Below are 55,579 nucleotides of genomic sequence, written 5' to 3'. Positions count from 1 at the left end.
CATCTAGGGCCGGCGTTGCCACCGGCCTCGTGCGGTCTACCCGCGGACTCGGGCGGGCAGCCCTCGATCGTCCGCGCAGAAACACCGGGGTGTTTCCTTTTGACCTTGCTCCGGGTGGGGTTTACCTAGCTGCCCAGGTCACCCTGGGCACTGGTGGTCTCTTACACCACCGTTTCACCCTTACCCGGCGCCGAAGCGCCGGGCGGTCTGTTTTCTGTGGCACTGTCCCGCGAGTCGCCTCGGGTGGCCGTTAGCCACCACCCTGCCCTGTGGAGCCCGGACGTTCCTCGGGAAGTCCCGTGAGGGACTCCACGCGGCCGCCCGCCCGGCTCGTCTGCCGTGCCGACCATGGTACCGGCCCCGGCGGGCGGCACCGACCGGCGGCGGGGCCCCGTACGCTGACGCGGAGGCCGAGAAGAAGGAGTTGTCCGTGCTGGTCCTGCTGCCGCCGTCGGAGGGAAAGGCGTCCTCGGGCCGGGGTGCCCCGCTGAAGCCGGAGTCGCTGTCGCTGCCCGGTCTCGCCGCCGCCCGGCAGGCCGTGCTCGCCGAGCTGGTCGAGCTGTGCGCCGGGGACGAGGAGAAGGCCCGCGAGGTGCTGGGCCTGAGCGAGGGGCTGCGCGGCGAGGTCGCCAAGAACGCCGGACTGCTCACGGCGGGCGCCCGCCCCGCGGGCGAGGTCTACACCGGTGTCCTCTACGACGCGCTCGGCCTGGCCACCCTCGACCCGGCCGCCAAGCGCCGCGCGGCCCGCTCCCTGCTGGTGTTCTCCGGGCTGTGGGGCGCCCTCGGCGTCACCGACCGCATCCCCTCCTACCGCTGCTCGATGGGCGTGAAGCTGCCCGGCCTCGGCGCGCTGGCCGGGCACTGGCGGGCCCCGATGGCCGAGGTGCTGCCCGAGGCGGCCGGGGACGGCCTGGTCCTGGACCTGCGCTCCGCCGCGTACGCGGCCGCCTGGAAGCCGAAGGGCGAGGTCGCGGGCCGTACGGCGACGGTACGGGTGCTGCACGCGCCCACCCGGAAGGTGGTCAGCCACTTCAACAAGGCGACCAAGGGCCGTATTGTCCGCGCCCTGCTGACCGAGGGTGCCGCGCCGAAGGACCCGGCCGGGCTGGTCGTCGCGCTGCGGGACCTCGGGTACGAGGTGGAGGCCGCGGCGCCGGAGAAGGCCGGGAAGCCGTGGGCGCTGGACGTGCTGGTGGACGAGGTCCACTAAGCCGGTTGCAGCATGTGCAACGTCCGTTGCGCAGGTTGTTTCCCCTGGGCACGATGGCGTCCATGACCTCACCGGTGCCCTCCCCCACCTCCGTACTGGATCTCGCCCCCGTGCTCCCCGTCGTCGTGCTGTCCGACGCCGCCGACGCCGTGCCGCTGGCGCGGGCGCTGGTCGCCGGTGGGCTGCCCGCGATCGAGGTCACGCTGCGCACGCCCGCCGCGCTGGACGGCATCCGGGCCATCGCCGAGGAGGTGCCCGAGGCGGTGGTGGGCGCCGGGACGGTGATCACGCCGGAACAGGTGACGCGGTGCGTGACGGCCGGGGCGCGGTTCCTGGTCAGCCCCGGCTGGACGGAGACACTGCTCGCGGCGATGCGGGGGTCGGGGGTGCCGTTCCTGCCGGGGGTGTCGACCGCCTCGGAGGTGGTGGCGCTGCTGGAGCGCGGAGTGCGGGAGATGAAGTTCTTCCCGGCCCAGGCGGCGGGCGGTGCGGCGTATCTGAAGTCGCTGGCCGGGCCGTTGCCCGACGCCCGCTTCTGCCCCACGGGCGGGATCGTGGAGGCGAGTGCGCCGGAGTACCTCGCGCTGCCCAACGTCGGCTGCGTGGGCGGCAGTTGGATGGTCCCGGCGGATGCGGTGGCCGCCGGGGACTGGGCCCGGATCGAGGAGCTGGCGCGGGGCGCGGCCGGGCTCAGGGACGCAGGTGCGACGTGTCGTTGAACAGCCGTACGCTCGCGTTGCCGTCGGCGTAGTACGCCACCGCCGACAGCGAGGCGGCGGACAGCTCCATCCGGAACAGCGACTCGGGCGGGGCGCCCAGGGCGAGCCGCAGCAGGGTCTTGATCGGCGTGACGTGGGTGACCAGCAGGACCGTACGGCCCGCGTACGCCGCGACCAGCCGGGCGCGGGCCTCCTCGATCCGCTCGGCGGTCCGGGCGAAGCTCTCGCCGCCGCCGGTGGGACACGCCTCCGGGTCGCCGAGCCAGGCGTTCAGATCGTCCGGGTACCGCTCGCGGACCTCCCCGAAGGTCAGCCCCTCCCAGGCGCCGAAGTCGGTCTCCCTGAGGCCGTCGTCGACGCTCACGTCCAGCCCGAGCCGGTCCGCGACCACGCCGGCGGTCTCCCGTGTGCGCGCCAGCGGCGAGGCGACGACCGCCTGCACGGTCCCCCGCCGCGCCAGCGCAGCCGCCACCAGCCGGGCCTGCTCCCGCCCCGCCTCGGACAGCGCGGGATCGCTCCCCCCGCTCCCGGAGAACCGCTTCTGCGGGGTGAGCGGTGTCTCCCCGTGCCGCAGCAGCACGAAGGTGGCCGGCGCCCCGAGATCGGGAGCCGCGCTCCAGCCGGGCGCGGAGGTGGTGGCGGAGGCGACGGTACGGGCGGCCCGCGCATCGGCTCGATGCCGTCCGGCGGAGGCGCCGGAAGCGGGCTCGGCCCCTGTGGGGACCCGGTCGTCCGCCGCGGCCGCCTGCGGCACCGAGGCATCCGCGGCAGATCCGGCCGCGTCGCCCGGCTCGCCCGTGCCGGGAGCGGCGAGGTGCGGTCCGGAGTCCCCCTCGCCCGCCGAAGGCGCTCCCCGCCTCTGGGCCAGGGCCGCCCTCGCGGCCGCCGCCCCGGCACGGGCGTCGCCGGGTGGGCCCTCCGGCGCCGGAGCGACCGGTGCCGGGAGCCGGGGCGTCCACGCCTCGCCCTTCGCCCCCGCGTCCATCGCCTCGTTGGCCAGCCGGTCGGCGTGCTTGTTGCGCTCGCGCGGGATCCACTCGTAGGTGACCCGGCCGGGCGGGAAGATGCGCCGGGCCTCGGTGGCCAGGGGCTTCATGTCGGGGTGCTTGATCTTCCAGCGCCCCGACATCTGCTCGACGACCAGCTTGGAGTCCATGCGGACGGCGACCCGCGCCTCGGGGTCGAGGGCGTGGGCGGCACGCAGGCCCGCGAGGAGGCCCCGGTACTCGGCGACGTTGTTGGTGGCGACGCCGATGAACTCGGCGGCCTCGGCCAGGGTCTCCCCCGTGGCCGCGTCACTCACGGCGGCCCCGTACCCGGCCGGGCCGGGGTTGCCCCGCGACCCGCCGTCGGCCTCGACCACGAACTCCCGCACGCCCAGCGCTCCCTACAGTCCGACTACAGGCCCGACTCCGACGTGCGCACCAGGATGCGGTGGCAGTTCTCGCAGCGGACCACGGCGTCGCGCGCGGCCGCGCGGATCTCGCTCAGCTCCGTGATCGCCAGCTCCTGGCGGCAGCCCTGGCAGGTGCGGGCGTACAGCTTGGCCGCGCCGACGCCGCCGCCCTGGCCGCGCAGGCGGTCGTAGAGCTTGAGGAGGTCGGCCGGGACGGAGGCGGAGACGACCTCGCGCTCCTTGGTCACCGCGGCGGCCTCGTCGTCCAGCTCGCGGAAGGCGGCGTCGCGGCGCCCGGTGGCGTCGTCGGTCTTGGACTGGACGGAGGTGACGCGCTCGGTCAGCTCGGCGACCCGCGCCTGGGCGGCCTCGCGGCGCTCCATGACCTCGAGGACGACGTCCTCCAGGTCGCCCTGGCGCTTGGCGAGGGACGCGATCTCGTGCTGGAGGCTGGAGAGGTCCTTGGGCGAGGTGACCGCGCCGGAGTCCAGGCGCTGCTGGTCGCGGGTGGCACGGCGGCGCACCTGGTCCACGTCCTGCTCGGCCTTGGTCTGCTCGCGGGCGCAGTCGCTCTCCTCCGTCTGCGCGGCCACCAGCAGGTCACGGAGCTGGACGAGGTCCTTGCCCAGCGTCTCGATCTCGGCGTGCTCGGGGAGCGAGTTCCGCTTGTACGCGAGCTGCTGGAGGCGGACGTCGAGGGCCTGGACGTCGAGGAGTCGGATCTGGTCGGCGGGCTCGGCGTTCAGTTGGGGGCTCCCATGGGGCTAGAGGTGACGGGGGACGCCGCGTGGGCGGTCCAGGGGTCGGTGACCGTCGTGGAGACGTGGACCCGAAGGCCCCACCCGTGACGGTCGGAGATCTGGTCGAGCTCGGCCGCGGCCAGCTCGCACCAGGGCCACTCGGTGGCCCAGTGGGCCGCGTCGAGCAGGGCGAGCGGACGCTCCGCCGTGACGGCGGCGAACTCGGAGGCGGGGTGGTGGCGCAGGTCCGCGGTGAGGAAGGCGTCCACACCGGCCGCGCGTACCCGGTCGAAGAGGCTGTCGCCGGAGCCGCCGCTGACGGCGACCGTGCGGACGACCGCGTCGGGGGCGCCGGCCACCCGGATGCCCTGCGCGGTGGCGGGCAGCCGCTCGGCGGCCAGGTCGGCCAGCTCGCGCACGGTCAGCGGGTGGTCCAGCTCGCAGATCCGGCCCAGGCCCCGGCGCCCGGCCGGGTCGTCGGGGTCGGGTACGAGGGGTCCGGTGACCCGGAGACCGAGGGCGCCGGCGAGGGCGTCGGAGACGCCGGGGTCGGCCTTGTCAGCGTTGGTGTGCGCCACGTGCAGGGCGACGTCGTTCTTGATCAGCGTGTGCACGATCCGGCCCTTGGGGGTGCCGGCGGCCACCGTGGTCGTCCCGCGCAGATAGAGCGGGTGGTGGGTGACGAGCAGGTCGGCGCCGAGCCGTACGGCCTCGTCGGCGACCTCCCGCACGGGGTCCACGGCGAACAGGACGCGGGTGACCTCCTGGTCGGGATCGCCCACGACGGTGCCGACCGCGTCCCAGGACTCGGCCCGCTCGGCGGGCCACAGGGTCTCCAGCGCGGCGATGACTTCAGACAGACGGGGCACGAGGAAAGGCTACCTGTCCGTCCAGGGGGGCCGTACCGCGTACGGCGGCCCCGGCCCGGTACGCCCACCCCGGCCCGTTCCTCAGAGGAATCGCTTCTGCGCCACCCGTATGTGTGAAGCGGTCCGGACCCGGCCCCCGCCCGTGCGTACGAAAACTAGCTTCGTCGCCGGAGGTGACCGAACGATGACGGCCTGTGCGATCGAATCCCCGTCTACCGGCGCGGAACACGAGGCGCCCACGACGCGGTACGCCATCACGGCGGACGGCGCGTACGCCGCCCGGCTCGCGCTGGACGGCGAGAGCTGGTTCCCGGAGCGCTGGACGCTGGACGGCCCGGAGCCGTACGCGGTCCCGCTGCCCGGCGGCCAGCCGGAGGAGCCGGGCACCGAGGTGCATCCGATGGGCGACGGGCGGGTGCTGATCCACCGCCTGGTGGAGCGGCGGCACGCCTTCTCCCTGCTGTACCCGACCGGCCCCGGCACCGTTGAGCTGACGGTCGGCGCGGTGGAGTGCCCGGAGCCCGGTACCCGGTTCACGCTGCTGCCGCCCGCGCCGGGGGGCGAGCGGGCGTACGCGCTGGCGGTGGGCGGTGCGTCCACGACCGTCTGGCTGGTGGCCGGGGGCGCCTTCGGGCCCGAGCGGGTGGCCGAGGTGCCGGGGCGCTGCTCGGGCGGGGTCTGGCTGGACGCGGCGGGGCGGATGCTGGCCCTCGACCGGGAGCTGGGCGGCCGGACCAAGACGGTCGTGGTGGACCTCGGGCGGGACGGCGAGGTGTCGCCGCTGCTCCAGATCGCGCCGGACAGCGACGACCGGCTGCTGCTGGCCGACCCGGACAGCGGGCTGGTGGTGATCTCCTCCGACGCGGCCTCGCCGGGGCAGGAACGATTGGGCTGGGGCGTGATGGGCAGCACGCTGCCGGTCCGCTTCCCCGGCGCGCTGCTGCTGCCGGACTGCGTGGTGACGCCGTTCGCCATCCAGCCGGGCCAGGTGCTGACCCCGGAGAACTGCGCGGTGGCGCTGCGCGTGGACGGCCCACTGGGCACCTGGGTCGGCACCTGGCGCCCGGCCGAGCGCCGGATACGGCACCTGTCGGCGCCCGAAGGCTGGCTGGCGGGGTCCGGGCTGTGGACGGCGGAGGGCGTGCTGCGACTGCCGTACGCCACGGCGCAGACGCCGTGCGGGGTGGCGGAGCTGAGCCCTCCGGGGGCGGAGGAGCCCGCGGAGTCCGTCGAGTCCACGGAACCGGAGGCTCCGGAGCCCGAGGCCCCGCGCCCGGTGCCGCTGCGCGAGGCCCCGCTCGGCAAGATCGCCACCGGGTAAGCGGCGTCACGACAGCCGCAGGCGCACGCGAGGGGCGGAGCCCGCCCGGCCGAGGGCGGGCACGACCGCCGGAGGCCCTCGCCGCCGTGGGCCCGGCGGCGTGATCGTCGCAGGGTGGGACGTCGGCTCGGCCGCCTGGACCGGGCCCCCGTGGGGTTGGTTAGACTCTCCCGGCTGCAAGACGATCATGTTGACGGGGTGAATGCATCCGATGACCGACACCAGCACGACGCACCCGCTGTCCGCGTCCACGGATTCCGGGCTCCACCAGCCGGAATCCGCCTCCGCAGAGGCGGACGGGCACGGTCGCCACCGGGGCCCGGTCACCGACCGGGACGGGGAGAGCACCCCCCACGGGCGCCATCGCCGTCCGTCCGGCGGTACCGGCGGCACGGCTGTCTGATCAGAACGGCGAGGGGCGGGGTACGGGCCATACGGCTCGTACCCCGCCCCTTCGTCCTGTCCCGGCCGTGACATTTGTACTGCCCGAGTCCGTACGTACGCCTCTGCCCCTGGCGGCGGCCCGCTTCTACCGTCGTAGGCATGACACGGACGCGATCCTCTCGACGCGCACAGCGGCGCTCGTTCCCTACCCTGGAGCGTCGTCCCGCCGACCGGCCGGACGCGGTGGAGCCGGAGAAGCCGAGGGACACGGGCATGACGTGGTGGGCGCGAGCGCGGCGGCGGGCCGCGGCGAGGCGGGCGTGCGCCGCGGAGCGCACGGGACCGCCCCCGAGCGGCTTCGCCCTGCTGCCCTGGCTGCTGATGGGCCTGGGCTCCTTCTCCAACCTGCTCCAGGGCAAGGCCGGGAACCCGTGGATCGGCGGCCTGGGCCTGTTCGCCTTCAACTCCCTCTACATCTACGTCACCTTCCGCGCCTTCGACCGCGCGAAGCGCCAGGCCCCCTCGACCCGGCTGGCACTGCTGCTGATGGGCGTGCTGACCACGGGGCTGGCGCTGGGCTACGGCGGCAACTGGCTGCTCTTCTTCCCGCTGCTCGGCCTCGCCACGGGCGCCACCCTGCGCGGCCGGCACATGGGCCGCGTCGGGGTGCTGCTCGCGGCGTACGCGGCGGCGCTGGCCTGGGTGCGCGAGGGCTGGACCGAGGCGCCGAACATCGGGTACGCGACCTTCCTGTCCTGCATGGTCACGGCGGCGATCCTCGGCCTGTCCGAGGCGGTGCGGGAACTGCGGGCCGCGCGGGAGGAGCTGGCGCGGCGGGCGGTGGAGAAGGAGCGGCTGCGCTTCTCCCGCGATCTGCACGATCTGCTGGGCCACACCCTGTCGGTGATCGTCGTGAAGTCGGAGGCGGCCCGGCGGCTGGCCGGGCGGGACCTGGACGCGGCGCTGGCGCAGATCGGGGACATCGAGTCGGTGGGGCGGCAGGCGCTGACCGAGATCCGGGAGGCGGTGACCGGCTACCGCGAGGGCAGCCTGTCCACCGAGCTGACGCGGGCCCGCTCCGCGCTGGCGGCGGCGAGCGTGGAGCCGGTGGTGCGGCAGTCGGGGGCGCCGCTGGCCCCGCAGACCGAGGCGCTGCTCGGCTGGGTGGTGCGCGAGGCGGTGACGAACGTGGTCCGGCACAGCCGCGCCGCCCGCTGCGAGATCACCGTGGAGAGCGCCGGGGAACGGGTCCGGCTCACCGTCACCGACGACGGCTCGGGCGTTCCGGCCGAGGGCGCGGGCACCGGCGGCACCGGGCTGAGGGGACTGACCGAGCGGCTGGCCGCGGCGGGCGGCTCCCTCACGGCGGGCCCGGCGCCGCAGGGCGGTTTCACGGTGACGGCCGAGCTGCCGGTGGGCCCCGAGGACCAGGGCGCCGAGGAGGCGGTCACGGTCGCGGTGGGGTCCTGACCGCCGGGCCGCCCCTCGCTACGCTGGCGCCGTGAAGGAGATCCGGCTCCTGCTGGCCGAGGACCAGGGCATGATGCGCGGCGCGCTGGCCCTGCTGCTGGGCATGGAGGACGACATCGAGGTGGTCGCGCAGGTGTCGGCGGGGGACGCGATCGTGCCGGCCGCCGTGGAGCACCGGCCCGACGTGGCGCTGCTGGACATCGAGCTGCCGGGCCTGAGCGGTCTGGACGCCGCCGCGCTGCTGCGGGAGCGGGTGCCCGGGTGCCGGGTGCTGATCCTGACCACCTTCGGCCGGCCCGGCTATCTGCGCCGGGCGATGGAGGCGGGGGCGGCCGGGTTCCTGGTGAAGGACGGCCCGGTGGAGGAGCTGGCCCAGGCGGTGCGCCGGGTGCTGGCCGGGGAGACGGTGGTCGACCCGGTACTGGCGGCGGCCGCGCTGAGCGCCGGGCCCAGTCCGCTGACGGGCCGGGAGTGCGAGGTGCTGACCGCCTCCGTGGACGGCGCGACCGTGGCCGACATCGCCGCCCGGCTCCACCTCTCGGAGTCCACGGTCCGCAACTACCTCTCCGCGGCCATCGGCAAGACCGGCACCCGCAACCGCGCGGAGGCCGTGCGGGAGGCCAGACAGCGCGGCTGGCTGTGACGCAAGCACTGACACCCGGTCAGAAACCCATGACTCGGTCAAGAATTCATTAGCGTCCCGAAGCAACGGAATAGTTGCCCGTGCATACGAGGTTCACCCGGTACGTATTCACGCGGGAGGACCTCATTTCCATGACCCACACCACGCCCGACCACCCCACCCGGAAAGCGGGCGGGGCCGTCGTCCCGGTGCTCGCCTTCGCGGGCATCGTGGTCGCGGTGATGCAGACCCTGCTCGTGCCGGTCATCAAGGACCTGCCGCAGCTACTCGGCACCGAGCCGAGCAACGCGACCTGGGTCCTCACCTCCACCCTGCTCTCCGGTGCCGTCGCCACGCCGATCATGGGCCGCCTCGGCGACCTGTACGGCAAGCGCCGGATGCTGATCCTCAGCCTGTCCGTGATGGTGGCCGGCGCCCTGGTCAGCGCGGTCACCAGCCAACTGCTCCTGATGATCGTGGGCCGCACCCTCCAGGGCTTCGCCATGGGCGCGATCCCGCTGGGCATCGGCCTGATGCGCGACATGCTCCCGCGTGAGCGGCTCGCCTCCGCGATGGCGCTGATGAGCTCCTCCATCGGTGTCGGCGGCGGTCTCGCGCTGCCCGCCGCCGCCCTGGTCGCCCAGCACACCGACTGGCACGCCCTGTTCTACGGCGCCGCCGGTCTGGGCGTGCTCGCCATCGGCCTGACCCTGCTGGTCGTCCCCGAGTCCCCGGCCCGCGCCAAGGGCTCCTTCGACTACCCGGGCACCGTCGGCCTCTCCGCCGGTCTGGTGCTGCTCCTGCTGCCCATCACCAAGGGCAGCGACTGGGGCTGGTCCTCCGGCACCACGCTCGGCCTCTTCGGCGGCGCGCTCGCCGTCCTGCTGCTGTGGGGCATGTACGAGCTGCGCACACCGGCCCCGCTGGTCGACCTGCGCACCACCGCCCGCCGCGAGGTGCTGCTCACCAACCTCGCCTCGATCATGGTCGGCGTCAGCTTCTACGTCGTCTCGCTGGTCCTCCCCCAGTTGCTCCAGTTGCCCGCCGCCACCGGCTACGGCCTGGGCCAGTCGATGGTGGTCGCCGGTCTCTGCGTGGCCCCGCTGGGCCTGACGATGATGTTCACCGCCCCGGTGTACGCCCGCCTGTCGGCCCGCTACGGCCCCCGGACCACCCTGATCATCGGCATGCTGGTCATCGCGATCGGCTACGCGGGCGGCCTCGGCCTGATGGACGCCGCCTGGCAGACGATCATCACCTCGGTGGTCCTCGGCGCGGGCATCGGCCTCGCCTACTCCTCGCTGCCCGCGCTGATCGTGGGCGCGGTCCCGGCCTCCGAGACCGGTGCCGCCAACGGGCTCAACACCCTGATGCGCTCCATCGGCACCTCGGTCTCCAGCGCCGTCATCGGCATGGTGCTGGCCAACACCGCGCAGGACATGGGCGGGATCGCGGTGCCGACGATGCACGGCTTCCGGGTGTCGTTCCTGATCGCCACCGCCGCCGTCCTCGTCGGTCTCGCGCTCGCGGTGTTCCTGCCGCGCACCCCGCGTCCGGCCCAGCACACCCAGCTCCGCGCCAGCAGCGAGGAGGACGCCGCGCTGGAGCGCGCCCAGGAGGTGCTGCGCGGCTTCCGGGGCCGGGTGCTGGACGCCTCCGGCGCCCCCGTGGCCCGCGCCAAGGTCACGCTGATCGACCGCCGGGGCCGCCAGGCGGGCACCACCCTCTCCGCACCGGACGGCAGCTACGCGCTCGCCGTCCCCACCGAGGGCCCGTACGTCCTGGCAGCCAGGGCCGCCGGGCACGGCCCGCTGGCCTCCTCGGCGACACACACCGGGGACGAGCGTCCCGTCGAGCTGGACCTGCCCCTGCCGGGCGAGACCGTCACGGCGTGACCCCCGCAGGTCCCCCGCCACCGCACCCCCCGCCCGGCCCCGGGCTGGGGGTGCGGCAGCATGGGGCGCCGAGAGAGCCGTACGACCGAGAGGAACCCCGCATGCCCGCGGCACCCAAGCCCGAGATCCTGGCCGCGTTCGAGGCCGCGAAGGGGTTCATGCCCGTGGACGAGGGGCTGGCGCTGTACGCGGCGGCGCTGGACGCCGGGCGGCTCGGGCTGCCGCTGCTGGAGGTCGGCACGTACTGCGGGCGCTCCACCGTGCTGCTGGCGGACGCGGCCCGCCAGACGGGGGTCACCGCGCTGACGGTCGACCACCACCGGGGCAGCGAGGAGCAGCAGCCGGGCTGGGACTACCACGACCCGGAGACGGTCGACCCCGAGGTCGGCCTGATGGACACGCTCCCCACCTTCCGCCGCACCCTGCACCGAGCCGGCCTGGAGGACCACGTCGTCGCCCTGGTCGGCCGCTCCCCGCAGGTCGCCGCGGTGTGGAACTCCCCCGTGGCCTTCGTGTTCGTCGACGGCGGCCACACCGACGAGCACGCGAACGCCGACTACGAGGGCTGGGCCCCGCGCGTCGCGCCCGGCGGACTGCTGGTCATCCACGACGTGTTCCCGGAGCCGGAGGACGAGTTCACCGGCCAGGCGCCGTACCGGGTGTATCTGCGGGCGCTGGCGTCGGGGGCGTTCACGGAGGTGTCGGCGACGGGCTCGCTGCGGGTGCTGAAGCGCACGGGGGACGGCATCTGACACTCCGTCAGGTGAGGGCGTGCCCGTTTCCGCACCGGGCCGGACGTGCCGTTAGGGTGGCTGCGTGTCGTACGAAGGCCCGGAATCCGAAGCTGCCCGGCCGCGCCGCACCCGGCGCGCCCTGACCATCACGTCCGCCGCCCTGGTGCCGGTCGCCCTGCTCGGCTGGCTGGCGTACTCGGCGCTCGGCGACGAGCCGCGGCGCCCTGCCGGTGCCGCGAGCCCGGCGCCGTCGGCGCCCGCGGCGCCCGCGGCGCCCGGCGGCAAGGCGAGTCCGTCGGCGGGTGGGGACTCGCTCGCCGGCAAGGTCGTCGTCATCGACCCCGGTCACAACGAGGACAACTTCCGGCACACGGCCGAGATCAACCGGCAGGTCGACGTGGGCAACGGCAAGAAGGAGTGCGACACCACCGGCACCTCCACCGACGCCGGTTACCCCGAGGCGACGTTCACCCTCGACCTCGCCCACCGGCTGCGGACGCTGCTGGAGAAGCGGGGCGCCACGGTGAAGCTGACCCATGACGGCGACCGCGCGTGGGGTCCGTGCGTGGACGAGCGGGCCCGGATCGGCAACAAGGCCCACGCGGACGCGGCGATCTCGCTGCACGCGGACGGCTCCGCGCAGGGCAACCGGGGCTTCCACGTCATCATGCCGGGCCCGGTGCACGCGGGCGCCGCGGACACCCGGCCCATCGTCGCCCCCTCCGCGAAGCTGGGCGAGCGGGTCGCGGGCGGCTACCGCCACGCCACCGGTGAGCCCTTCTCCAACTACCTGGGCGACGGCACCGGGATGGTCACGCGCACGGACCTGGGCGGTCTCAATCTGTCAACGGTTCCCAAGGTGTTCATCGAATGCGGGAACATGCGTGACACGTCCGACGTGGCGCTGCTGACCAGCGGTCCCTGGCGCCAGAAGGCCGCGCAGGGGATCTCTGAGGGAATCGTGAGTTTCCTGCACGAGTCGTGACCGCCGGGCGAAACCGTCCGCACACCGGATCACGCGGACGGTACTGTCTACCGACGACGAGACGACCTACGAAGGACCTGATGAAGTGAATATCCGCTCCCTCACCAGAGGCGACGGCGTGGTGATCGGAGCAGCCCTGCTGCTGCTCATCGCGTCGTTCTTCGACAACTTTTCGTACGACGAGCTCTCCGGCGACGTCGACATGCCGAACCTCTGGGAGAGCGGCCCCGTCCTGCTCAGCGTCGTCCTGGCAGGTCTGATCGCCGCCGCGCTCGTCGTCACCGCCCGCGCGCTGCCCCAGCCCCGCAAGGTCGCCGGTCTCGAACTCGGCGTCTTCGGCGTGGCGTTCGCGGTGTTCGCCGCGTGGAGCGCGCTGGGCAACGTGATCGACCCGATCGGCGGCCTGGACAACATCGCCTCCGGCTCGAAGTCGCCGAGCGCCGGTACCGGTCTGATCCTCGCGCTGGTCGCCACGCTGCTGATGGCGGCCGCCGCCATCGCCACCCCGCTCGTCCCGGCGCTCCAGGCCGCGCTGATCCCGGCGCCCAAGCCCGCCGCCCCGCAGCCCTACGGCGCCCAGCCGCCCCAGGGTTACGGCTACCCCGGCGCCCCGGCCCCGTCCTACGGCGGTCAGCCGCAGCAGGGCCAGGCGTTCGGGCAGGCCGCCCCCCAGGGCGCTCCGGCGCCGCAGCAGGCGGCCGCCGACTTCTCGCCGTTCTGGTTCGCCGTGCCGGTGACGCGCCCGCTGTACGCGGAGGACGGTTCGCCGAACCCGGTCGCCGAACTGGCCCCCGGCACCTGGTACCTCGCGGTCGAGCAGCGCGGTGCCGCGCTCCTCGCGCAGACCCAGGACGGCCGTCGCGGTGTCCTCCAGGACACCTCGGGAATCCAGCGCGGCTGAGCCCCCGGACCGTCGTGTGCGGCCCCTCGCCCCTTGCGGGCGGGGGGCCGTCGCCGTTCAGCCCTTGGAGAGGTCGGAGGTCGAGGGCACCTGGTCCTTGACCGGTGCGCCCGCGCTCGCGCCCGCGCTCTTCACCTTGTTGATGATGTCGTCGTACGAACTCATGGCGTCCGTATCGCCGTTGCGCAGTTTGGACGGCAGGTTCTTCAGGCCCTCGATGCCCGCGGTCAGCGGTGCGAGCGCCTTGGACAGGGTCGGGTCGTCCTGGGCGTTCTTCTGGGCGGCCTTGAGCCGGTTGTAGGCGAAGGCACCGGCGAGGCCGGCCTTGACGAGGGCCACCTTGCGGCCGTCGGCGCCCTTCTTGAACGTCCCGGCCCGCCAGGGCTTCACGATCCACTGGTACGTCGCCCCGGCCGCGAGGCCCGCGTTGGCGACGAACCGGGTCTTGGCGAACTTCTGGCGCTCGGCGGACGTGCTGGGGCTCGGGGAGGCCGCGGCGGGGGTCTTGGTGCTGGTCTTGTCGTCACTGCCGCAGGCGGCGGTACCGGCCAGCAGGGCGCAGCACAAGATGAGCGCCACCCATGTGCGGCGCAGCGGAACGGGCACGCGGTCCTCCGGACGTGTCTCCCCGAGCGGGTGTCTCCTGACCCGAAGCCTTGCCCGGCCGCCGGGCCGCCGCCAGCCGGGAGGCCCGTACGGGTCGCCGGGCCCGGTATCAAGGGCCTGTGGCCGGTTTCAGGGGGCGCGCAGCGGCAATTCGAACACCATGTCTCGACACCACTCAGGCACGAACCAGGCCGGCCGGGTCATCGCCCTCGTGGCCGACGTCATGGCCGTCATCCTCGGTCTGTGGATCTTGATGTACCTGTTGGACGCGAACCGGGGGAACTCCCTGGTCGAGTTCGTCCATGACACGGCCGCCTGGCTGGCGGGCTGGTCCCACGACCTCTTCACCTTCGACGAGGCATGGGCCCGGGTCGTCGCCGGTTACGGACTGGCCGCCGTGGTCTACCTGTTCATCGGCCATGCCATCGCGGGGCGCCTGCACCGCTGACCCGGAAAAACCAGAAGAACCGGAAGAACCCGAAGCCCGGACGGGCCCCGACAGCCGCTCACTCGCAGCAGTCGGGGTCCAGCCCGCGGGGCAGGCGTTCGCCGCCGAAGACGGCACCCGTGGCGTCGTGGCCGCCGAGGGCGGCGACGGCGAGGACGAGGGAGCCGGCGGTCCAACTGGTCAGTTCCCGCGGCCAGACGGCGTCGTCGTCGAAGACGTAGCCGGTCCAGTACAGGCCGGACTCCGGATCGCGCAGGTGCTGGATGGACTGCAGGATCGTCAGCGCGCGGTCGGATTCGCCCACCGCCCAGAGGGCCAGGGCGAGTTCGCAGGACTCGCCGCCGGTCACCCAGGGGTTGGGGACGACGCAGCGCACGCCCAGCTCGGGCACGACGAAGCGGTCCCAGCCCTCCTCGATGCGCTCCTTGGCCTCGACCTCGGTGAGGGCGCCGCCGAGGACCGGGTAGTACCAGTCCATCGAGTAGCGGTTCTTGTCGAGGAAGCGCTCGGGGTGCCTGCGGATGGCGTGGCGCAGTGCGCCCACCGCCAACTCCCAGTCGGGCTGCGCCTCTTCGCGCTGCTCGGCGATGGCGAGCGCACAGCGCAGGGCGTGGTGGACGGAGGAACTGCCGGTGAGCAGGGCGTCGGTGGCCGTCTCACCCTCGGCGTCGACGCGCCAGCCGATCTGGCCGCCGGGCTGCTGGAGCCGCAGCACCCACTCGATGGCCGCGTACACGGTGGGCCACATCCGGTCCAGGAAGGTGTCGTCCCCGGTGGACAGGTAGTGGTGCCAGACGCCGACGGCCACGTAGGCGGTGAAGTTGGACTCGCGGGCCCGGTCGGTGACGTCGTCATGGGCGCCGTCGGCGTAGGCGGCGTACCAGGAACCGTCCTCGTTCTGGTGGTCGGCGAGCCAGCGGTAGGCGCGCTCGGCGGCCGCGTGCTCCCCGGCCGCGTCGAGGGCCATGGCGGCCTCGGTGTGGTCCCACGGGTCAAGGTGGTGGCCCCGGAACCAGGGGATCGCGCCGTCGGTGCGCTGCACCGCGAGGATGCCCCGGACGGTGGCGGCGGCCTCCTCGGCGGTGAGGACCCCGGTCAGGACGAGGTGGTCGGTCCTGGGAGTGGTCACCGGGCGTCCGTCTCGGCGCCGTCGAGGCGGGGCAGGTGGGGCTTGGTCGCGTAGGCGACGAAGCTCTTGCCGATCAAGGGGTTGAGGGCCTGCTCGGCGACCCGCGTGGCCAGGGGCTTCTTCATGATGTCCCAGACCAGCAGCTTGTGGTACGCCCGCACCGGCAGCGCCTTGTCGTTGTCGACACCGAAGGCGCACTTGAGCCACCAGTACGGGGAGTGCAGCGCGTGCGCGTGGTGGGTGCCGTAGGGCTTCAGTCCGGCGCCGCGCATCTTGGCGAGGAGTTCCTCGGCGCGGTAGATGCGGATGTGCCCGCCCTCGACCTCGTGGTAGGCGTCGGAGAGCGTCCAGCAGATCTTCTCGGGCCCGTACCGGGGCACGGTGACGGCTATGCGTCCGCCGGGCTTGAGGACGCGGACCATCTCGGCGAGCACGCCCTTGTCGTCGGGGATGTGCTCCATCACCTCGGAGATGATGACGACGTCGAAGGACTCGTCGGGGAAGGGCAGCGCGAGCGCGTCGCCCTCCATGGCGGTGGCGGTGGCGCCCTCGGGGGCCTCACCCGCCTCCTTCATCGCCGCGAACCACTTGGCGACCTCGCGGATCTCCTCGGCGTTCTGGTCCAGGGCCACGACCTGGGCGCCGCGCCGGTAGCACTCGAAGGCGTGGCGGCCGGCCCCGCAGCCGAGGTCCAGGACACGGTCGCCGGGGGCGAGCGGGAACCGGGAGAAGTCGACGGTCAGCACGTGGCCCTGCTTTCGGAGGAGCTTTCGGAGGGTGCCGCGAAGACGCCCGCGGCGGTCGCGGCGGCCGCGACGGGGCGGTCGGCGCCGACGGCGGGAAGGGGTCTGTCGGCGCGCGGGCGGGCGCGGTCGATCGCCTCGCGGTAGCGGGCCACGGTGCCCTCGGCGGCGCGGGCCCAGGTGAAGCGGGCGAGCACCCGCTCGCGGCCGGCCGCCCCGAGGCGTGCGCGCAGTTCGCGGTCGCCGAGCAGCCGGGTCAGGGCGGCGGCCAGGGCTCCGGCGTCGCCCGGGGGTACGGCCAGGCAGGTCTCGCCGTCGGTCCCGGCGACCTCGGGGATGGCGCCGCCGGTGGTGGCGACCAGCGGGGTGGCGGTGGCCATGGCCTCGGCGGCGGGCAGCGAGAACCCTTCGTACAGCGAGGGCACGCAGGCGACTTCGGCGGAGCGGATCAGGTCCACCAGCTCGGCGTCGGATATGCCCTTGACGAACTCGACGGCGTCTTCGAGGCCGTAGCGCTCGATGGCCTGGGCGACCGGGCCCTCCTCGGCGCGCTTGCCGACGACGACGAGGTGGGCGTCGGGCTGCTCGGCCCGCACCTTGGCGAGTGCCTCCACCAGGAAGACCAGGCCCTTGAGGGGCACGTCGGCGCTGGAGGTGGTGACGATCCGGCCCGGCACCTCGGCGACGGCCGGATTCGGCGCGAACAGGTTGGTGTCGGCGCCGATGTGGACGACGTGCACCCGGTCCTGGCTCACGCCGAGGTGGTCGACGATCTCCTGGCGGGAGCTGCCGGAGACGGTGAGCACGGAGGACAGGCGGCGGGCGACCCGCTTCTGCATGCGGGTGAAGCCGTACCAGCGGCGCACGGACAGGCGGCGCTTGAAGTCCTCGGCGGCGTCCAGGTCGAGCTGCCGGTCGACGGTGATGGGGTGGTGGATGGTGGTGACCAGGGGGGCGCCGAGGTCGCCGAGCAGGCCGTAGCCGAGGGTCTGGTTGTCGTGGACGACGTCGAACTCACCGCTGCGGGCGCGCAGTTGGCGCCGGGCACGCAGGGAGAAGGTGAGCGGCTCGGGGAAGCCGCCGGTCCACATGGTGGCGACCTCCAGGGCGTCGACCCAGTCCCGGTACTCGCCGCGCCCCGGGGTGCGGAAGGGGTCGGGCTGGCGGTAGAGGTCGAGGCTGGGCAGCTCGGTGAGGCTCAACCGGCCCGCGTGATCGGCGTGTTCGTCGAGCACGGGGTAGGGCTGGGAGCCGATGACCTCCACCTGGTGCCCCAGGCGGGCGAGTTCACGGGAGAGATGGCGTACGTAGACGCCCTGGCCGCCGCAGAACGGGTTGCCCTTGTAGGTGAGGAGCGCGATACGGAGCGGTCGCCCGCCGTCGGCGGCGAAGCCCGAGGGAGCCGCCTGACTGGCCTCAGCGGTCACTCTGGGCCCCCTTCTGCCTGCACGGTCCCGCGAGACTACGACGGGACGACAATCCGGAACAAGTTTCAGACTTGATCATCCAAGAGGCTCTGAATCTACCGGCAGGTAGGAGCGCTGTGAGCAGTGGATCAGGTGATTCACGCCACGACCGGGCGCTTCGGCGCCCCCGGTAAAGTGGGCGAGTCGTCATACACCCGTACGGGGGGAAGCCGGTGCGATTCCGGCGCTGACCCGCAACCGTCATCCGGCGCCCGAGGGGCCCGGTGAGCCGGAACGCCTCGGCGGGACGTTGACCGGCTCGCGTGCGCGGCACTGTGCCGCGCACGGCACCGTCGAGGCATACGGGGCCGGGCCGCCGGGGTGGTTCCCGCGCGCGTCGGCTCCTCGCAGGAGAGGCAGTCGCCGACCATGAACGTCCGCCGCAGTGCCGCGGCTCTCGCCGCCATAGGCGTGCTGGCAGCAGCCGCGCCCGCCACGGCCGCCGAGGCCGCCCCGTCCCCGAAGGCGACGGTCCCGGCCGGGCTGTTCGGCAAGGGCGATCCCACCTACGACGGCGTCTGGCGCCAGTCCCTCGCCCTGCTCGCGCAGGACACCGTAGGTGAGAAGCCCGCGGACGAGGCCGTGAAGTGGCTGACCGGCCAGCAGTGCGCCGACGGCGGCTTCGCCTCCTTCCGCGCCGACACCGGCAAGGCGTGCGGCGGCAAGGGCGCCCAGGCCGACACCAACAGCACGGCCGCCGCCGTCCAGGCGCTCGCCGCGCTCGGCGGGCACGACGACGAGACCGGCAAGGCCGTCAAGTGGCTGAAGGACCAGCAGAACAAGGACGGCGGCTGGGGCTACGCCCCCGGCGGCCCGAGCGACACCAACTCCACCTCCGTCGTGGTCGGCGCGCTGGCCGCCGCCGGTGAGAAGCCGGCCGGGCTGCGCGGCAAGGGGAAGACCCCGGACGAGGCGCTGGCCGCGCTGGCCGTGCCCTGCGACCAGGACGGCGGCGGCGCGCTCGCCTTCCAGCCGGACAAGAAGGGCAAGCTGACCGCCAACGCGGACGCGACGGCCGCCGGTGTGCTCGGCGCGCTCGGCAAGGGCTTCGTCGTGGAGCCCGGCAAGGCCCGCGCCGAGGCGCCCGCCTGCGCCTCCGCCGGCAAGTCTGGCCCGGCCCGGCTGGCCGACAACGCGTCCGCACACCTCATCGGCGCCGTCGGCAAGAGCGGCCACCTGATGTCCGCCCTGCCCGGCGCCGAGAAGCAGCCCGACTTCGGCAACACCGCCGACACCGTGGTGGCGCTGGCCGCCGACGGCTTCACCGAGCAGGCGAAGGCCCCGTACGCGTGGCTGGCGAAGAACGCCGCGAAGTGGGCGCAGCAGAGCGGCCCGGCCGCCTACGCCCAGCTCATCCTGAGCGCGCACGCGGTCGGCGCCGACCCGCGCGACTTCGGCGGCACCGACCTGGTCCGTGCCCTGGACAAGCTGGGCCCGGCCCCGGCGAAGGCGGCCGCCGAGCCGTCCGCCGAGGCGGAGGAGAAGGCCACCGAGAAGTCCGGCAACAGCGTCTGGTGGATCATCGGCGTGGGCCTGGTCGCGGGCATCGGCGTCGGCTTCCTGTTCAGCGGCCGGAAGAAGAACCGCCCGTGACCTCGGTCCGCCGTGCCGCGGCCCTGCTGGTCGCGTCCCTCCTCGTCCTGGCCGCCGCCGCGCAGGCCGAGGCCGCCGGATACCGGTACTGGTCTTTCTGGGACCGCTCCGGCGACCGGTGGGCCTACGCCACCCAGGGCCCGGCGATGCAGCGTCCGGACGACGGCGCCGTGCAGGGCTTCCGGTTCGCGGTCAGCGCGGACTCCTCGGACGCGAACCGGCCGCGCGGCACGGCGGACTTCGGCACGATCTGCGCCAGGACGCCCGCGAAGGCGGGCACCAAGCGGGTCGCCCTCGTCCTCGACTTCGGCACCCCGGCCGACGCCCCCTCCGGGGAGACCCCGCCGGCCGAGCGCGAGGTCTGCGCCCGCGTCTCCCCCGACGCGACGACCGCCGACGCCCTGGCCGAGGCGGCCAAGCCCCTGCGCTACGACACCAACGCGCTGCTCTGCGCCATCGCCGGTTACCCGGCGCGGGGATGCGGGGAGCAGGTGGCCGCGGACGACAAGGGCGCGAAGCCCTCGAAGAAGGCCGCTCCCCAGGACGACGGCCCCTCCCTCGGTCTGCCCCTCGGCATCGGCGTGGTCGCGGTGCTCGGCGGGGCCGCGTTCTGGCAGGCGCGGCGGCGCCGGAATGCCTGACACCGGCCTCCGCGGCGCCCGTACCTCCGTGCTCGTCCCCCGGCGGACGAGCACGGAGCTGCACCCCGGCGCCTGGTGGCTGTGGTCGCTCGGGCTCGGCACGGCCGCCACCCGCACCACCAACCCCCTGCTGCTCGCCCTGCTGATGGCGGTGGCGGGCTACGTGGTGGCCGTGCACCGCTCCAGCGCGCCGTGGGCCCGCTCGTACACGGCCTTCGCCAAGCTGGCCGCCGCCGTGCTGCTGGTCCGGCTCGCCTTCACGGCCGTCCTCGGCTCCCCGATCCCGGGTACGCACATCCTGTTCACGCTGCCCGAGATCCCGCTGCCCGCCTGGGCGCAGGGCATCCGCCTCGGCGGGCCGGTGTCGGCGGAGGCGCTGCTCTTCTCCGGCTACAACGGCCTGAAGCTGGCCGCACTCCTGATCTGCGTCGGCGCCGCCAACGCCCTGGCCGGTCCGGCCAAGCTGCTCAAGTCCCTGCCGGGCGCGCTGTACGAGGCGGGGGTCGCGGTGGTCGTCGCGCTGACCTTCGCCCCGCATCTCATCGCCGACGTGCAGCGGCTGCGCGCCGCCCGCCGCCTGAGGGGGCGCCCGGACCGGGGCGTGCGGGGCCTGTTCCAGGTCGGACTGCCGGTGCTGGAGGGCGCGTTGGAGCGCTCCGTCGCGCTGGCCGCCGCGATGGACGCGCGCGGCTACGGCCGTACCGCCGACGTGCCCGCGCCGGTGCGCCGTACGACGACCGCACTGACGCTGGGCGGGCTGCTCGGGGTGTGCGCGGGCACGTACGGGCTGCTCACCGCCGAGGGCGGGGTGTACGGGCTGCCGCTGCTGCTGGCCGGAGTGCTGGCCGCGCTCGCCGGGCTGCGCCTGGGCGGCCGCCGCTCGCCGCGCACCCGGTACCGTCCGGCGCCCTGGGGCGTGCGGGCGTGGCTGGTGGCGGGCTCGGGCGCGGCCGTCGCCGCGCTGCTCGCGCTGGCCTCCGTACGCGATCCGGGCGCGCTGCACCCCGGTGTCGTACCGCTGGCCGCCCCCGCCCTGCCCCTGTGGCCCGCCGCGTCCGTCCTGCTGGGCCTGTTGCCCGTGCTCGCCGTACCCCAGCCCCCCGAGGAGCTGTCGTGATCCGCTTCGAGGAGGTCGCCGTCACCTATGACGGAGCGGCCGAACCGACCGTGCAGGGCGTGGACTTCGAGGTGCCCGAGGGCGAACTCGTTCTGCTCGTCGGGCCGTCCGGGGTGGGCAAGTCGACGGTCCTGAACGCGGTCAGCGGGCTGGTCCCGCACTTCACCGGGGGCACCCTGCGCGGCCGGGTCACCGTGGCGGGCCGGGACACCCGCACCCACAAGCCGCGCGAACTGGCCGACGTGGTGGGCACGGTGGGCCAGGACCCGCTCGCCCACTTCGTGACGGACACCGTGGAGGACGAACTCGCCTACGGGATGGAGTCGCTGGGCCTCGCCCCGGCGGTGATGCGGCGCCGGGTGGAGGAGACGCTCGACCTGCTGGGCCTGGCCGATCTGCGCGACCGTCCGATCGCCACGCTCTCCGGCGGCCAGCGCCAGCGGGTCGCCATCGGCTCGGTGCTGACCCCGCATCCACGCGTCCTGGTCCTGGACGAACCGACCTCGGCCCTGGACCCGGCCGCCGCGGAGGAGGTCCTGGCCGTCCTCCAGCGCCTGGTGCACGACCTGGGCACCACGGTCCTCATGGCGGAACACCGGCTGGAGCGGGTCGTGCAGTACGCCGACCGGGTCGTCCTGATGCCCGCGCCCGGCGCTCCCCCGGTCCTCGGCGCTCCGGCCGACATGATGGCCGTCTCGCCGGTGATCCCCCCGGTGGTCGAGCTGGGCCGCCTGGCCGACTGGACCCCGCTCCCCCTGACCGTCCGGGACGCCCGCCGCAAGGCGGGCCCGCTGCGCGAACGCCTGGCCCTCGCCGAGGAGCCCGAGCGGACCGGGCCCCCGCGGGCCGCCGCGGTACCGGCCCCCCGCCGCCTGTCCCTCCGGCGCGGCAAGGCGCCCGCCTCCGCCGCCCCCACGGTCGCCGAGGTCCGGGACCTCGCCGTGCGGCGGGGCCGGGTCGAGGCGCTGCGGGGCATCGACCTCACCGTCGGCCCCGGCGAGACCGTCGCCCTCATGGGCCGCAACGGCGCCGGGAAGTCCACGCTGCTCGGTTCCCTCGTCGGGCTGGTGACGCCGACCGGCGGTTCCGTCCAGGTCGGCGGAGCCACCCCGCACCGGATCAAGCCCGGTGAACTGGTGCGCCGGGTCGGCCTGGTGCCGCAGGAGCCGCGCGATCTGCTGTACGCCGACACGGTGGGCGCCGAGTGCGTCGCCGCCGACCGGGACGCGGACGCAGCCCCCGGCACCTGCCGGGCCCTGGTGTCGGAGCTGCTGCCGGGCATCACGGACGACACGCATCCCCGCGACCTCTCCGAGGGCCAGCGCCTGGCACTCGCCCTCGCGGTCGTGCTGACCGCGCGCCCCCCGCTGCTCCTGCTGGACGAGCCGACGCGCGGCCTGGACTACGCGGCCAAGGCCCGCCTGGTCGCCGTACTGCGCGCACTGGCGGCCGAGGGGCACGCCCTGGTGCTGGCCACGCACGACGTGGAGCTGGCCGCCGAGATCGCCCACCGGGTGGTGCTGCTGGCGGACGGCGAGGTGATAGCCGACGGCCCCACGGCCGACATCGTGGTGTCCTCGCCCTCCTTCGCTCCCCAGGTCACCAAGATCCTGGCCCCGCAGCCCTGGCTGACGGTGTCCGAGGTCCGGGAGGCCCTGGCATGACCCGTACCGCCGTCCGCGCCGTCCGGCTCGGCCCCGGTTCCGTCGCCGCGCTCGTGCTGGTCGGCGCGGTGGGGGTCGCCGCGTTCGGGTGGCCGTTCCTCGCGCCGCCGGACTCGCGGCTCGGCGCGCACGCCGAGGACGCGCCCTGGCTGTTCGCGGGGCTGCTGGTGCTGCTGGTCGCGGTGGTGGCGGCGACCATCGCGGAGTCGGGGCTCGGCCCGAAGGCCGTCGCCATGCTGGGGGTGCTCGCGGCGACCGGCGCGGCCCTGCGCCCCATCGGCGCGGGTACGGCGGGCATCGAGCCGATGTTCTTCCTGCTGGTGCTCAGCGGGCGGGTGCTCGGCCCCGGTTTCGGCTTCGTGCTCGGCTCGGTGACGATGTTCGCCTCCGCGCTGCTGACCGGCGGGGTCGGGCCGTGGATGCCGTTCCAGATGCTGGCGATGGGCTGGTTCACCATGGGAGCGGGCCTGCTGCCGGGCGCCTCCCGCCTGCGCGGCAAGGCCGAGCTGGCGCTGCTGGCCTGCTACGGCTTCCTCGCGGCCTTCGCCTACGGCACGATCATGAACCTGGCCGGCTGGCCGTTCATGGGCACCATGGCGTCGAACATCTCCTTCGACCCGCACGCGGAGGTCCCCGCCAACCTGGCCCGCTTCCTCGCCTACTGCCTGGCCACCTCGATGGGCTGGGACCTGGGCCGGGCCGTCTGCACGGTCGTCCTCACCCTGACCGTCGGCCCGGCCGTGCTGCGCGCCCTGCGCCGGGCCACCCGCCGGGCCGCCTTCGAGACGCCGGTCACCTTCGACGCCCCGGATGCGTGAGCCACCCCATATGACCGAGGCCACCTACGACCTCGGATCGTAGACCTCGACGCCCGTCATGCACCTCCTTGCACCCTCCTTGGCCTGCGCTTTGAGAGCCGGGTCACATACGGGGGCATCCCTGGCGGTCCTGCCGCAACTAGTAAAAGGGGATATTGCGGGCGTTTCGGAAGCTTGCTTCTCTGGAGGCCGTCGCCAGGCGCCACGACCCCCACGGGACGCGGCGCCGACGCATGCGGCCACCGCGCAGAGCGCGGCGGAACGCCGGCGACTCACCGTCCCCGACGTAAGAGGTCTTTCGTGTCGTTCTCCGCCATCCGCCGCATCGCTTCCAAGAAGAACGCCGTCACCGTCGCCGCCCTGGCCGCCGGTGTCGCCGGTGTCGCGCTCGGCGCCTCCCCCGCTCACGCCGCGACCTCGTCGCCGTCCTCGGCGCGGTCCGTCGCGCACAAGATGATCCCGGACACCGCCCAGTACAACGCGTTCAGCAAGATCGTCGAGCACGAGAGCGGCTGGAACGTCTCCGCCAAGAACAGCTCCTCGGGCGCCTACGGCCTGGTGCAGGCCCTCCCGGCCTCCAAGATGTCCTCGGCCGGCTCCGACTGGAAGACCAACCCGGCCACCCAGATCAAGTGGGGCCTGGACTACATGAACTCCCGCTACGGCAGCCCCGTGCAGGCGTGGAGCTTCTGGCAGGCCAACGGCTGGTACTGAGCCGCCGCTGATCCGGGCCGTTCCCCCACCGGTCCACCCGGTGCACGACCACCCGCGGTCGACGGCCCACCCCCTCTCTTCCCCGCACCCTCGCCACCGCTCGGCGAGGGTGCGCGCGCATGTCCGCACCCTCCGCGTCCCGCCCCCGTGATCCACTGGTCCGGCGCCGCCCGCCCGACCGGAGGTCCCGATGCCGACGCCGACGACCGCACCGGTGCCCGGGGCCTCCCGGCGCGGGATGCGGCTCCCGCTGGTCCTGCTCGTGCTGACCGTGGTGAGCGGGCTGATCGACGCCGTCGGCTATCTGGGCCTCGGCCGCGTCTTCACGGCCAACATGACCGGCAATGTGATCGTCCTCGGCTTCGCCGCCGTGGGCGCCCCCGGTTTCTCCGTACCGCTCACGGCCACCTCGCTCGGCTGCTTCCTGCTCGGCGCCGCCGCGGGCGGCCGGCTGACGGCCCGCGTCCGGCGGGCGGCCCGGCTGCGCTGGACCCGGCTGACCCTCACGGCGGAAGCGCTGCTGGTCGGCGCCGCGGCGGCCATCGCCTTCGCGTGGCCCGAGGAGCCGGGCACCCGGTACGCGCTGATCGCGCTGACCGCCCTCGCCATGGGCCTGCGCAACGCCACCGTCCGCGCGCTGGGCGTCCCCGACCTGACCACCACGGTGCTGACCATGACCCTGACCGGCCTGGCCGCCGAGTCCCGGCTCGGCAGCGGCACCGGGCAGCGTTCCCCGCGCCGTACGGCCGCCGTGCTGGCCATGTTCGGCGGTGCCTGTCTGGGCGCCTGGCTGGTCCTCCACCACGGCCTGGGCATCCCGCTGCTGCTCGCGGCGCTGGCCTCAGCGGTGCTGGCAGTCCTCGCCTCGGACCGCGACTGAGCCGGGGTCCGGCCTCCTGACGTAGACCACCACCTGGGCACCGCGCACCCGGACCGACTCGCACCGGAAGAAGTACGTCTTCAGCGTCCGCCGCTTGACGGCCTCCTGCGCAAAGGGGTCGAGGGGCTGGCCCGCGGGGTCCATCAGGGCCACCACACGGGGCGCGGCCAGGAGGCGGCGCCGGATGGTGTCCGGCGGCAGCTCGGTGCCCTGGAGGGTGCGGGAGGCGACCGGGGACCGGGCGAGGGCCAGGTCGTCGAGGCGGGCGTGGAGCGCGGGGTAGGACAGCAGCCACTCGCGGCGCCGGGAGGGCAGGAAGAGGACGCCGTCACCGGGCCGGGCCAGCTCCCGTACGGTCCGGGCGACCGCGGCCGCGTCGTCCTTGCGGCTCTCCGGCGACCGGACCGCCAGGGACGCGGGCACCCAGAGGCCGAGCAGGACGGTGCCGAGCAGGCAGACGGCGCCCTTGCGGGCCGGGGACCCGAGACGCGCCGGCAGACGGTCCAGCGCGACCCCGCCCAGCAGGGCGAGCCCGGCCAGGGAGTACAGCACGTACCGGTCGACGTACCAGGGCTTGAGCAGCGAGCCGGTGATGAGCAGGCCGGGCGGGACGATGAGCAGGGGCAGGGCGAGCGCGGTCACCGTGCGGTCGGCCAGGGCCGGGACGCGGCTCGGCAGCAGGCCCAGCGCGGACACGCCGAGGAACTGGAGCCACGGGGCGAGGCCGGGGCGGCCGAGCCAGCCGAGCTGCTGCTCCGCCTGTCCGGCGCTGACCACCACCAGCGGCCCCACCGCCCCCAGCGCCCCGCCCGCCGCCGCGCCCCACCGGCGCCACACCCGGCCCGGCACCCGCAGCAGGTACAGGGTGAGCGCGTGGGCGGACAGCGCGAGCGCGGCGAACTCGTGCACCCAGCACACGACCGCCAGCACCACCCCGTACCCCGCCCACCAGCCGGGCGCGGCGGAGCGAAGGCCGCGCACGAGGAGATACGTCGCCCAGACCACACCGGCGGTGACCAGGGCGTACGACCGCCCCTCCTGCGCGTACCACTGGATCGCCGGGAGCAGGGCGAACAGGACGCCCGCCAGCAGGCCGGGGCGGGGTCCGGCGAGCCGGGTGCCGAGCGCGCCGACCCCGGCGGCGGCGAGGGCGGTGGCCAGCACCGAGGGCAGGCGCAGCGCGGGGAGCCCGCCGTCCCAGAGCGCGAAGACGCCGTGCATGAGCAGGTAGTACAGCCCGTGCACGGCGTCGATACGGCCCAGCAGCTCCAGCAGTTCACCGGGCGTGCGGTGGGCGACCTGGTAGGTGACCGACTCGTCGCGCCACATGCTGTCCCGGCGGGTGAGGCCCCACAGTCCGAGGGCCGTGGCGAGGGCGGCGGGCACCAGCGCCGATCCCCTGGTGCGCTCCGGCGCGGTGCGGGCAGGGGCGGTGCGCGCGGGGGCGGTCGGTAGGTCGAGGCCGCTCGTCGTGGTGTCCACCGTCCGCGCCTGCCGTCCGCCTGCCGCCCGTCCCCGGCTCAGCCGGAGCTGACCGGCTGTTCCTCGGTCCGGGGCGTGCGCTGGGCCGGGGGCCGTCCGGCCTCACCGGTCCCCGCCGCGATCCCACGGGGTCCGATCAGTGCGTATCCGAGCGCGAAGCCTCCGCCGACGACCAGCGCGCCGCCGGCCGCGTCCAGCACCCAGTGGTTGGCGGTGGCCACGATCGCGGTGACGGTGAACAGCGGGTGCGCCAGCCCGAGCGCCTTCGTCCACCAGCGCGGCGCGAGCACGGCGACGACCACCCCGCACCACAGGGACCAGCCGAAGTGCAGCGAGGGCATCGCCGCGTACTGGTTGGTGATCGCGGTCATCGCGCCGTAGTCCGGGTGGGCGAGGTCCTGCGCGCCGTGCACGGTGTCCACGAAGCCGAGTCCCGGCATCAGGCGCGGCGGGGCCAGCGGGAAGAGCCAGAAGCCGATCAGCGCGAGCAGGGTGGTGAAGCCGAGGGAGGCGCGGGCCCAGCGGTAGTCGGCCGGGCGGCGCCAGTAGAGGACGGCGAGCACGGTCAGCGGGACGAGGAAGTGGAAGGACTCGTAGTAGAAGTCGAGGAAGGCGCGCAGCGGGCCGGCCTGGACGACGGCGTGGTTGACGGCGTGCTCGATGTCGAGGTGGAGGAACCGCTCGGCGTCGAGGATCAGGTGGCCGTGGTGCTCGGCGGTGGCGCGGGCGGCCTCGTCACTGCCACCGGTCGCCGCGAGCCGCACCTGCTGGTAGGCGGCGTAGGTGACCCGGATGAGCAGCAGCTCCAGCAGCAGGTTGGGCCGGGCGAGCGGGCGGCGCGGGAACGGCAGCAGCGGCAGGCGTCCCGGCCGGGCCGGGATCTGGCGGGCGTACTCGGTCGGGACCGGGGCGTCGTAGTGGGGGGAGGTGCGGGGCAGGAAGGGGACGGCGGTGGCGGCGGCCAGGGCCGCGAGGAGGACGAGGTTGTCCCGCAGCGGATACATCACCGGCGTGTTCGGCAGCATCATCTTCGCCGGGAGGGTGGTCACCAGGATCACCGCGACCGGCCAGACGGTGCGGTCGGCGGCCCGCGTGCCGACCCGGCCGACCACCGCGAGCAGCACCCACAGCAGTTGGTGCTGCCAGGTGGTCGGGGAGACGGCGACGGCGGCGCAGCCGGTCACGGCGACGGCGAGCAGCAGTTGCCCGTCGCGGGCGTGGCCGACGGCCCGGCGCAGCGCGAGGGCGGCGACTGCGGAGCCGAGCAGCAGGAAGAGCGCGACCTCCAGCGGGCCGCTGAGGCCGAACCGGAGCAGGGCGCCGTGCAGGGACTGGTTGGCGAGGGCGTCGGCTTGGCCGCCGAGACCGGCGCCCGCCATGTGGTGGACCCAGTAGGTGAAGGAGTCGCCGGGCATCGCGGCCCAGGCGAGCAGGGTGCCCCCGGCGAAGGTGACGGCGGTGCTGAGCGCGGCCCGGCGGCGGCCGGTGCACCACAGCAGCGGGACGAAGAGCAGTACGGTCGGCTGGAGGGCGGCGGCCAGCCCGACGAGCACGCCACCGGCGCGTTCGCCGCGCACGGTGAAGCAGCCGAGCAGGACGAGCAGCACCGGGATGACGCTGGTCTGGCCGAGCCACAGGGTGTTGCGGACCGGCAGCGAGACCATGAGCAGGCTGATGGCGACCGGGGCGGCCAGCAGGGCGGTACGGCGCCCGGTCGGCCGGGGCAGCGCGCGGGCGACGACCAGGCCGAGGGCGACGACCAGGAGCAGGGTGCCGAAGGTCCAGCCCCAGCCGAGGGCCTGTTCGGCGGCGCGGGTGAGGGGCTTGAGGACCAGGCCGGCGAAGGGGGTGCCGGTGAACCGGGTCGAGTCGTACAGGGAGCCGTTGACATGCAGCACGCCCTGCGGGCCGACCCAGGTCTCCAGGTCGGTGAGGCGCGAGCCGCTCGGGCTGGTGAGGACGACGGCCATCTGCCGGACGGCGAGGATCGCGGCCACCGCCCACAGGGCGAGCCGGGCGGCGCGCAGCCGCGCTCCGGGTCCGGTGGGCGCCAGGGCATCCGCCTGCCGTCCGCCGTGCTCCAGGTCCACCACGCTTCGCGGCCTCCGCCCATCGCGTCCGGCGCGTCGCGCGAGCCGGGGTTCTCAGCGAACCCTACGGAGCCGAAGATCCCGTTTACCCGTCCACGAGGAGATTCGACCTATCTGGTGACCTCTCGCGCATTTGTCCGGTAAACATCCGTCCGAGGAGGGCGTGGTTTCCCTCCGGGGGCGCGACATGGATCACATTTTTGGTCGGGATCATGTACGGGGAACAGGGCAGATGTACCAGCGTAGACGCGGTTTCTTTGCAGAAAGCAACGTTCCGCGCACGGGACGTAAGGGGCCGAAACTCTCCTATCGTCTCTTTTCTGCCTGACGCACGTCTTCGCCGTCGTCGTCCGGCGTTGCCCGTGTCCCCGTCGAAAGGCAGGCGAGTTCCGTTTTGGCCGCCACCGCTGTCAGTCCCAGTCCGAAGACTCTTCGGACCTCGAAGGCCCAGGCAGAGCCCACGGTCACCGACCCCGCGCTCGTCAAGCGTGCCGTCAAGGCGGCCGCGCTCGGCAACGCGATGGAGTGGTTCGACTTCGGTGTCTACAGCTACATCGCCGTAACTCTCGGCAAAGTCTTCTTCCCTTCCGGGAACGCGACTGCACAGCTCCTCTCGACGTTCGGCGCCTTCGCGGCGGCCTTCCTCGTCCGGCCGATCGGCGGCATGATCTTCGGCCCGCTGGGCGACCGGGTGGGCCGCCAGAAGGTCCTCGCCGTCACGATGATCATGATGGCTGCGGGCACGTTCGCCATCGGCCTGATCCCGTCGTACGCCTCCATCGGCGTCGGCGCGCCGCTGCTGCTGCTGGCGGCCCGCCTGGTGCAGGGCTTCTCCACCGGTGGTGAGTACGCGGGCGCCTCGACCTTCATCGCCGAGTACGCCCCGGACAAGAAGCGCGGCTTCCTCGGAAGCTGGCTGGAGTTCGGCACGCTGGCCGGTTACATCGGCGGTGCGGGTCTGGTCACGCTGATGACCGCCCTGCTCTCCTCCGACGACCTGCTCTCCTGGGGCTGGCGCATCCCGTTCCTGATCGCCGGTCCGATGGGCATCATCGGCCTCTACCTGCGGATGCGCCTGGAGGAGACCCCGGCGTTCGCAGCCGAGGTTGAGAAGGCCGAGACCAACCGGCCGAAGGTGCCGCTGCGCGAGATGGTCACGGGCCAGTGGAAGTCGCTGCTGCTGTGCATGGGCCTGGTGCTCGTCTTCAACGTCACCGACTACATGCTGCTGTCGTACATGCCCAGCTTCCTCACCAGTGAGCTGAAGTACGACGAGACGCACGGTCTGCTGGTCGTGCTCGGCGTGATGGCCCTGATGATGATCGTCCAGCCGTTCGCGGGCGCCCTGACCGACCGTGTCGGCCGTCGTCCGGTGATCGCCGCCGGCTGTGCGGGCTTCCTGTTCCTGTCCATCCCGGCGCTGCTGCTGATCCGCCAGGGCAGCCTGCTGGCCGTCGCGCTCGGCATGGGCGCCCTGGGCCTGCTGCTGGTCTGCTTCACCGCGGCCATGCCCGCCGCCCTCCCGGCGCTCTTCCCGACGCGGGTGCGCTACGGCTCGCTGTCGATCGGCTTCAACGTCTCGGTGTCCCTGTTCGGCGGTACGACCCCGCTGGTGGTCACCGCGCTGATCGGGGCGACCGGCAACCTGATGATGCCCGCGTACTACATGATGGCGGCCGCCGTCATCGGTGGTTTCGCGGTGTGGCGGATGAGCGAGTCCGCCGGCCGGCCGCTGCCGGGCTCGCCGCCCGCGGTGGAGGCCCAGCAGTAGGGGTCCTTCTCCGGGCGAGGTGGGCGCGGGAACCGTACGCACGGTTCCCGCGCCCACTTCTGTCATTCCGCCCCTCCGGGGTGCGGCGCTGGGATCATCCGGGGGAAGCACCATGGACCCTTTGAAGAGGCTTTGCGCAGACACTCGGGAAAGGCAGCACACGCATGAGCGAGTCGCAGCGTTGGGACGATGTCGACCTCTACTTCACCAGCCGTCTCGCACCGGACGACGACGCCCTGCGGGCCGCGCTGCGCGACTCCGACGCGGCCGGGCTGCCGCCCATCGCGGTGACGCCCACCCAGGGCAAGTTCCTGCAGTTGCTCGCCCAGATCCAGGGCGCCCGGACGGTGCTGGAGATCGGCACCCTCGGGGGCTACAGCACCATCTGGCTGGCCCGCGCCCTCCCGGCGGACGGCCGGGTGGTCACGCTGGAGCACAGCGCGAAACACGCCGACGTGGCCGTCCGCAACATCGCGCGGGCGGGCCTGGACCGGATGGTGGACGTGCGGGTCGGTCCGGCCCTGGAGTCCCTGCCCAAGCTCGCCGACGAGAACCCGGCCCCCTTCGACCTGGTCTTCATCGACGCCGACAAGGCGAACAACCCGCACTACGTCGAGTGGGCCCTGCGCCTGTCCCGCACCGGCAGCCTGATCGTCCTCGACAACGTCGTCCGTGGCGGCCACGTGGCCGACGCCACCAGCACCGACCCCGCCATCACCGGCACCCGTACCGCCATCGACCTGATCTCCACCCACCCCCGGCTGACCGGCACGGCCCTGCAGACGGTGGGCCCGAAGGGCTACGACGGCTTCGCCCTGGCCCGCGTCGTGGAGTAGGGCCCTTGGGCCTAGGGCTCGTGGTAGAAGCCCACGTTCACGCTGCGCGGCGCCGTACGGTCCTGGACGACCACCTCGCCGGAGCCGCCCCGGGGGAGGCGGACGGTGCCGCCGTAGGGGACGGTCTGGGCGTACTCGCCGACGGTGAGGCGGACCTCGGAGGAGGGGTCGGCCTGGGAGCCGTGGAGCCAGGAGAGCTGCCAGCCCCCGTCGGGGCCGCACAGGAACTCCAGGTGGACGCGGGAGACGAAGAGCCAGTCCTCCGGGGTGACGAGCCGGCACACGGCACCGTCCCGGCCCACGCGCAGCGCGGCGCCCGGCTCGCTGGGCGCCTCGGCCATCGTCATGCCTGCCGTGGCACCCGCTTCCTCGCTGGAGACGGCGGCCATGGTGAGTTCGAGCACGCGTGTTCCCCCTGAAGCCTCCTGGCGCGGTCCCCGGATCGCCGCACCGCCGCCGCATGATAGAACGCCCGGCTCGCCCACGTCCGGCACAATGAGGGTCATGACCGAGCGAAAGCCACTGAGTGTCCCGTTCGAGTCCTGGGTCGACCACCAGATCGGCGCCGCGCAGCGTCGCGGTGAGTTCGACCGGCTGCCCGGCGCGGGCGAACCGCTGCCCGCCGGGCTGGACTCCGGCTACGACGAACTGTGGTGGGTGAAGCGGAAGATGGCCCGCGAGGGCCTGGCCGTGCTGCCCCCGTCGCTCGCCCTGCGCAAGGAGGCCGAGGACGCGCTGGAGGCGGCGTACACCGCGCCCTCGGAGCGTGCCGTCCGGGAGATCATCGGCGCGGTCAACGTCAAGATCAAGGACATGATGTTCCGGCCCCCGCCGGGTCCGCCGCTGGGCAGGAAGCCGTACGACGTGGACGAGGTGGTCCGCGAGTGGCGGCGCCGCCGCGAGGCGCCCTGAGCGGGAAACCGCTTGCCCCGGCCGGTCCCGCCCCGCTGGGATGACGCGTATGACGACGTGGACCATCGCCCCGGAGCCGTACGACTCCCCCGTGGCCGCCGCCCTCTGGCGGGCGTACTACACCGAGGTCAGCGACCGCTGGTACCTCCTGCACGAGGGGCACCGCACCGACCCGGCCGAGCTGGAGCGGGAGGTCGCGGCCCGCTCCGGGGCCGAACTCGCCCAGCCGAACGGCGAGTTGCTGGTGGCCCGGTACGGCGGCGAACCGGCCGGCACGGCGGGCGTACGACTGCTCGACCCCGGCACCGCGGAACTGACCCGTGTCTTCCTGCGCCGGCATACGCGCGGCCGGGGCGGTGCCGCGCTGCTGGTCCGCGCCGCCGAGGAGGCCGCGACGGCCCTCGGCGCCCGGCGGATGATCCTGGACACGCGCGGCGACCTCGTGGAGGCCCGCACCCTGTACGCCCGGCTCGGCTACGCGGAGACCGAGCGGCACAACACCGACCCTTACGCCGAGCACTGGTTCACCAAGGATCTGGCCGGGACCCTCAACCCGGCTTCCTGACCGCCCCGCCCTGCGGCCGCTCCCGCTCGGAGCCGCACAGCTCGGCGGTGAGCTCCTTGACCAACTGCACCAGGTCCGTGGGCCGTCCGGGCTCCCACCAGTCCCCCAGCAGCTCGGACAGGGAGTCCTCGCGGGCCTGCGCCAGCCGCCCGGCGACCTCCGCCCCGGCCGGGGTGAGCGACAGCTCCAGGCCGTCGCGCGCGGCCAGCCGCCGTTCCTCCACCTGCCGGGCGGCGGCCAGCACCGTGCTGAGCGGGACGGGGCTGCGCTCGGCGAGCATGTACGGCTCCACGCAGCCGTGCTTGCGCATCCGCAGCAGCATCCAGCTCGCGGCGGGCAGCAGGTCGTACCCGGCGCGGGCGGTGATCTCCTCGTAGATCTCCCGCCGCCCCTCGCGGGTGCCCAGCGTGGAGAGCGCGCGGCACACCTCCTCGTAGGAGGAGCGGTGGACCGGGTTGGGCGGGATGGTCTCGGAGGCGTCGGGCGCGGTGACCGAACCGCGCAGCCGGTCCTCCTTGAGGAACCAGGCGAGGACGAATCCGATGAACGCGACCGGTGCCGCGTAGAGGAACACGTCGGTGATGGACGAGGAGAAGGCGTGCAGCGCGGCCGGGCGCAGCGGGGGCGGCAGCGCGCCGATGCCGCGCGGGTCGGCCTCCAGCGCGTCGGCCGAGATGCCGGGCGGCAGCCGGACGCCCCGGAACGCCTCGACGAGCTTGTCGCCGAGGCGGCCCGAGAAGACGGTGCCGAAGATGGCGACGCCGAAGGAGGCGCCGATGGACCGGAAGAAGGTCGCGCCGGAGGTGGCGACGCCCAGGTCCTCGTAGGACACCGCGTTCTGCACGATGAGGATGAGCACCTGGAGGACGAGGCCGAGCCCGAGGCCGAAGACGAAGAAGTACACGCTCATCTCCAGCGTGGAACTGCGCTCGTCGAGCCGGTGCAGCAGGAGCAGGCCGAGGGCGGTGACGGCGGTGCCCGCGACCGGGAAGACCTTCCAGCGGCCGGTGCGGCTGACGATCTGCCCGGAGACGGTGGACGTCAGCAGCAGCCCGACCACCATCGGCAGCATGTGGACGCCGGACATGGTGGGCGAGATGCCGTGCACGATCTGGAGGAAGGTCGGCAGATAGGTCATCGCGCCGAACATGGCGAAGCCGACGATGAAGCTGATCGCGGCGGCGAGGGTGAAGGTGCGGATGCCGAACAGCTTCAGCGGCAGCACCGGTTCGGCGGCCCGCCGCTCCACCGCGACGAACGCGACGGCGAGCAGCACGCCCACCACGGCCAGCCCGATGATCTGCGCCGACGCCCACGGCCAGGTCGTCCCGCCGAGCGAGGCGACCAGCACCAGACAGGTGGCGACGCAGGCGATCAGCAGGGTGCCGAGATAGTCGATGGCATGCCGTGAGGTGCGGCGCGGGATGTGCAGGGCGGTGGCGATGACGACGAGCGCGACGATGCCGATCGGCAGGTTGACGTAGAACACCCAGCGCCAGCTCAGGTGCTCGGTGAACAGCCCGCCGAGCAGGGGTCCGAGCACGCTGGTGGCGCCGAACACCGCCCCGAAGAGCCCCTGGTACCGGCCGCGCTCACGGGGCGGGACGATGTCGCCGACGATCGCCATCGACAGCACCATCAGCCCGCCGCCGCCGAGGCCCTGGAGCGCCCGGAACCCGATGAGCTGGGGCATGTTCTGCGCCATGCCGCACAGCGCGGAGCCGATCAGGAAGATGACGATGGCCAACTGGAACAGCCGCTTGCGCCCGTACTGGTCCCCGAGCTTGCCCCACAGCGGGGTCGCCGCGGTGGACGCCAGCAGGTACGCGGTGACCACCCAGGACAGATGCTCCAGCCCGCCGAGGTCGCTGACGATGGTCGGCAGCGCCGTCGACACGATGGTCTGGTCGAGCGCGGCGAGCAGCAGCCCGAGCAGCAGGGCCCCGATGGAGACGAGGACGTTGCCGCTCACCTGCTCACCCCGGCGCACCTCCTCGGCCGCGCCATGCGTGTCCAGGGCCATGAAGACCTCCTGAGGCTCGGTTGCCTAACCCCATGTTCGGCGGTGCGGAGGGCTCCGGCCTGTCGAGGCGGGGGGAGGTGGGCCCGGCTTGCGCGGCCGCTCAGCCGATGAGAAGGCGGATCGTGCCGTCCGGCTGCGGCTCCACCCGCAGCTCGGTGAGGTCCCGGACCCAGGCGTCGGGGCGGTGTTCGCCGGCGCGCGGACCCACGCCCACCACCCGCATCCCGGCCGCCCGTCCGGCCGCGATCCCCGCGCCGGAGTCCTCGAAGACCACGCAGTCGGCGGGGTCGGCGCCGAGTTCCGCCGCGCCCTTGAGGAAACCCTCGGGGTCGGGCTTGCTCGCGCCGACCGACTCGGCGGTGACCCGGACCTCGGGCAGCGGGAGCCCGGCGGCGGCCATGCGGGCGGTGGAGAGGGCCACGTCGGCGGAGGTGACCAGGGCGTGCGGGGCGTCGCGGAGGGCGGCGAGGAAGGCGGTGGCGCCGGGCACCTCGATCACGCCGTCCATGTCCGCGGTCTCCTCGGCGAGCATGCGGGCGTTGTCCGCGAGGTTCTCCTCGACCGGGCGGCCGGGGAGGAGCAGCGCCATGGAGGCGTGCCCCTGCCTGCCGTGCACGACGCTCATCACCTCGTCGCCGTCGAGCCCCTGGGACGCGGCCCAGCGCCGCCAGATGCGTTCGACCACGGCGTCGGAGTTGACGAGGGTGCCGTCCATGTCGAGCAGGAGGGCGCGGGCGGTGAGAACGGCGGGCTCGGTGGCCATCGGCAGCTCCAAAGACGAGAGGGCCCCGACGGAGGGGGCCCTTGGGGAGACAGGGCGGCTGGAAGGGGGTCCCTGTCGGGGACAAGGCGGCCCCGCCCGCCGGTCAGGGGAAGCGGGCGGGAGCCACTTTGTTTCTCCACGGTACAAAACGCGGACCGCATCCCGCCACCACGCCTCCCGCGAGCCGCGCCGGACCGGCTCAGCCGGCGATGGCCTCGTACAGGCTCCACACGCCGAGACCGATCATCAGCAGGGCCGCGATCTGGGTGATCAGCCGCAGCGGCACCCGCTTCATCAGGGCCTTTCCACCGACGATGCCGAGGCCGGCCACCGCCCACAGACCGAGCACCGCACCGAGGCCGACGGAGAGCGGGTCGTCGTAACGGGCGGCGAGGTTGGCGGTCATGATCTGGGTGAGGTCACCGAACTCGGCGACCAGGATGAGCATGAAGCCCGTACCGGCGACCTTCCAGAAGGACTGGTCGGCGGGCTTCTTGATCTCCTCCTCGTCCTCGTCCCGCTTCAGCAGCAGCACGGCCGCGCCGCCGAGGAAGAGGACACCGGTGAGGGCGTGCACGATCTGCTGCGGCAGCAGGGTCAGCACGCTGCCCGCCGCGACGGCGAGCACGACATGCACCAGGAAGGCCGCGGCGACGCCGACGAAGACGTACGAGGCGCGGTAGCGGGCGCCGAGGACGAGACCGGCGAGCGCGGTCTTGTCCGGCAGTTCGGCGAGGAAGACGATGCCGAAGACGAGCGCCGTCACGGTGATGCTGATCAAGGTTCCTCAATCGGTCGGGCCGCCCCGCCGAGAGCCGCGCACAGCGCGCGTGAGACACCTCGGCACGGCAGCACACATGGCACCCGCGCCGGGAGGCACGGGCGTGCACTGCTTGCCGAAGGTCTCGCTGGCGGGTCCCACGGGATTCCGCCTCCGGGCGCCGGCTCAGGCTCGCTGAGCAGTATGTCGACGGTCCGGCGAAGAGCTACTCCCCTTCTGCACCGTCCATCGTACGGGACGTGAAAGTTCCGTCGTGAACCTTGTCGTGTCATGACCGCGTCACTAGCTTCTTACCGGGCGCTCACCCCACCGCAACTCCGCACGGCGAGCATTCCCCTGCCCGCGCGCCAACACCCTCACCCCACAAGGGAGTTCAAATGTTCCGCATGTCCCGCTTGTCGCGGTTCTACGCGCGTCGACGTCTGGGTGTGATCGCCGCCGCCACCGGCATCCTCGCCTCCGCGGCCCTGCTCAACCCGCCGAGCGCCTCCGCGGCACTCCCGACCCCGGTGAGCGGCGCCACGGCGCGCAGCTACCTCTCGCAGCTCACCGTCGCCACGGAGAGCCGCACCGGCTACGACCGGGACCTGTTCCCGACCTGGATCACCATCAGCGGCACCTGCAACACCCGCGAGTACATACTCAAGCGGGACGGCTCGAACGTCACCACCGACTCCGCGTGCGTGGCGACCGGCGGGAGCTGGTACTCCCCGTACGACGGCGCGACCTGGGGCGCGGCCTCCGACGTGGACATCGACCACCTCGTCCCGCTGGCCGAGGCGTGGGACTCGGGCGCGAGCAAGTGGACGACGGCGCAGCGCCAGGGCTTCGCCAACGACGTCACCCGCCCCCAGCTCCTCGCGGTCACCGACAACGTCAACCAGGCCAAGGGCGACCAGGACCCGGCCACCTGGATGCCGAGCCTCACCTCGTACCGCTGCACCTACGTCCGCGCCTGGGTGCAGGTGAAGTACTACTACAACCTGTCGGTGGACTCCGCGGAGAAGAGCGCGCTGACGAGCTACCTCTCGGGCTGCTGACCCCGCCCGCCCCACGGCTCGCTCCGGCCACCGGCCGGGGCGGGCCGTCGTCGCTTTCCGGGGTCCCCGCGCCGCTCCCGCCCCACCCGTCACGATCATGGCTGAATGTTGAACTTGCAAGTATGGATTAGGCATACCTAACCTGGGTCCTCGTTCGGTACCCGCCGCCCCCACATCCGGCCCCGAAAGAGGAGACCTCCCCCATGTCCGCACGTCTCGACGCCGCCCGGCCCTACGCGCTCGGGCTCTTCCGCATCGTCATCGGCCTGCTGTTCACCGCGCACGGCGCCGCCTCGCTCTTCGGCGTGCTCGGCGGCGCCATGGGCACCCACGGCGGCACCATCGAGGCGGGCGCCTGGCCCGGCTGGTACGCGGCGGTGATCCAGCTCGTCGCGGGCGGCCTGGTCCTGCTGGGCCTCGGCACGCGCGGCGCCGCCCTGATCGCCTCCGGCTCGATGGCGTTCGCCTACTTCGACGTCCACCAGCAGACCGCGCTGTGGCCCATCCAGAACGGCGGCGAGCTCTCGGTCCTGTTCTGCTGGACCTTCCTCCTGCTGGTCTTCACCGGCTCGGGCGCCTTCGGCCTGGACCGCGTGGTGGCGTCCCGCCGGGTGACGCCGTCGGAGGAGCGGACGCGGGAGCCGATAGCGGCCTGAGGACCGGCACGACGAGCGGCACCCCGGTGGACCCGGGGTGCCGCTCGTCGTCACATCGGGAAGCGCGCCGGCCCTTCAGCACCACTCTCGGCACTTCAGCACCACTCGCCTTGCCCGCCGCCCGCCCGCGCCTATTCCGTGACCCACCCGAAGGGCACCGTGAAGCAGGCGACGCGGGTGGCGTCGTCGCCCGGGCGGTCCTGGATCACCACGGAGGCGGCCTCACCGCGCCGCAGCCCCCAGGCGTGGTGGTCGCTCGCGGTGCCCGCGCCCTGGGCGTCGGTGGTGAGGTCGAGGCGGACCGCGTCCTCCTCGGCGCCGCCGGGCTGGTTCGCGTAGCGGGCGCCGGCGTCGGCGGGCCGGGCACCGCAGGGGCGCTCGTGGACGTAGGCCCCGAAGGAGTGGTGGGGGCGTACGCCGGTGATGCTCAGGTCGACGGTGGTGGCACCGCCCGCAGCGGTGTGCTGGCGCACCCGGATCGAGGCGGCGGCCGGGACGTAGGACTGGTCGTACGTCACCGCCGCCGAGGGGATGAAGGCGGCGGGCGGCGCGAACCGGCCCTCGGCGTCGACGGTGTAGCCGCCGGCGGTACCGCTCACGAGCACCGCCGCCGCGACCGCGCTCAGGGTTGCCAGCATGGAGCACACCTTCTTTCCCGTGATCGTGTTGCCCCCCACATGTTGGTACGGGACATGGGCCTCGCCCGCCCCACGGGCGCGCCGCACGGGTGAAACGCGACGTACGAGGCGATACGACTTCGGCTGACGTGAACATGTTGTGATGATCACTTGATCCCCCCATGAACCTCCCGTCACCGGTCAGGCGTACGCTGTATGGCTGTAATCGGGGGAACGACGGGGAGTCATCGTGCTGGAGAGCGTGGGGTCGCTGGCGACCGGTCCATGGATCTACGCCGTGGTGGCCGTCTCGGTCCTGCTCGACGTGTTCCTGCCGGTGCTGCCCAGCGGCGTCCTGGTCATCGCGGCGGCCACCGCGGCGGCGGCCGGTACGGGCGCGGCGGCGGGGCAGGTCCCGCACGACGTGCCCGACATCCTGGTCCTGATCCTGCTGGCCGCGACGGCCTCCGTGCTGGGCGACCTGGTCGCGTACCGGCTGGCCTGGCGCGGCGGCGAGAAGCTGGACCGCGCCATCGCCCGCTCCCGGCGGCTGACCTCGGCGCAGGAACGTCTCGGCGAGGCGCTGTCGCGGGGCGGCGGCGCGCTGGTCGTCCTCGCCCGCTTCGCCCCCGCCGGACGCTCGGTCGTCTCCTTCTGCGCGGGCGCCGCCCACCGCCGCGCGCGCGACTTCGTCCCGTGGTCCGCCCTCGCGGGCCTCTCCTGGGCCGCCTACAGCGCGGCCCTCGGCTACTACGGCACCCGCTGGCTCGGCACGGCGTGGCTGGCCACGGCCGTCTCGGTGGCGGCGCTGTGCGGGGCGGGCGCGGCGGCGGCCTATCTCATGCGGCGCCGGCCGGCGCAGTCCTGAGCCGACGGCTCACGCCAGCTCCTCCCGTACGGGCCTTCCCCGCACCTCCAGGCTGCCCAGCAGCTCCGCCGTGGCCCGGGTGACGGCGTCCACGGCCTGCTCGAACGCCTCGCGGTTGTGCGCGGCCGGGGCCCTGAAGCCCGAGACCTTGCGTACGTACTGCAGCGCGGCGGCGCGGATGTCGTCCTCGGTGGCCTCACCGGGCAACACGGGCGGCCGCAACGTCTTGATACTCCGGCACATGCCTCAAGTCTCCTCCACCCGGGCCGCGCATGGACGATGATCGACTCCAGGCGGCCACCGGATCACCCCGGGGCCGACCGATGGAGAGGAACCCTCATGACGGACAAGCCCACGGTGGCGGTCCTGGGCCCCGGCGGGATCGGCGGACTTCTGGCCGCCCTGCTGTCCCGTTCCGGGCACCGCGTGATCTGCCTGGCGCGGGAGGCCACGGCGGACGCGCTGCGCGGTGACGGAATCCGGGTCCGCAGCGGCCGGTTCGGCGACTTCGAGGCGGCCGTGGAGGCGGACACCGAGCTGCGCGAGCCGGTCGACGCCTGCCTGATCACCGTCAAGCACACGACGCTGGACGCGGCCCTGACGCGCGTACCGCCCGCCGTGCTCGGTGACGCCCTGGTCGTACCGCTGCTGAACGGGATCGAACACCCGGCGGAGCTGCGCAGGCGCTTTGCGCCCGAGCTGGTCGCGCCCGCGACGATCCGCGTGGAGTCCACCCGCGTCCGGGCCGGTGCGGGCGAGGGCGTGGTGATCGAACACGGCAGCCCCTTCGCCGAGATCGACCTCGCGGGCGCGGCGACGGTACGCCCCCGGATCGACACCCTGGCCACCGCTCTCTCGGCGGCCGGTGTGACGACGCGGGTGGTGGACGACGAGACGGCGGCCCTCTGGGCCAAGATGGGCTTCCTCGCCCCGTTCGCCCTGCTCACCACCCGCTACGGGGTGCCGGTCGGCGAGGCCCGCACGCGGTACCGCACGGAGCTGGAGGCCCTGGTCGCCGAGACGGCGGCCGTCAGCCGCGCCTGCGGCGCCCCGGCGGACCCGGCTCAGTCGCTCGCCCGCTACGACATGTTCCCGCCGGGCGCCAAGTCCTCGATGCAACGGGACGCGGAGGCGGGCCGCGCGCTCGAACTCGACGCGATCGGCGGCGCGTTGCTGCGCGCGGCCGAGCGGCACGGGGTGCCGGTGCCGGTGACCGCGCGTCTGGTGAAGGAGCTGGGCGGCGGCGCCGGCTGAGGCCACTCGTTCGAATGAACTGCCCGGCGGAGCTCGCCACTGAAATTCGAACAGGCGTACTATTGCCGTGTGCCTGCGTCCCATGAATTCCCCAGTGACCTGCTCGCCGGGCAGGAGGAGCTGCATCAGGTCAGGGCCGAGCTGTCGGCCCTGCTGAAGCGGCTGCCCTGGTCGGTCGCCCCGCTGGACGGCTTCACCGACGACACCGGCTGGCGCAGGATCGAACGCCCCGCGTCCCCCGGCTGGACCGCCGACGAACAGGCCGAGGTGGAGAAACTCCGCCGCCGCGAACACGAACTGGCCATCTTCATCACCGGCCACCGCCACTGGACCGAGCTGACGACACCGGACCGCGTACAGGCCCGCGCGAAGCTGAAGCACGCCCACGAGGACGAGTAGGCGCCGACAGGGGGCCGCGCTCCTCGTGGCGTTGTGGACTCTTCGTGGACCCCGGACAGCGAAAACGGCCCCCCGGAATCCTCCGGAGGGCCGTCGGCAAGCCACTGGCCTGCTGATCCTCGCTGTGGGCGCGGACGGTTTCGAACCGCCGACATCCTGCTTGTAAGGCAGGCGCTCTACCCCTGAGCTACGCACCCGTGGTCCCGGCGCGTGGCCGGAACGAGTGGACAGCCTACCCTGCCTCGGGCGGTGTCCCGCAAACCCCGCAAAGGGACGGCGCCGACGGTGAACTGACCGGGCCGTGTGTTCGTCTTCAACGGGTGGGAGAATGACACCACCCAGCGCGAACCACGGCACGGGAGAGGGATGTGACGGCGACACCGGGCACGTCAGCAGCGCAGACCAACCCGCACCCGCCGTCCCCCGTGCGCGACGCCCTGACCCTGATGAGCCTCCCCGTGCTCGCCGCGCTCGCGCTCACCTCGGCGTTCGCCGGCGGCGGCACCCGGCGCTGGTTCGGCGGGCGGGCCGAGAGCCAGCGGGTCGAGGCACAGGCGGCGAAGGACGCGGCGGCGGCCGCCTTCTACGAACTCGACACCGCCCAGCGGGACCTGCGCATCTCCATCGAGACGATCGCCGCCGTCGACGACTCCCCCGCCGGCCGCCGCGCCGGAGCCGACTTCGAAGCGCTCGGCAGACGCATAGACGAGGCCAGCCAGACCTACATCCAGGCCGTCGACGCCCAGGACCTCGACCGGGACGACCTCGACGCCGCCACCGCGACCCGCGCCCGCACCGAGCTGACCGCGGCCAAGGACGAGCTGGTCCGGGTCAAGCAGGAGCTGGACCGGTTCAGCACCTCCCTCGGCCCCCTCCTCGGCAGCGCCGAGACGCAGTTGGCCCGGCTCGCCCCCGCCGTGGAGCGCGCCCGGCAGGCCCTGCTCGGCGCCAGCAACGCCCTGGACGCCGTACGGGAGAAGAACCTCCGCGCCGATGACCTCGCCGCCCGCCTCGCCGCCCTCTCCCCCGAGCTGACCAGGCTGAACCAGGGCGCCGGACAGCACGGCGTGCCGGCCACGCTGGAGCGTGCCGAGCGGGTGCAGCGGGAGGCCGGGGCGATCCGGGCGGAGGCCGAGCGGCTGCCGGAGCGCGCCGCCGAGATCGACCGCCGTCTGTCCAGCCTGGCCACCCGCGCCCAGGCCCTCACCACCCGCAGCGGCCAGGTCGAACCGGTGCTGAGCGAGCTGCGGCGCCGGTTCACGGCCGCCTGCTGGCAGGACCTGCAGCACGTGCCCGAGCAGGCCGCCGAGAACGTCCGCCAGGCCGAACGCAAGCTGACCGAGGCCCGTACCGCGCGGGAGGCCCAGCGCTGGCCGGACGCCACCTCGCTGCTGTCGACCGTACGGGCCCTGCTGAACACCACCGACGAGGCGGTCTCGGCCGCCGGTGACCGGCTGACCAGGCTGAACGCCGTCCAGAAGGACCCCCGGCAGGAGATCGAGCGGACCCGCTTCGCGCTCCGCGACGCCCAGCGGCTCGCCATGACGGGCCGCACCGCGCCCGACCCCCGGCACGCCCGCCCGCTGGACGAGGCGGTGGCCCGGCTGGACCGGGCGGTCGCCGGTCTGGAGAGCGGCCGCCACCCCGACTACTGGCACTTCCTCACCGAGACCGAGGCCGTGCGGAGCGCGGTGGGCCGGGTGGTCGCGCAGATCCGCGAGGAGCGCGGCGGCCCCGCGCACTGACCCGGTACAGGGCCGGACGGGCGAGGCGCGTGTTGCCGGTGGGGGCGGACCGGGCGGATATTGATTAGGACGGGATGGCCTCCGCCAAGCGCCCTCAGGGAGGCGACATGGCCGCACAAGCAGTGAACTCGCGCGGTGACCGGTCCCCCCGGCACCGCACCGTGCTCGACGAGCATCTGCCCGTCGACCACCGCCTGAACCTGGTCTACCGCATCGGCGCGGGCCTGATCGGACTCTTCCTGCTCGTCTTTGGCATCCTCGGCGTGGTCGGCCACATCGGCGCCTTCAACGTCGGCAGCGACACCGTGGCCGGGCTGAACACCAACGGCGCGCTGAGCGTGCTTTCCATCATCGTCGGCCTGGTGCTCCTGGTGGGCATGGTGATCGGCGGCAACTTCGCCTCGACCCTGAACATGGTCTTCGGGGTGCTGTTCATCCTGAGCGGCTTCCTGAACCTGGGCCTGCTGGACACCGAGAACAACTTCCTGGCGTTCAGGATCCAGAACGTGTTCTTCACCTTCATCGTCGGCCTGCTGCTGATGACCTTCGGCATGTACGGCCGAGTCGGCTCGGCCCTGCCGCACGACAACCCCTACTGGCGCTCCCGGCACCCCGAGGCCGAGCACGAACAGCCCGCCCTCACCACCCCGGACAAGCGCGCCGTCACCGGGCCGGACACCAAGGCCGAGTGACACCCCCGCCCCCCGGGTCCGGCGGCTAACCTGTGCGCATGCCTCGCTACGAGTACCGCTGCCGGACCTGCGGCGACACCTTCGAACTCGCCCGCCCCATGGCGGAGTTCGCCGACCCCGCCACCTGCCCCGAGGGCCACGGCGACACGGTCAAGCTCCTCTCGGCGGTCGCCGTGGGCGGCTCCTCCGCCGCCCCGGCCCCCTCGGGCGGAGGCGGCGGCTGCTGTGGAGGCGGCTGCTGCGGCTGAGCCGGGAACGGCACCGGACGACCGTCCGGTGCCGTTCTGCCGTACCTCTGCGCCTCTACGCCTGCATCTCTACGCCGGCAGGCGCGCCGGGACCACCGCGCCCCGCGCCACCCGGAGGAACTCGCGGGTGATCCGCTCCCCCGCCAGCACCCCCCGCTCGGCCACCGCGCCCACCGCCGGCGCGCTCCACCCGCTGTCGGCGAGCTCGCCGTGGCCGGGACGCCAGCCCCGGTCGGCGGCCAGCAGCAGGTCGGCGTCCAGATGCGAGTCACCGGCCGCGAGCGTCAGCTCCGCCCCCGTACGCCGGGCCACCTCGCGCACGGCGGCGCCCTTGGTGAGCGGCTGCGGAACGGCGTAGATCTTCCGGCCCTGGAGCGACACCGTCCAGCCCCGCTCCCCGGCCCACTCCGCCAGCTCGCCGACCCATCCCTCGGGCAGCAGCTCCCGCTCGACCACCAGATACGCGAACAGGTCCTCCGCCACCCGCTGCTTGCGCAGCCAGACCGGGTCGGAGGCCCGGCGCAGATGGTCGGTGATCTCCGCGAGCGGCGCGCACTCGTCGGCCAGCCGTGCCAGCACCGAGGCGTGCCAGTCCTCGTCCGTGACCCCGTCGACCAGCAGATGGCCGCCGTTGGCGCAGATCGCGTACCGGGCGGGCGGTCCCGGCAGGCTGATGCGCTCGTACTGGACGCGGGTCCGGGTGGTCGTCGGCACGAACACCGCCGCGTCCGCCAGCTCGGTCAGCAGCGCAGCCGCGGTCTCCGTCATGAAGGACAGCGGACGGGACTCGTGCACCTCCACGCACAGCAGCCGGGGGGCCCGCGCGTCCGGCATGGTGAGCGCGAGGGCGCCGGCCGAGTAGATCAGGGTGCGGTCGAGGTCGCTGGCCACCAGTACGGGCATCAGACGTTCACCGCCCGGCCGTCGGCGCCGGTGGCACCCCGGGTGTACCGGGGGTGGATCAGCCCGACGCAGGTGTACGGCAGGTCGTCGACCTCCTCCACCGGCACCCCGCGCTGTTCGGCGAGCAGCCGCACGTGGTCGAGGTCCGCGCCCGCGTCCGCCTTGGCGAGGATCTTCCACGGCACCCGGCGCAGCAGCACCCGCGTGGTCTCGCCGACGCCGGGCTTGACCAGGTTCACGTCGTGGATGCCGTACTCCTCGCTGATCCGCTCCACGGCCCGCCAGCCCTCCCAGGTGGGGGAGCGGTCCTCGGCGAGCAGTTCCTTGACGGCCGCGTCCACCTCGTCCAGCACCTGGGGGAAGCGGGCGGAGACGGCGTCGAGGAAGGCCACCGACACGTCGGTGTCCGCGAGTTCGCGGTAGAACTTCGCGCCGTGGAAGTCGTGCGGGCCGACCAGGTCGGCGCGCAGCACGGTGCGCGATATCAGGCCGGAGACCGTGGAGTTGAGGCAGGCCGAGGGTATGAGGAAGTCCTCGCGGGTGCCGTAGGTGCGCACACAGGAGCCGGGGTCGGCGAGGACGGCGATCTCCGGGTCGAAGCCGGTGACCCCCTCCGCGCGCTCGAACTCCTCGATGGCGGCTGCGAGTTCGCGGGAAATGGCACCCTTGCCGGTCCAGCCGTCCACGAACACCACATCACGCGGGTCGTGGTGGGCGGCGAGCCAGCGCAGCGCGTTGGCGTCGATGCCCCGGCCCCGGACGATCGAGACGGCGTAGTGCGGGAGTTCGACCCCGTAGCGCTGCCCGGCCCAGCGGCGCATCAGCACGCCGACGGGCGTTCCGGCGCGGGCGAGGGAGACCAGCACCGGGCGGGTGGACCGCTCGGTGAGGACCGTCTCGGTGACGACGCCGACCGCGCGGGCGATCCGGTCGGCGGAGGTGTCCAGGGCCGCGTGGAACAGCGCCTGGTAGCGCTCGCTGGGCTGGTACTCCACCGGCAGCGACTCCGCGTAGTGCGCGCCGCCGTTCTGCACGGCCTCCTCGCGCTCCTCGGTCGGCGCCTCCAGGCTGACCGCCGAGAGGTCCTGGAGCAGCCAGCCGACCTCGTCGGGCGCGTACGAGGAGAAGGCGGGGCCGCGGAGGGGCTCGGGCAGCATGGCCGGCCTTTCGGAGGGGTGGGGGGCGTGCGCGGGCACGACCGCGAGCAGGACGTGCGGGGCATGCTCCGTGAGGCGGGCCAGCAGGCCGTCCGGGGCGTGCAGACGGTCGGTGTCGGCGGCGGAGTCGACCACGGCGACCACGGTGTCGAAGCCCGCGCCGGCGACGTTGTAGGCGTACCGCTCGCCGGGGCCGTCCGCCGGGTCGTCGTGGGCGGGGAAGGCCAGGCGGGTGCGTATCGCGTAGCCGGGGTCGTCCAGGGCGAGGACGGGTGAGCGGGTGGTGGTGGAGTAGCGCACCTCGGCCGGGACGGTCCGCTCCAGCTCGGCCGCGAGCCGCAGCGGGGCGTACATCAGCTCCTCGAAGCCGAGCACGAGCACCCTGCGGGAGGCCGCGGGCAGCGCCTGGGCGATCCGGGCGGCCATGGCGGGCAGCGCCGCCTCCAGCCGGGCGCGGTGGGCGGGGGTGAAGCCGTGCCGTCCGCCGTCCGGCAGCCCGTCCGGCCAGCCCAGCCCGACCCGCGTCACCTCGCCGTGCGGTGCCGGGCCGGGCTCCGCGCCCGCGCTCTCGTGCTCCGCGACCAGCGCCTGCCCCTTCTCCAGCACGCCCTCGGGCAGCCGTACGGTCCCGGAGGCGGCCGCGACCAGGTCGACGCGGGCGCCGATCTCCTCGGCGAACCGGTCCAGCCGGGCGGTGTCCTCGGCGGAGCGCATGTCCACCAGGGCGACCACCACGTAGCGGCGCCGGGGATGGCGGGCGTGCAGCTCGCGGATGGTGTTGAGGACGGTGTTGCCGGTGGAGAACTCGTCGTCCACCAGCACCAGCGGGCCGTCCCCGGCCAGCAGCGCCGGGTCCTCGGGGAGCAGCAGGTGGGAGGTGGCGTGGGAGTGGGACTCCTCGAAGCCGCCGGCCGGGGTGACCCCGGCGACCGGACGGCGGGTGGAGTGCAGGTACGGGGCGAGGGCGAGGCCGTCCGCGACCGAGTGGCCGAGCCCGGTGGCGGTCTCCGCGTACCCGAGGACGACCGCGCGGGCCGCCTCCGCGTCGCCGAGCAGGGCGCGGACCCGGTGGCCGAGGCGGACCCCGTGGCCGTGGACCACGGCGGGCGACTGCGGGACGTGCTTGCCGAGCACCTTCGAGACCAGCAGATGGGCCCGCTTGGGGTTGCGGCGCAGCGCCATCCCCAGCAGGTCGGTCAGGTGCTCGTCGCCCTCCAGTTCGACACCGAGCCGCCGTGCGACCCAGGTGCCGGACCAGACGCCGTCGTTCACTGCGTTCTTCATACGTTCCTTGTGGGTTCGGGGGTGAGGGGGTGGCTCAGCCGGTCACGCCGGCGGCCAGCAGGTCCACGAAGCCGATGTCCTCGTTGGCCACGCCGAAGACCTCCGCGCGCAGCAGGGTCCGCTCGGCCCAGGCGCGATGGGGCTTCACTTCGTTCATCTTGTTCGTGTACGCGGACCTGAGGACGCCGCCGCCGTCGCTGTCCGGCCGGAGGATGTCCGCGGCGTCGCTGAATTCCTCGTGGCTGACCACGGACAGCGCGTGCACGGGCAGGACGTGGGAGGGATGGATGCAGGTCTTGCCGAGCAGACCGTTGGCCTGGTCCAGGGAGATCTCCCGCAGCAGGCCGTCCATGGCGTGTTCGATCAGCTTCTCGCGCAGTTCGACGGCGCGCACCTCCAGGAAGGGGCTCGCCCGTAGCTGGGGCTTGAAGACGCGCTCGGGGACCCGGAAGTACTCCCACACCGGCCCGGTCACGGTGAACCCGCTGCCGTCGGCCCGGGCCAGCATGTTGACCACGTCGGCGATCACGGAGGCCACGATCTGGACGTCGTACGCGGTCATGTCGGGGGCGCGGCGCAGCCCGTAGGAGGAGCAGAAGTCGGTGACGCCGAGGCGCAGGGCCAGCACCCGGTCGCGGTACTTGCCGACCGCGCGGGCGATGCCCTCCAGGGTCTCCACGCGGGACTCGCGGTACAGCAGCTCGGGGGATTCCAGCACCGGCATGGCGAAGAGCCGCCGGCCGCTCGCGGTCTCGGCCGCGCTCAGCGCCTCCAGGAAGGGGACGCCGCGTTCCTCGGTGAACTTGGGCAGTACGAATCCGGACAGCAGCCGGGCGCCGGCCCCGAGGCGCCGGACGAGGTCGGGGATCTGCTCGGGCGTGCGCACCCGGACGAACAGCAGCGGCGGCTCGGCGCCGGTCCGCGCGTTCAGCGCGTCCAGCTCGGCGAACTGCCGGACCAGGTTCTCCTCACCGGCGGGCACGTCCTCGTCGGCGATGGAGTCCTCCAGGCAGAGCACCATCGAGACGACGCCGTTCCCGGTCTGCTTGCCGATGTCGGCGGCGAGGCGGGGCCGGGTGGCCGGGCTGTACAGGGTGGCCCCCAGGGCCGCGGAGAGCAGCCGGGCCGGGGAGTCGGCGGTGAAGGCGCACGGCTCCTGGTGGAAGAGACGCTCCCGCGCTTCGGGGGCGATCTGCCCGAAATGACGCATAGGACTCCCTCAAGGCGCGCGCCGAGTCTGTGATTTCCGCAAAGGGTGGCCGGTAATAGTACGTAGAGACCCATGTCCGGGGTTCCCGACCGGCATGAATTTCCGGTTACCCGCCCGTGTCGGGCGGAACACCCCCCACATTGTCGTGACCAGGACCGAGAAGGCAGGATGACCGCATGACGCACGCGATGCTGAAGGGGTCGAACGTCCCGCTGGACGCCGCCACGGTACGGGCCGTGCTGCGCTGGACGCCGGGGCAGGACGTCCCGGAGGTGGACGCCTCGGCGCTGCTGCTGGACTCCGAGCGCCGGGTGCGCTCGGACGAGGACTTCGTCTTCTACAACCAGCCCCGCCACCCCTCCGGCGCGGTGTGGGGGCTCGGCAAGAAACCGGCCGCCGAGGGCCTGACCGACACCATCCAGGTGGACCTGGCCGCGGTGGAGCCCGGGGTGGACCGGGTCCTGCTGGTGGCCTCGGCCGACGACGTCCCCTTCGACCGCGTCCCGGCGCTGTGCGTGCTGCTGTACGACGCCTCGGCGACCGACGGCGAGGCGCTGGCCCGGTTCGAGGTGAAGCCGGAGACCGGCGCGGAGACGGCGCTGATCTGCGGCGAGCTGTACCGGCGCGGGGACGCCTGGAAGTTCCGCGCGCTCGGTGAGGGCTACTCCAACGGTCTGGAGGGGCTGGCCACGGACTTCGGCATCTCGGTGGACGAGGCGGAGGCGGTGGCCGAGGAGCCGCGCCGCCAGGAGTCCCTGTCGGTGCCGCTGCCCCCGGAGCAGCCCCCGGCGCTGCCGCCGCTCCCGGCCCAGCCGCCGGCCTACGGCTACCCGCAGCCCGTCTCCGCCCAGCCGCCCGCCTACGGCTATCCGCAGCCCGCCTCGGCGAGCCAGGCCACCTACGGCTACCCCCAGGCCGCCTCGACGCAGGCGCCGCCCGCCTACGGCTACCCCCAGCCGCAGCCGGTGCCCCCGGTGGCCCCGCTGGACCCGGACTTCCGGCTGCCGCCTCAGGGGCCGCAGTTCATCGGCCGCTAGCGGGCGCGGGGCACGGTCACCGGTCCGCCTTGGACTTGTACCCGCGCCCCCAGGTCAGCCCCCAGCCGTACAGCCGGTCCAGCTCGCCCTGGAAGCCGTAGACGAACTTCACCTCGCGGCGCACGAGCAGCTCGCCCTTGACGTTCTCCATCAGCACCACCGCGCACGAGCGGGCCTGCGGGTGGCGTTCGTCGAGGCCGATCTCGATGCGCGGGCCGTTGCTCGGATAGAGCGTGACCACGGCGTGGGTGCGGTCGAAGGCCGGGGTCTGGTCGTAGATGTACACGAAGACCAGCAGCCGCTTGATGGCGTCCCGGTGGTCCAGGTTCACGTACATCGTCTCGCCCGACGCCGAGCCGAACCGGTCGTCGCCGCTGAGCTTGACGTACGGCGGTGCGTTGACGTCGCCGAGATAGCCGCCGAGGGGCTGGACGACGCCCTTGGTGCCGTCGGTCAGTTCGTACAGGCAGCCGAGGTCCAGGTCGACATTGACCATGCTCTGGCCGTGCCCCTGCACTTCCGGCGGTTTCAGCGCCTTGAAGGGGTGCCGGAAGAGGCTGTCGCGCGTGGCGCCGCCGAGGTCGGAGGTGCGCATCCGCCAGGTCAGGTTGACCCGCAGGTTTCCGGTGGCCGCGCCCTGCTTGGTGAGGGACACCTGCTGGTGCCGCTTGGTCAGTTCGATCGCGTTGGACCCGGAGCTGCCCGAGTCGAAGTCGGCGGCGCGGCCGCCCAGCAGTCCGTCGAGAAAACCCATTCCCGCCCCCCTGGTTCCCTGCTCCCGTACCCGTTTCGTGAAAGCCGTCGGGGCGGCCGACCCGAGTCGGCCGCCCCGTTCGAAGCGTTCCTCGCCGGGCGGGGTGCCACACCCCGCCACGTCCCCGATCTTGCCCCTAGGGGGCGGATCGGGGCACCGGACCTGTCGCCGGTGTCAGACCCCGGACGAGATCTGGGTCTTCTCGCTCGACCCCGAGTCGCCGCCCTCTGCCGCCAGCGCGCGGTTGCGGCGCACCGAGGACCAGAAGGACCAGGCGATCAGGACGACGCCGACCAGACCGGTGACGACCTCGTTGATCTCGTACCGGATGGTGACCATGAGGATCACGGCCAGGGCGCCGATCGCGTAGTGGGCGCCGTGCTCCAGGTAGACGTAGTCGTCGAGGGTGCCCTGGCGGACCAGGTAGACGGTCAGCGAACGGACGTACATCGCGCCGATGCCGAGGCCCAGCGCCATCAGGACGATGTCGTTGGTGATGGCGAAGGCGCCGATCACCCCGTCGAAGGAGAAGGACGCGTCCAGGACTTCCAGGTACAGGAACATGAAGAACGCGGCCTGGCCGGCCAGCTTCACCGCCGAGCGTGGCTTGCCGGAGCGGGCGGCCTCCTCCTCGGCCTCGTGCTCGGCCTCCTCCTCGGCCTCCAGCTTGTCCTCGAAGTAGCCGGAGAGACCGCCGACGACCATGTACGTGATCAGTCCCGCGATGCCCGCGATCAGGACCGTCTGGGCCTTGTCGACATGGGCGCCGCCGTGCTGGTGGGCGTGGGTGGCAAAGGTGAAGGAGGTGATCAGCAGGACGATCAGAGCGATGCAGACCGACAGCATGTCGACCTTGCCGAGCTTGGCCAGCGGACGTTCGATCCAGCGCAGCCACTGGATGTCCCGGTCCTCGAAGATGAAGTCGAGGAAGATCATCAGCAGGAACATGCCACCGAACGCGGCGATCGACGGATGGGCGTCGGTGACCAGTTCCTGATAGCGGTCCTTGTTGTTCAGCGCGAGATCGACGGCCTCGATCGGACCCATCTTGGCGCTGACGGCGACGATGACGACGGGAAAGACCAGCCGCATGCCGAAGACCGCGATGAGCACGCCGACCGTGAGGAAGATCTTCTGCCAGAAGGCATTCATCTTCTTCAGGATTCCGGCGTTGACCACCGCGTTGTCGAAGGACAGCGAAATCTCGAGGATGGAAAGGATCGCCACGATGCCGAAGCCCTGCCACCCCCCGTAGAAGACCGCCGCGACCAGGCCGAGCGCGGTAACCGCGAACGACCAGCCGAAGGTTTTCAGAAGCACTGGCTACCCCATCATCTTCTGGGGGTCCCTCCCAGACGCAGTCCTGGGGAGGGTCTCCCCCGCGCCGTACCCGGCTTTACGAAACGTTGACTCCGAAGTCTAGAGCGATGCCCCGAAGTCCGGACGCGTACCCCTGTCCGACCGCACGGAACTTCCATTCGCCCTGATACCGGTAGAGCTCGCCGAAGATCATGGCCGTTTCGGTGGAGGCGTCCTCGCTGAGGTCGTAGCGGGCGAGTTCCTGGCCGTCGGCCTGGTTGACCACCCGGATGAAGGCGTTGGAGACCTGACCGAAGGACTGGCCTCGCTCGTCGGCCATATGGATCGAGACCGGGAAAATGATCTTCTCGCACTGGGGAGAGACCTGGGAAAGCTCCACCAGAATCGATTCGTCGTCGCCGTCGCCCTCACCGGTGAGGTTGTCGCCGGTGTGCTCCACCGAGCCGTCCGGACTGGTGAGCTGGTTGTAGAACACGAACCACTCGTCCCCCAGCACCCGGTTCCCGGCGCCGCACAGCAGGGCGCTGGCGTCCAGGTCGAAGGGGGCGCCGGTGGTGGAGCGGGCGTCCCAGCCGAGCCCGATCGAGACGCTGGTGAGATTCGGTGCGGCCTTGGAGAGGGAGACATTGCCCCCCTTGGCGAGCGTGACACCCATGCTGCTGATCCTCCCCTGTGATGCTTCCCTGTTCTCCTGCGCTCCCCCGAGGGGAAAGAAACCCAAGGCGCCGCCCGCGAAGACGGGGCGGCGCCGGACGACGGGTCGGTACGGCCGGTGTCAGACGTTGACGCCGAAGTCCTGGGCGATGCCGCGCAGGCCCGAGGCGTACCCCTGGCCGATGGCGCGGAACTTCCACTCCGGGCCGTTGCGGTACAGCTCGCCGAAGACCATGGCGGTCTCGGTGGAGGCGTCCTCGCTGAGGTCGTAGCGCGCCAGCTCCTGGCCGCCCGCCTGGTTGACGACGCGGATGAAGGCGTTGCGGACCTGGCCGAACGACTGCTGGCGGTTCTCGGCCTCGTAGATCGAGACCGGGAAGACGATCCGCTCCACGTCGGTCGGGACCGCGGCGAGGTCCACCTTGACCTGCTCGTCGTCGCCCTCGCCCTCACCGGTGAGGTTGTCGCCGGTGTGCTCGACCGAGCCGTCGGGGCTCTTGAGGTTGTTGAAGAAGACGAAGTGCTGGTCGCTGGCCACCTTGCCGGCGTTGTTCAGCAGCAGCGCGCTGGCATCGAGGTCGAAGTCGGTGCCGGTCGTGGTGCGCACGTCCCAGCCCAGACCGACGATGACGGCGGTCAGGCCGGGAGCCTCCTTGGTCAGCGATACGTTGCCACCCTTGCTGAGGCTGACTCCCACGGGTCCTCCATGTGGTGTCCAGGGGCCGACAGCCCCGTAGTGCATCGGATATGGGATCAACGTGCCGATCCTAGTGACGGGTTCCCGCAAACCGCGGGGCCGTTCACAGGGTGTCGAGCGCCTTCACGTAGTCGGTCAGGTCGCGGGCGTCGGGCAGGCCGTTGACCACGGTCCAGCGCACGGTGCCCGTCTTGTCGAGGATGAAGGTGCCCCGGACGGCGCACCCCTTGTCCTCGTCGAAGACGCCGTAGGCGCGGCTGACGTTGCCGTGCGGCCAGAAGTCGCTGAGCAGCGGGTACTCCAGGCCCTCCTGCTCGCCGAAGACGCGCAGGGTGTGCATGGAGTCGTTGGAGACCGCGAGCAACTGGGTGTCGCGGTCGGTGAACTGCGGAAGGTTGTCACGCAGCTCGCACAGTTCGCCGGTGCAGACACCGGTGAACGCGAAGGGGTAGAAGAGCAGCACCACGTTCTTCTCGCCCCGGAAGTCGGAGAGCCGGACGGTGCGGCCGTGGTTGTCCTTCAGTTCGAAGTCGGGGGCCTCGTCGCCGACCTGGATCGCCATCGTCCTGCATCCCTTCGCTGGCTGTACGGGTGAGCGCGGGTCACTCCCCCGGTCCCACCCTACGCAGCGATCACGCCGGGACCGCCGGGCGGACCGGGGAGTCCCGGCCCGCTCGGCGCGGCGATGACGCGTCTTTCCAGCGCTTGCTAGCGCTTGCCGGACTTGGCGGCCTTCGGCGTCGCCAGACGCGAGCCGCTCCAGTCCTTACCGACGCTGACGCTCTTCGAAGCGGTCAGCCCTGCGGTGGTTGCGGCCTCCGAGATGTCGCTCGGCTCCACGTACCCCGTACGGCCGGTCTTCGGCGTCAGAAGCAGGATGGCGCCGCCCTCTTCGATGTACGTGGTGGCATCCACGAGTACATCGGTGAGGTCTCCGTCGTCATCACGGAACCACAGCACAACGGCGTCGGCCACGTCGTCGTATTCCTCGTCCATCAGGTCGCCTTCGACGGCTTCCTCGATGGCCTCGCGGAGCTCCTGATCGACGTCCTCGTCGTAGCCGATCTCCTGGACCACCTGTCCGGGCTGGAACCCCAGCCTGGCGGCAGGGTTCGTCCGCTCCTCCGCGTGGTCCGCGGTCGCGCTCACGGGTTGCCTCCTGATCATGTCTTGGTGAATAACTGAGCCACGCGCGTGCGCGAAGCATTGGCCGTAGTCCACACGGGCGGGGCGGATCGCGCAAGTACCCGGCCGTCCTGACCGCCGAAACGGTGACGTTCCGGGCCGCTTCGCCGCCTCCCCTGGCACCGTATCCCGTTTCCGCGGGAACCACATCACACCGATGTGCCCCTTATATGCCCTTCGGAATCATCCGCCGTTACGCCCATCGAACAACTTTGCCATGCCCGTCACACCGCGGGCGTATCGTTGCGTTTTGGCCCGGTGACGAACGGGTGCCCGGTCGGGGGACGCGGGGGAACGAAGAGAACGAGTGGATGACGTACGCCTTCCCCAGGTACACGATGGGGAACGGTGTAGGCACGAGAAGCGGTGGCCTTCCGACAGGCCGCCGCGACAGGTCCCTCCGACAGGTAAGGAACAGCGTGGCTTCCGGTTCCGATCGCAACCCGATCATCATTGGCGGCCTTCCGAGTCAGGTTCCTGACTTCGATCCCGAGGAAACGCAGGAGTGGCTCGACTCCCTCGACGCCGCCGTGGACGAGCGCGGCCGGGAGCGGGCCAGGTATCTCATGCTGCGGCTGATCGAGCGGGCCCGCGAGAAGCGCGTGGCCGTGCCCGAGATGCGCAGCACGGACTACGTCAACACGATCCCCACCAAGAGCGAGCCGTTCTTCCCCGGCAACGAGGAGATCGAGCGCCGCATCCTCAACGCGACCCGCTGGAACGCGGCCGTGATGGTCTCGCGCGCCCAGCGCCCCGGCATCGGCGTCGGCGGCCACATCGCCACGTTCGCCTCCTCGGCCTCCCTGTACGACGTGGGCTTCAACCACTTCTTCCGGGGCAAGGACGGCGGCGACGGCGGCGACCAGGTCTTCTTCCAGGGCCATGCCTCGCCGGGCATCTACGCCCGCGCGTATCTGCTCGACCGGCTCACCGAGACCCAGTTGGACGGCTTCCGGCAGGAGAAGTCGAAGTACCCGGACGGGCTGTCCAGCTACCCCCACCCGCGCTCGATGCCGGACTTCTGGGAGTTCCCGACCGTCTCCATGGGCCTCGGCCCGCTCGGCGCGATCTACCAGGCCCGGATGAACCGGTACATGGAGGCGCGCGGCATCGCCGACACCTCCGGCTCCCACGTGTGGGCGTTCCTCGGTGACGGCGAGATGGACGAGCCGGAGTCGCTGGGCCAGTTGTCCATCGCCGCCCGTGAGGGGCTGGACAACCTGACCTTCGTGGTCAACTGCAACCTCCAGCGGCTCGACGGCCCGGTGCGCGGCAACGGCAAGATCATCCAGGAGCTGGAATCGCAGTTCCGGGGCGCCGGCTGGAACGTGATCAAGCTGGTGTGGGACCGGAGCTGGGACCCGCTGCTGGCCCAGGACCGGGACGGCGTGCTGGTCAACCGGATGAACACCACCCCGGACGGCCAGTACCAGACGTACGCCACCGAGTCCGGCGCCTACATCCGGGACCACTTCTTCGGTGACGACCACCGGCTGCGCGCCATGGTCGAGAACATGACCGACGACCAGGTCCTGCACCTGGGCCGCGGCGGCCACGACCACCGCAAG

General features: G+C 72.9%; 55 protein-coding genes, 1 tRNA gene and 1 other RNA gene (2 of these 57 running past the window's edge). 31 read left to right on the top strand and 26 right to left on the bottom strand.

The genetic code is table 11. The annotated features are described in order from the left end of the window. Positions 1-333, bottom strand: an RNA gene (gene rnpB, locus HEK131_RS06525) — RNase P RNA component class A; it reaches 68 nt to the left of the window's first position. Positions 334-430: 97 nt separating this feature from the next. Between rnpB and yaaA the strand changes: the two genes are divergently transcribed. After that, entirely contained in the window at positions 431-1,213 is a 783-nt protein-coding gene (gene yaaA / locus HEK131_RS06520) for a peroxide stress protein YaaA (RefSeq protein ID WP_244334017.1), read from the top strand. Positions 1,214-1,275: 62 nt separating this feature from the next. Then, positions 1,276-1,932, top strand: a complete 657-nt coding sequence (locus tag HEK131_RS06515) for a bifunctional 4-hydroxy-2-oxoglutarate aldolase/2-dehydro-3-deoxy-phosphogluconate aldolase (RefSeq protein WP_244334015.1) — start codon at positions 1,276-1,278, stop codon at positions 1,930-1,932. On the opposite strand, the gene HEK131_RS06510 is transcribed toward HEK131_RS06515, so the two are convergent. The 3 genes from HEK131_RS06510 to HEK131_RS06500 are packed head-to-tail and all read right to left on the bottom strand — an operon-like array spanning position 1,904 to position 4,937. After that, on the bottom strand, positions 1,904-3,307 hold the full coding sequence (locus HEK131_RS06510) for a bifunctional RNase H/acid phosphatase (protein ID WP_244334013.1): 1,404 nt from the start codon (positions 3,305-3,307) through the stop codon (positions 1,904-1,906). The two genes, HEK131_RS06515 and HEK131_RS06510, sit on opposite strands and share 29 nt — an antisense overlap. Positions 3,308-3,330: 23 nt before the next feature. Further along, a complete protein-coding gene (locus tag HEK131_RS06505; protein WP_217462851.1) occupies positions 3,331-4,074 on the bottom strand; it encodes a zinc ribbon domain-containing protein in 744 nt (247 codons plus the stop codon). Further along, entirely contained in the window at positions 4,071-4,937 is an 867-nt protein-coding gene (locus tag HEK131_RS06500; RefSeq protein ID WP_244334009.1) for a Nif3-like dinuclear metal center hexameric protein, read from the bottom strand. Before HEK131_RS06500 ends, HEK131_RS06505 begins: the two co-directional genes overlap by 4 nt. Positions 4,938-5,121: 184 nt before the next feature. Between HEK131_RS06500 and HEK131_RS06495 the strand changes: the two genes are divergently transcribed. The 7 genes from HEK131_RS06495 (at position 5,122) to HEK131_RS06460 (ending at position 13,249) form a co-directional block, all read left to right on the top strand. Continuing rightward, positions 5,122-6,258 (top strand): hypothetical protein, encoded by a 1,137-nt coding sequence (locus tag HEK131_RS06495; RefSeq protein WP_244334006.1) that lies wholly within the window; start codon positions 5,122-5,124, stop codon positions 6,256-6,258. Between the two features lie 657 nt (positions 6,259-6,915). After that, complete coding sequence (locus tag HEK131_RS06485) at positions 6,916-8,112, top strand: sensor histidine kinase (protein ID WP_244451956.1); 1,197 nt, start codon at positions 6,916-6,918, stop codon at positions 8,110-8,112. Positions 8,113-8,143: 31 nt separating this feature from the next. Continuing rightward, entirely contained in the window at positions 8,144-8,755 is a 612-nt protein-coding gene (locus HEK131_RS06480; protein WP_217462839.1) for a response regulator transcription factor, read from the top strand. Positions 8,756-8,886: 131 nt separating this feature from the next. Next, positions 8,887-10,629 (top strand): MFS transporter, encoded by a 1,743-nt coding sequence (locus HEK131_RS06475; protein ID WP_244334004.1) that lies wholly within the window; start codon positions 8,887-8,889, stop codon positions 10,627-10,629. 101 nt (positions 10,630-10,730) lie between these two features. Further along, positions 10,731-11,381 (top strand): class I SAM-dependent methyltransferase, encoded by a 651-nt coding sequence (locus HEK131_RS06470; protein ID WP_244334002.1) that lies wholly within the window; start codon positions 10,731-10,733, stop codon positions 11,379-11,381. A gap of 64 nt (positions 11,382-11,445) precedes the next feature. Then, positions 11,446-12,348: an N-acetylmuramoyl-L-alanine amidase gene (locus HEK131_RS06465; RefSeq protein WP_244334000.1), complete on the top strand. Its 903-nt coding sequence runs from the start codon at positions 11,446-11,448 to the stop codon at positions 12,346-12,348. 85 nt (positions 12,349-12,433) lie between these two features. Next, positions 12,434-13,249, top strand: a complete 816-nt coding sequence (locus HEK131_RS06460; RefSeq protein ID WP_244333998.1) for a DUF5336 domain-containing protein — start codon at positions 12,434-12,436, stop codon at positions 13,247-13,249. Between the two features lie 57 nt (positions 13,250-13,306). Here HEK131_RS06460 and HEK131_RS06455 read toward each other — a convergent pair whose 3' ends face one another. Next, positions 13,307-13,855, bottom strand: a complete 549-nt coding sequence (locus tag HEK131_RS06455) for a hypothetical protein (RefSeq protein WP_217462834.1) — start codon at positions 13,853-13,855, stop codon at positions 13,307-13,309. A 160-nt stretch (positions 13,856-14,015) separates the two neighbouring features. On the opposite strand from HEK131_RS06455, the gene HEK131_RS06450 reads away from it, so the two are divergent. Continuing rightward, positions 14,016-14,303, top strand: a complete 288-nt coding sequence (locus HEK131_RS06450; RefSeq protein ID WP_161149645.1) for a hypothetical protein — start codon at positions 14,016-14,018, stop codon at positions 14,301-14,303. Positions 14,304-14,361: 58 nt separating this feature from the next. Here HEK131_RS06450 and HEK131_RS06445 read toward each other — a convergent pair whose 3' ends face one another. From HEK131_RS06445 to HEK131_RS06435, 3 genes are read right to left on the bottom strand one after another with little or no spacing between them, the layout of a single operon-like run. Next, positions 14,362-15,432 carry a prenyltransferase/squalene oxidase repeat-containing protein gene (locus tag HEK131_RS06445; RefSeq protein WP_244333993.1) on the bottom strand — a complete coding sequence of 357 codons (1,071 nt, stop codon included), beginning with the start codon at positions 15,430-15,432 and terminating at the stop codon, positions 14,362-14,364. Continuing rightward, positions 15,429-16,178 carry a class I SAM-dependent methyltransferase gene (locus tag HEK131_RS06440; RefSeq protein ID WP_217462832.1) on the bottom strand — a complete coding sequence of 250 codons (750 nt, stop codon included), beginning with the start codon at positions 16,176-16,178 and terminating at the stop codon, positions 15,429-15,431. Before HEK131_RS06440 ends, HEK131_RS06445 begins: the two co-directional genes overlap by 4 nt. After that, complete coding sequence (locus tag HEK131_RS06435; protein ID WP_217462831.1) at positions 16,172-17,602, bottom strand: glycosyltransferase family 4 protein; 1,431 nt, start codon at positions 17,600-17,602, stop codon at positions 16,172-16,174. Before HEK131_RS06435 ends, HEK131_RS06440 begins: the two co-directional genes overlap by 7 nt. A gap of 408 nt (positions 17,603-18,010) precedes the next feature. On the opposite strand from HEK131_RS06435, the gene HEK131_RS06430 reads away from it, so the two are divergent. From HEK131_RS06430 to HEK131_RS06400, 7 genes are all read left to right on the top strand, one after another. After that, a complete protein-coding gene (locus HEK131_RS06430; RefSeq protein WP_244333991.1) occupies positions 18,011-19,234 on the top strand; it encodes a prenyltransferase/squalene oxidase repeat-containing protein in 1,224 nt (407 codons plus the stop codon). Then, positions 19,231-19,875 carry an SCO2322 family protein gene (locus tag HEK131_RS06425; RefSeq protein ID WP_244333989.1) on the top strand — a complete coding sequence of 215 codons (645 nt, stop codon included), beginning with the start codon at positions 19,231-19,233 and terminating at the stop codon, positions 19,873-19,875. Before HEK131_RS06430 ends, HEK131_RS06425 begins: the two co-directional genes overlap by 4 nt. Continuing rightward, the gene (locus HEK131_RS06420) at positions 19,868-20,992 is read left to right on the top strand and encodes an energy-coupling factor transporter transmembrane protein EcfT (protein WP_244333988.1); all 1,125 of its coding nucleotides are present in this window, start codon (positions 19,868-19,870) and stop codon (positions 20,990-20,992) included. Before HEK131_RS06425 ends, HEK131_RS06420 begins: the two co-directional genes overlap by 8 nt. After that, positions 20,989-22,656 (top strand): ABC transporter ATP-binding protein, encoded by a 1,668-nt coding sequence (locus HEK131_RS06415; protein ID WP_244333986.1) that lies wholly within the window; start codon positions 20,989-20,991, stop codon positions 22,654-22,656. Before HEK131_RS06420 ends, HEK131_RS06415 begins: the two co-directional genes overlap by 4 nt. Next, on the top strand, positions 22,653-23,474 hold the full coding sequence (locus HEK131_RS06410) for an ECF transporter S component (protein WP_244333984.1): 822 nt from the start codon (positions 22,653-22,655) through the stop codon (positions 23,472-23,474). The genes HEK131_RS06415 and HEK131_RS06410 overlap by 4 nt, the downstream gene beginning before the upstream one ends. A gap of 300 nt (positions 23,475-23,774) precedes the next feature. After that, entirely contained in the window at positions 23,775-24,188 is a 414-nt protein-coding gene (locus tag HEK131_RS06405; RefSeq protein ID WP_217462826.1) for a transglycosylase SLT domain-containing protein, read from the top strand. A gap of 190 nt (positions 24,189-24,378) precedes the next feature. Further along, a complete protein-coding gene (locus HEK131_RS06400; protein WP_244333982.1) occupies positions 24,379-25,068 on the top strand; it encodes a YoaK family protein in 690 nt (229 codons plus the stop codon). Here the strand turns inward: HEK131_RS06400 and HEK131_RS06395 are convergent. Further along, positions 25,030-26,550, bottom strand: a complete 1,521-nt coding sequence (locus tag HEK131_RS06395; protein ID WP_244333980.1) for a glycosyltransferase family 39 protein — start codon at positions 26,548-26,550, stop codon at positions 25,030-25,032. The genes HEK131_RS06400 and HEK131_RS06395 overlap by 39 nt on opposite strands. Positions 26,551-26,588: 38 nt before the next feature. After that, positions 26,589-28,643 (bottom strand): bifunctional glycosyltransferase 87/phosphatase PAP2 family protein, encoded by a 2,055-nt coding sequence (locus tag HEK131_RS06390; RefSeq protein WP_244333978.1) that lies wholly within the window; start codon positions 28,641-28,643, stop codon positions 26,589-26,591. 391 nt (positions 28,644-29,034) lie between these two features. Here HEK131_RS06390 and proP point away from each other — a divergent pair, with 391 nt between their 5' ends. Continuing rightward, complete coding sequence (proP, locus tag HEK131_RS06385) at positions 29,035-30,411, top strand: glycine betaine/L-proline transporter ProP (RefSeq protein ID WP_217462823.1); 1,377 nt, start codon at positions 29,035-29,037, stop codon at positions 30,409-30,411. A 164-nt stretch (positions 30,412-30,575) separates the two neighbouring features. After that, on the top strand, positions 30,576-31,247 hold the full coding sequence (locus HEK131_RS06380) for an O-methyltransferase (protein WP_217462822.1): 672 nt from the start codon (positions 30,576-30,578) through the stop codon (positions 31,245-31,247). An 11-nt stretch (positions 31,248-31,258) separates the two neighbouring features. Here the strand turns inward: HEK131_RS06380 and HEK131_RS06375 are convergent, their stop codons facing one another. After that, complete coding sequence (locus HEK131_RS06375; RefSeq protein ID WP_244333976.1) at positions 31,259-31,651, bottom strand: hypothetical protein; 393 nt, start codon at positions 31,649-31,651, stop codon at positions 31,259-31,261. A gap of 100 nt (positions 31,652-31,751) precedes the next feature. Here HEK131_RS06375 and HEK131_RS06370 point away from each other — a divergent pair, with 100 nt between their 5' ends. Together HEK131_RS06370 and HEK131_RS06365 are read left to right on the top strand one after the other, a co-directional pair. Further along, positions 31,752-32,159, top strand: a complete 408-nt coding sequence (locus HEK131_RS06370) for a DUF1992 domain-containing protein (protein ID WP_244333974.1) — start codon at positions 31,752-31,754, stop codon at positions 32,157-32,159. A 49-nt stretch (positions 32,160-32,208) separates the two neighbouring features. After that, positions 32,209-32,724 (top strand): GNAT family N-acetyltransferase, encoded by a 516-nt coding sequence (locus HEK131_RS06365; RefSeq protein WP_244333972.1) that lies wholly within the window; start codon positions 32,209-32,211, stop codon positions 32,722-32,724. Here HEK131_RS06365 and HEK131_RS06360 read toward each other — a convergent pair. From HEK131_RS06360 to HEK131_RS06350, 3 genes are all read right to left on the bottom strand, one after another. Beyond that, positions 32,708-34,747 (bottom strand): MDR family MFS transporter, encoded by a 2,040-nt coding sequence (locus tag HEK131_RS06360; protein WP_217462818.1) that lies wholly within the window; start codon positions 34,745-34,747, stop codon positions 32,708-32,710. The genes HEK131_RS06365 and HEK131_RS06360 overlap by 17 nt on opposite strands. Positions 34,748-34,847: 100 nt before the next feature. Continuing rightward, positions 34,848-35,510 carry an HAD-IA family hydrolase gene (locus tag HEK131_RS06355; RefSeq protein ID WP_217462817.1) on the bottom strand — a complete coding sequence of 221 codons (663 nt, stop codon included), beginning with the start codon at positions 35,508-35,510 and terminating at the stop codon, positions 34,848-34,850. A gap of 199 nt (positions 35,511-35,709) precedes the next feature. Beyond that, a complete protein-coding gene (locus HEK131_RS06350; RefSeq protein ID WP_217462816.1) occupies positions 35,710-36,291 on the bottom strand; it encodes a TMEM165/GDT1 family protein in 582 nt (193 codons plus the stop codon). 395 nt (positions 36,292-36,686) lie between these two features. On the opposite strand from HEK131_RS06350, the gene HEK131_RS06345 reads away from it, so the two are divergent. Then, on the top strand, positions 36,687-37,331 hold the full coding sequence (locus HEK131_RS06345; RefSeq protein ID WP_244451954.1) for an HNH endonuclease family protein: 645 nt from the start codon (positions 36,687-36,689) through the stop codon (positions 37,329-37,331). Positions 37,332-37,534: 203 nt separating this feature from the next. Further along, entirely contained in the window at positions 37,535-37,987 is a 453-nt protein-coding gene (locus HEK131_RS06340) for a DoxX family protein (protein WP_244333970.1), read from the top strand. 131 nt (positions 37,988-38,118) lie between these two features. Here the strand turns inward: HEK131_RS06340 and HEK131_RS06335 are convergent, their stop codons facing one another. Then, complete coding sequence (locus HEK131_RS06335; RefSeq protein ID WP_244333968.1) at positions 38,119-38,625, bottom strand: superoxide dismutase family protein; 507 nt, start codon at positions 38,623-38,625, stop codon at positions 38,119-38,121. A 229-nt stretch (positions 38,626-38,854) separates the two neighbouring features. On the opposite strand from HEK131_RS06335, the gene HEK131_RS06330 reads away from it, so the two are divergent. Continuing rightward, on the top strand, positions 38,855-39,472 hold the full coding sequence (locus tag HEK131_RS06330; protein WP_217462813.1) for a DedA family protein: 618 nt from the start codon (positions 38,855-38,857) through the stop codon (positions 39,470-39,472). 9 nt (positions 39,473-39,481) lie between these two features. Here HEK131_RS06330 and HEK131_RS06325 read toward each other — a convergent pair whose 3' ends face one another. Further along, positions 39,482-39,715, bottom strand: coding sequence for a DUF2277 domain-containing protein (locus tag HEK131_RS06325; protein ID WP_217462812.1), 234 nt, complete (start codon positions 39,713-39,715; stop codon positions 39,482-39,484). Between the two features lie 96 nt (positions 39,716-39,811). On the opposite strand from HEK131_RS06325, the gene HEK131_RS06320 reads away from it, so the two are divergent. Both HEK131_RS06320 and HEK131_RS06315 read left to right on the top strand, forming a co-directional pair. Beyond that, positions 39,812-40,726, top strand: a complete 915-nt coding sequence (locus HEK131_RS06320) for a ketopantoate reductase family protein (protein ID WP_244333966.1) — start codon at positions 39,812-39,814, stop codon at positions 40,724-40,726. Between the two features lie 69 nt (positions 40,727-40,795). Beyond that, positions 40,796-41,125, top strand: a complete 330-nt coding sequence (locus HEK131_RS06315; protein ID WP_217462810.1) for a hypothetical protein — start codon at positions 40,796-40,798, stop codon at positions 41,123-41,125. A gap of 125 nt (positions 41,126-41,250) precedes the next feature. Here HEK131_RS06315 and HEK131_RS06310 read toward each other — a convergent pair. After that, positions 41,251-41,322 (bottom strand) — tRNA-Val (locus HEK131_RS06310). Positions 41,323-41,493: 171 nt separating this feature from the next. On the opposite strand from HEK131_RS06310, the gene HEK131_RS06305 reads away from it, so the two are divergent. From HEK131_RS06305 to HEK131_RS06295, 3 genes are all read left to right on the top strand, one after another. Then, positions 41,494-42,870 (top strand): hypothetical protein, encoded by a 1,377-nt coding sequence (locus HEK131_RS06305; RefSeq protein WP_217462809.1) that lies wholly within the window; start codon positions 41,494-41,496, stop codon positions 42,868-42,870. A 107-nt stretch (positions 42,871-42,977) separates the two neighbouring features. Continuing rightward, a complete protein-coding gene (locus tag HEK131_RS06300) occupies positions 42,978-43,562 on the top strand; it encodes a DUF4383 domain-containing protein (RefSeq protein ID WP_217462808.1) in 585 nt (194 codons plus the stop codon). 38 nt (positions 43,563-43,600) lie between these two features. Beyond that, positions 43,601-43,810 (top strand): FmdB family zinc ribbon protein, encoded by a 210-nt coding sequence (locus HEK131_RS06295; RefSeq protein ID WP_244333964.1) that lies wholly within the window; start codon positions 43,601-43,603, stop codon positions 43,808-43,810. 69 nt (positions 43,811-43,879) lie between these two features. Here HEK131_RS06295 and HEK131_RS06290 read toward each other — a convergent pair whose 3' ends face one another. Genes HEK131_RS06290 through HEK131_RS06280 form a run of 3 tightly spaced genes read right to left on the bottom strand, consistent with a single transcriptional unit; the run spans position 43,880 to position 48,364 of the window. Next, positions 43,880-44,713, bottom strand: coding sequence for an HAD family hydrolase (locus HEK131_RS06290; protein ID WP_244333962.1), 834 nt, complete (start codon positions 44,711-44,713; stop codon positions 43,880-43,882). Then, on the bottom strand, positions 44,713-47,154 hold the full coding sequence (locus HEK131_RS06285) for a phosphoribosyltransferase (RefSeq protein ID WP_244333960.1): 2,442 nt from the start codon (positions 47,152-47,154) through the stop codon (positions 44,713-44,715). The genes HEK131_RS06290 and HEK131_RS06285 overlap by 1 nt, the downstream gene beginning before the upstream one ends. Before the next feature lie 34 nt (positions 47,155-47,188). Then, a complete protein-coding gene (locus HEK131_RS06280) occupies positions 47,189-48,364 on the bottom strand; it encodes an HpcH/HpaI aldolase/citrate lyase family protein (RefSeq protein WP_217462805.1) in 1,176 nt (391 codons plus the stop codon). Between the two features lie 176 nt (positions 48,365-48,540). Between HEK131_RS06280 and HEK131_RS06275 the strand changes: the two genes are divergently transcribed. Further along, on the top strand, positions 48,541-49,401 hold the full coding sequence (locus HEK131_RS06275) for a TerD family protein (protein ID WP_244333957.1): 861 nt from the start codon (positions 48,541-48,543) through the stop codon (positions 49,399-49,401). A 16-nt stretch (positions 49,402-49,417) separates the two neighbouring features. Here HEK131_RS06275 and HEK131_RS06270 read toward each other — a convergent pair whose 3' ends face one another. From HEK131_RS06270 to HEK131_RS06245, 6 genes are all read right to left on the bottom strand, one after another. Continuing rightward, positions 49,418-50,155 (bottom strand): TerD family protein, encoded by a 738-nt coding sequence (locus HEK131_RS06270; protein ID WP_244333954.1) that lies wholly within the window; start codon positions 50,153-50,155, stop codon positions 49,418-49,420. A gap of 174 nt (positions 50,156-50,329) precedes the next feature. Then, positions 50,330-51,475: a DUF475 domain-containing protein gene (locus HEK131_RS06265; RefSeq protein WP_217462802.1), complete on the bottom strand. Its 1,146-nt coding sequence runs from the start codon at positions 51,473-51,475 to the stop codon at positions 50,330-50,332. A gap of 76 nt (positions 51,476-51,551) precedes the next feature. Further along, positions 51,552-52,130, bottom strand: coding sequence for a TerD family protein (locus tag HEK131_RS06260; RefSeq protein WP_161150395.1), 579 nt, complete (start codon positions 52,128-52,130; stop codon positions 51,552-51,554). 120 nt (positions 52,131-52,250) lie between these two features. After that, positions 52,251-52,826: a TerD family protein gene (locus HEK131_RS06255; RefSeq protein WP_217462800.1), complete on the bottom strand. Its 576-nt coding sequence runs from the start codon at positions 52,824-52,826 to the stop codon at positions 52,251-52,253. A gap of 103 nt (positions 52,827-52,929) precedes the next feature. Continuing rightward, a complete protein-coding gene (locus HEK131_RS06250) occupies positions 52,930-53,388 on the bottom strand; it encodes a peroxiredoxin (RefSeq protein WP_217462799.1) in 459 nt (152 codons plus the stop codon). A 146-nt stretch (positions 53,389-53,534) separates the two neighbouring features. Continuing rightward, positions 53,535-53,975, bottom strand: coding sequence for a DUF3052 domain-containing protein (locus HEK131_RS06245; protein ID WP_018545328.1), 441 nt, complete (start codon positions 53,973-53,975; stop codon positions 53,535-53,537). Between the two features lie 455 nt (positions 53,976-54,430). On the opposite strand from HEK131_RS06245, the gene aceE reads away from it, so the two are divergent. Further along, positions 54,431-55,579: the start of a pyruvate dehydrogenase (acetyl-transferring), homodimeric type gene (aceE, locus tag HEK131_RS06240; RefSeq protein ID WP_244333952.1), read on the top strand. The gene runs 1,608 nt beyond the window's last position; 1,149 of the gene's 2,757 nt are visible here — the first part of the coding sequence; its start codon is at positions 54,431-54,433; the stop codon falls past the right edge of the window.

The sequence above is a fragment of the Streptomyces seoulensis genome, assembly GCF_022846655.1.
Classification (GTDB): Bacteria; Actinomycetota; Actinomycetes; order Streptomycetales; family Streptomycetaceae; genus Streptomyces.
Note: the sequence above shows the minus strand (reverse complement) of the source record. Positions and strands in the feature narration are given on the sequence as shown.

What these genes read in the sequence shown, in the direction of transcription:
- HEK131_RS06495 (WP_244334006.1), top strand. Translation starts at nt 5,122, where the DNA reads ATGACGGCCTGTGCGATCGAATCCCCGTCTACCGGCGCGGAACACGAG.
- HEK131_RS06340 (WP_244333970.1), top strand. Translation starts at nt 37,535, where the DNA reads ATGTCCGCACGTCTCGACGCCGCCCGGCCCTACGCGCTCGGGCTCTTC.
- HEK131_RS06325 (WP_217462812.1), bottom strand. Translation starts at nt 39,715, where the DNA reads ATGTGCCGGAGTATCAAGACGTTGCGGCCGCCCGTGTTGCCCGGTGAG.
- HEK131_RS06355 (WP_217462817.1), bottom strand. Translation starts at nt 35,510, where the DNA reads ATGGCCACCGAGCCCGCCGTTCTCACCGCCCGCGCCCTCCTGCTCGAC.
- HEK131_RS06515 (WP_244334015.1), top strand. Translation starts at nt 1,276, where the DNA reads ATGACCTCACCGGTGCCCTCCCCCACCTCCGTACTGGATCTCGCCCCC.
- HEK131_RS06370 (WP_244333974.1), top strand. Translation starts at nt 31,752, where the DNA reads ATGACCGAGCGAAAGCCACTGAGTGTCCCGTTCGAGTCCTGGGTCGAC.
- HEK131_RS06400 (WP_244333982.1), top strand. Translation starts at nt 24,379, where the DNA reads ATGCCGACGCCGACGACCGCACCGGTGCCCGGGGCCTCCCGGCGCGGG.
- HEK131_RS06450 (WP_161149645.1), top strand. Translation starts at nt 14,016, where the DNA reads ATGTCTCGACACCACTCAGGCACGAACCAGGCCGGCCGGGTCATCGCC.
- HEK131_RS06260 (WP_161150395.1), bottom strand. Translation starts at nt 52,130, where the DNA reads ATGGGTGTCACGCTCGCCAAGGGGGGCAATGTCTCCCTCTCCAAGGCC.
- HEK131_RS06470 (WP_244334002.1), top strand. Translation starts at nt 10,731, where the DNA reads ATGCCCGCGGCACCCAAGCCCGAGATCCTGGCCGCGTTCGAGGCCGCG.
- HEK131_RS06290 (WP_244333962.1), bottom strand. Translation starts at nt 44,713, where the DNA reads ATGCCCGTACTGGTGGCCAGCGACCTCGACCGCACCCTGATCTACTCG.
- HEK131_RS06275 (WP_244333957.1), top strand. Translation starts at nt 48,541, where the DNA reads ATGACGCACGCGATGCTGAAGGGGTCGAACGTCCCGCTGGACGCCGCC.
- HEK131_RS06335 (WP_244333968.1), bottom strand. Translation starts at nt 38,625, where the DNA reads ATGCTGGCAACCCTGAGCGCGGTCGCGGCGGCGGTGCTCGTGAGCGGT.
- HEK131_RS06475 (WP_244334004.1), top strand. Translation starts at nt 8,887, where the DNA reads ATGACCCACACCACGCCCGACCACCCCACCCGGAAAGCGGGCGGGGCC.
- HEK131_RS06360 (WP_217462818.1), bottom strand. Translation starts at nt 34,747, where the DNA reads ATGGCCCTGGACACGCATGGCGCGGCCGAGGAGGTGCGCCGGGGTGAG.
- HEK131_RS06295 (WP_244333964.1), top strand. Translation starts at nt 43,601, where the DNA reads ATGCCTCGCTACGAGTACCGCTGCCGGACCTGCGGCGACACCTTCGAA.
- HEK131_RS06320 (WP_244333966.1), top strand. Translation starts at nt 39,812, where the DNA reads ATGACGGACAAGCCCACGGTGGCGGTCCTGGGCCCCGGCGGGATCGGC.
- HEK131_RS06485 (WP_244451956.1), top strand. Translation starts at nt 6,916, where the DNA reads ATGACGTGGTGGGCGCGAGCGCGGCGGCGGGCCGCGGCGAGGCGGGCG.
- HEK131_RS06300 (WP_217462808.1), top strand. Translation starts at nt 42,978, where the DNA reads ATGGCCGCACAAGCAGTGAACTCGCGCGGTGACCGGTCCCCCCGGCAC.
- HEK131_RS06365 (WP_244333972.1), top strand. Translation starts at nt 32,209, where the DNA reads ATGACGACGTGGACCATCGCCCCGGAGCCGTACGACTCCCCCGTGGCC.
- HEK131_RS06270 (WP_244333954.1), bottom strand. Translation starts at nt 50,155, where the DNA reads ATGGGTTTTCTCGACGGACTGCTGGGCGGCCGCGCCGCCGACTTCGAC.
- HEK131_RS06380 (WP_217462822.1), top strand. Translation starts at nt 30,576, where the DNA reads ATGAGCGAGTCGCAGCGTTGGGACGATGTCGACCTCTACTTCACCAGC.
- HEK131_RS06430 (WP_244333991.1), top strand. Translation starts at nt 18,011, where the DNA reads ATGAACGTCCGCCGCAGTGCCGCGGCTCTCGCCGCCATAGGCGTGCTG.
- HEK131_RS06410 (WP_244333984.1), top strand. Translation starts at nt 22,653, where the DNA reads ATGACCCGTACCGCCGTCCGCGCCGTCCGGCTCGGCCCCGGTTCCGTC.
- HEK131_RS06280 (WP_217462805.1), bottom strand. Translation starts at nt 48,364, where the DNA reads ATGCGTCATTTCGGGCAGATCGCCCCCGAAGCGCGGGAGCGTCTCTTC.
- HEK131_RS06250 (WP_217462799.1), bottom strand. Translation starts at nt 53,388, where the DNA reads ATGGCGATCCAGGTCGGCGACGAGGCCCCCGACTTCGAACTGAAGGAC.
- HEK131_RS06285 (WP_244333960.1), bottom strand. Translation starts at nt 47,154, where the DNA reads ATGAAGAACGCAGTGAACGACGGCGTCTGGTCCGGCACCTGGGTCGCA.
- HEK131_RS06420 (WP_244333988.1), top strand. Translation starts at nt 19,868, where the DNA reads ATGCCTGACACCGGCCTCCGCGGCGCCCGTACCTCCGTGCTCGTCCCC.